The following is a 57,671-nucleotide window of genomic DNA, read 5'->3' as shown; positions in this document are numbered from 1 at the left end:
GCAGGATGGTGCGCCCCTCGCCGACCGCGAAAGTGGAGGCGGCGTCGAGCACGCGGCGGATATCACCCTCGGCGACGGCCGGCTCGGGCAGATCGACCTCGGCGGTGAAGTGCTCGGAAGCGAGGCGGCCGCCGGCCATCGAGACAATAACGGAAGCGATCTGCGCCCCGGCGGTGCGCTCGGCCGCGTCCACTGCCCGGCGGATCGCGTGCTCGGCGCGCTCCATGTCGATGACCGTGCCGCCCTTGATGCCATGGGCGCTGGTGTGGCCGATGCCAAGCACATCCACCGAATGAGTGCGCCGGCGCAGGCTGGACGTCGCCTCCCGCGGCTTCAGCCGGGCGATCATGCAGACGATCTTGGAGGTGCCGACTTCCAGCACGCCGACCACGCCGGTGCGGCGCGGCGCCAACGGCCGCATTTTCGGGGCGATCTCGAACGGTGCGCGGGTTCTCATGTGCTGCCCGCCTTCTTCGCCTTGGCCTTGGCCTTCAACTCCGCCTCGCGCGCCGCATAAGCGGCGTCGGACAGGCGCACCGATACCCGGTCGGGCAGGCGCAGATCGACAATGGTGATGTCGCGAGAGAGCAGCGACTTCTGCTGGTCGAGCAGCGCGAGCTGTTCGAGCGCGTCGTTCAGCCCTTCCTCGGGCAAGCGCACATCGACGCCATTGCGCAGCTTCAGCGTCCAGCGCCGGTCGGCGACACGGATGGCCGCACGCACCTGATCGCGCACCCCCGGAACGAGGCTCAGCGCCTCGACGATCTCGACCACATGAGTCTCGGCCCCATCGCCGACCACGATCGGCAGGCGAATGTAGCGCGGGTCGTCAGAATAGGGGGCGATGACGGTGCCGTCGCGGGCGATAACGTTGATCTTGCCGTCTTTCTGCCAGAGCGCGAAGCCCTCGCGCTCGACGATCTGGATGTCGAGGCGGTCGGGATAGAGCTTCTGCACTGTGGCACGCTTGATCCAAGCCAGCTCCTCCAGCCGCATGCGCGCGCCCTCGGCATCGAGGAAAAGCAGCGAGGATGTTGGCTTCACGCCGGCCGTGGCGAGGATATCGCCGGGCGTGACGTGATTCTGGCCAGAGAGATTGATGTTGGCGATGCGGAACCCGGCAAAATTGGCGGCGACATCGCCGAAGTCGCGAGCGGTCTCGATCGCCGCCGGCATATGGCCGCCCCGCTCCATGCCGTAAAGGCCGGTGGCGGCGAACAGGGCCGCCGTGAGCCAGGCTCCGGCGCCGGTGAAGGCGGCGCGCGAGGTGCACAGGCCGACCAGCAGGCGCCGGCCGCCGATGATGGTGCGGTCGAGAAGACGGGTGCGCTCGGACGTGGGGGCCCGGCGCACCGGCATGCGCGGACGCACGCCTCGGGTCGATTCGCCGGTGGCCGCGCTGGTCCGCTTGCCCGCCGGCGTCTGCCGCGGGGTCAGCGATCGAGCGAAGCGTCCTCCACCATCCATCGTACAAGCTCACCGAACGAATGGCCCGCATGGGCTGCCAATTCGGGCACAAGCGACGTCTCGGTCATTCCGGGCTGCGTATTGACCTCCAGACAGACAAGGCCGGATTCGTCTCCGGTCTGGTCGTCGTAGCGGAAGTCCGTCCTGCTGATGCCCCGACAGCCGAGAGCGCGATGCGCCCTGACCGCTAACATCTGCGCCTTTTGGTAAATATTCGGTAAAATTCGGGCCGGCAGAATGTGGCGTGAACCGCCCGGAGCGTATTTTGCCTCGTAATCATAGAACTTTAGGTCGGACTGGATTTCGATAACGCCGAGCGCCTCGTCGCCCATGACGGCGCAGGTCAGCTCCAGGCCGGGGATGTAGCGCTCGGCCACGAGGTCCTCGCCGAATCCCCAATCCGGCCGGTGAAGCTCCTGGGGCGGGTGCTCCTGATCCTCCCGCACGATGAACACGCCGACGGAAGACCCCCCGGTGTTCGGCTTGAGCACATAGGGGCGCGGCAGCACATGCGCCCGCGCCGCTTCCGCCCGCGTCACCATACGGCCCTCGGGTACGGGGATATCGTGCGCGGCAAGGACAATCTTGGCCTGCCGCTTGTCCATCGCCAGCGCCGAGGCGAGCACCCCGGAATGGGTGTAGGGAATGCGCAGGATTTCGAGAATGCCCTGGATGGTGCCGTCCTCGCCGGGCCGCCCGTGCAGCACATTAAGCGCCACATCGGGTTTGAGCGCTGTCAGCACCTGCGCAATGTCGCGCCCGACATCCACGCGGGTCACGCGGTAGCCAACGCTTTCCGCGGCTTTCGCGCAGGCTTCGCCGGACCACAGCGACACCTGCCGCTCCGGCGACCAGCCGCCCATCAGGACGGCGACATGCTTGCCCATGATACTCTCCTCGACGGCCCGACGGGCCGCATCGCTCAGACGGGAAGACCGATGCGCTTGATTTCCCACTCCAGCTCGACGCCGGAGTGGTCCTTCACACGCCGGCGCACTTCTTCGCCGAGCCCCTCGATATCGGCGGCCGTCGCACCGCCGGTGTTGATCAGGAAATTGCAGTGCATGGTCGACATCTGCGCCGCGCCCCGGGTCAACCCCCGGCAACCGGCGGCGTCGATCAACTGCCAGGCCTTCTGGCCGGGCGGATTCTTGAACGTCGAGCCACCGGTCTTTTCGCGGATCGGCTGCGAGGCTTCGCGTGCGCTGGTGATTCGGTCCATCTCGGCGAGAATGGCCGCCGTCTCTCCCGGCCGCCCCTGAAACAGCGCGGCGGTGAAGATCACATCGGCCGGTGCCTGCGAATGCCGGTAACTGAAACCGAAATCGGCATTGGTGAACACGTGCACCCGCCCCGCGCGATCGACGCCGCGCGCTTCGATGAGCGTGTCCTTCGTCTCCCCGCCATGCGCCCCGGCATTCATCCGCAGCGCCCCGCCAAGCCCGCCGGGAATGCCCCGGTAGAAGGCCAGACCGTCGATCCCCGCTTCCGCCGCTGCGCGGGCGAGTTTCACGTCCGGCACCGCCGTGCCGGCGCGGAGCCGGTGGCCCTCTTCAACCGTGATCTCACTGAAGCCGCGCCCCAGCCGCACCACCACGCCCGGCACCCCGCCGTCACGCACGATGAGGTTGGAACCGAGGCCGATGACCGTCACCGGGATTTCGGCCGGCAGATGGCTGAGGAAATAGGCGAGATCGTCCTCATCGGCTGGCGTGAACAGCACCTGCGCCGGCCCGCCGACGCGGAACCAGGTGAGTTCAGCCAAGCTCTGATTGGCGATCAGCCGGCCGCGCAGTTCCGGCATCGCGGCGGAAAGCTCTGGCGTGAGGTCGGAGAAGCTCATCGCGCGGCCCCGGCCGCCAGTTGCTCCGGCAGCGCATAGGCCCATTGGGTGATGTTGCCGGCGCCGAGACACACCACGTAGTCACCCGGCTTCATCAGCCCGTTCACCAGCCCCGCGAGCGCCTCTGGCCCGCTCAGCCCCATCACCGAGCGATGGCCGCGCGCGCGCAGCGCTTCTACGAGATGATCGCGGTCGATGCCGGAAATCGGCGCCTCGCCGGCCGCATAGACATCGGCGACGATCACATGATCGGCGTCGTTGAAGCAGGTGGCGAACTGGTCGAACAGCGATTGCAGCCGTGTGTAGCGGTGCGGCTGGACGACCGCGATCACCTGTCCCTCGGTCGAAGCGCGGGCGGCGCGCAGCACGGCGGCGATTTCCACGGGGTGGTGGCCGTAATCGTCGAAGATGGTGACACCGCCCACCTCACCGGTGCGGGTGAAGCGCCGCTTCACGCCACCGAAACCCGCCAGAGCGCTGCGAATCTGCTCGTCACTGGCGCCAAGTTCATGCGCAACGGCGATCGCAGCAGTCGCGTTCAGCGCGTTGTGCTTGCCGGGCATGGGCAGCACGAGATCGCGCAGTTCATGCACCACGGCGCCGGTGCGATCACGGAACAGCACGCCAAACCGGCACATGCCTCCGCGCAGGTCGAGTTCGACCAGGCGGACATCCGCCTGGGGGTTCTCGCCATAGGTTATGACGCGGCGATCCTCGACATGGCCGACAAGGTCCTGCACCACGGGATGATCCGTGCACATGACCGCGAAGCCGTAGAAGGGCAGGTTGTCGATGAAGCTGCGGAACGCGGCCTGCACCGCCTCGAAGGTCTTGAAGTGGTCGAGATGCTCCGGGTCGATATTGGTGACGATGGCGACCTCGACCGGCAGCTTGAGGAAAGTACCGTCGCTCTCATCGGCCTCAACCACCATCCATTCGCCATCCCCGAGGCGGGCATTGGTGCCATAGGCATTGATGATGCCGCCGTTGATGACGGTGGGGTCGAAGCCGCCAGCATCGAGCAGGGTGGCGACGAGCGAGGTCGTCGTGGTCTTGCCATGGGTGCCGGCGATGGCGACGCAGCTCTTCAGCCGCATCAGCTCGGCCAACATCTCCGCCCGACGCACCACCGGCAGGCGCTTGGCGCGGGCGGCGACCAGCTCAGGATTGTCGCGGCGGATGGCGGTGGAGACCACCAGCACCTCGGCGCCGTCGATGTTGCCGGCCGCGTGGCCGATCAGCACCTTGATGCCCTTTTCGGCGAGGCGCTTCACATTGGCGCTCTCGGCGACATCCGAGCCCTGCACGGTGTAGCCGAGATTGTGCAGCACCTCGGCAATGCCGCTCATGCCGATGCCGCCAATGCCGACGAAATGGATAGGGCCAAGAGAGAGCGGGAGCTTCATGGGGTGTTCCTTCCGCCCGCACGCGGGGCAGGCGTCTTTTGCCGGCGCGCAGGAATAGACGAGCGCGCCGCGCCCGTCACCGGGCCTTTGGTTGGGTCGAAGGGAAAGCGGGCGGGCGCGATCCTAGACATGGATCTTGCCGACCGCGATCACGAGCGTGGCGAGGCGCTCGGCGGCGTCGGCCCGGCCCATGGCACGGGCGGCGCTGGCCATCGCCTCCAGCCGCCCCGGTTCTCCGGCGAGACGGGCGATAGCGGCGGCGAAGCTCTCCGGCGTGAAATGGCTCTGCGGCATCACCACCGCGCCGCCGCCATTGGCAAGCGCTGTCGCATTGGCCAGTTGGTCCTGGTCGAGCGCGCCCGGCAATGGCACGAGGATGGAGGGCCGGCCAATCACGCCCAGCTCGGCCACCGTCATCGCGCCGGAGCGCGAAATGACGAGATGCGCGCCGGCAATGCGCGCCGGCAGATCGGGGAAGAAGGGCGCCACCTCCGCGCTCACGCCGAGCCGGGAATAGGTGGCGCGCACAGCGTCAAGGTCCTCTGGCCGGGCCTGCTGCACGAGACGAAGCCGGGCGCGCAGCGCCGGATCGAGCGCTTCCACGCCCGCCGGCACCACCTCGCTCATCACCCGCGCGCCCTGGCTGCCGCCGGTGACCAGAAGCTGGATCGGTCCGTCCGGCGCCGGGGGAGCGAAGGGCACCTCGGCGGCGGCGATCACCGCCGGACGGACGGGGTTGCCGGTGTGGTGAGCCTTGGCCGCGAGGGCAGGCTTGCCGGCGCAGATGGCGGGATAGCCGGAGGCGATGGCGGTGACGCGGGATGCGAGAAGCGTGTTGGCCCGCCCCATCACCGCATTGGCCTCATGGATCAGGGTTGGGAAGCCGGCATAATGGGCGGCGAGTATGGGCGGCAGGGTGGGATAGCCGCCGAATCCGACGACGATGGCCGGCCGCATCGCCCGCATCAGCCGAAAACCCTTCGCGAAGCCGAGCCCAAGCGTGAGCGCGGTGCGCGCCAGCGCGACGGGCGAGCGCCCGCGCACCGTCTCCGCCGGCAGCACGTGCAGGCGCCGCGCGGGAAAGTGGCCGGCATAGCGGGCGGCGCGCGAATCGGTGACGAGATCGACGTCGATGCCGCGCGCGGCCAGCACGCCGGCCAGCGCCTCGGCGGGGAACAGATGGCCGCCGGTGCCGCCGGCGGCAAGAATGACTAGCGGACGCGCAGCGGAGGACATGGTGACCCTCACGCCGGACGCGGCATCGGCGCGCCGAGACGCGTGCCGAGCCGCTCCAGCTCGGCCAGGGTCGCGGTGCGCGGGCGCCGGCGCGTCAGGGCGAGCAGCATGCCCATGCCATAGGCGAGCGACAGCAGCGACGAGCCGCCATAGGACACGAAAGGCAGCGTCATGCCCTTGGCGGGCATCATGTGCAGATTGACCATCATGTTGATGCAGGACTGCAGCCCGAACAGCATGGCGAGGCCCGCCGTGGCGAAACGCACGAACGGGTCCTCGTCATTCAGCGCCCGCGACAGCGCGCGCAGCACGATGAAGGCGAACAGGCTGGCGATCATCAGGCACAGAACCGCACCGAACTCCTCACCGGCGACGGCGAAGATGAAGTCGGTGTGCCCGTCGGGCAGTACCTTCTTGAAGCTGCCCTCGCCCGGCCCCTGCCCCAGCCAGCCGCCATTGAGGAAGGAGTTGATCGACAGGTCGATCTGATAGGTGTCGCCGGAATCCGGATTCATGAAACGGTCGATGCGCTGGGTGACGTGCGGCACCGTCTTGTACGCGAGGAACAGGCCGGCGGCGCCAATGCCGCCCAGCCCCACCACCCAGATGATGCGCAGCCCCGCGAGGAAGAACAGGCTGCCCCACACCAGCGAGACCAGCATGGTCTGGCCGAAGTCCGGCTGCATCACCAGCGGTGTCACCACCATGCCCAGCAGGCCGATGGCGAGGAACTGGCCCGGCATTTCCGGCCGTCGCACGCTTTCCGAGAAGAGCCAGGCGGCGATGATGACGAAGCTCGGCTTGAGGAATTCGGACGGCTGTACCGTGACGCTGGCGATGTTGAGCCAGCGCCGCGCACCCTTCACTTCCGGCCCGATCACCAGCGTGGCGCAGACGAGACCGAGGAACAGGAAGAACAGCACCAGCGCGATGCGCCTGATGTTACGCGGCGAAAGGAACGAGGTGGCCAGCAGAATGATCAGCGCCGGCACCAGGAACATCACCTGCCGGTTCACAAAATGGAACGGGTCGGGAATGCCGATGCGCGCCGCCACCGGCGGGCTCGCCGCCAGCGCCAGCACGATGCCGATGATCATCAAGGCGGCGAGAGCGCCGAGCAGCAGCCGGTCTATGGTCCACCACCACTCGCCGACGACCGTCCTTTCGGCACGCGATATCATATACGCCACTCCGGGAAACGCTTTGCCGGAGTATGGGACGGTTAAGGTTGACGCCGACTTAATGCCAGCAGTGCCTCAGGCCGTCGGAAGCGCGTTGACGAGGTCGCGGAACGCGTCGCCCCGCACCTCGAAGTTGCGGTACTGGTCGAAGCTGGCGCAGGCGGGGGACAGCAGAACCACCGGATGCGCCAGACCCGACGCCGCCGCGTCCGCCGCCGCGCGGGCGACCGCCACATCCAGCGTCCCGCACATCTCGAACGGCACCGTCTCGCCCAGCGTCGCGGCGAAGGCTTCGGCCGCGACGCCGATCAGATAGGCCTTTTTCACCCGCGGAAAGAAGGACCGCAGCGGCTCGATGCCGCCCTCCTTCGGCTTGCCGCCGGCGATCCAGAAGATGTCCTCGAACGAGGTCAGCGCCCGCTCGGCCGCATCGGCATTGGTTGCCTTGGAGTCGTTGACGAACAGCGTATGGCCTATGGTGCGGACCTGCTCCATGCGGTGAGCGAGGCCGGGAAAGCTCTTCATGCCGGTGGCGATCACCTCCGGCGCGAGGCCGAGGGCGCGGGCCGCAGCAAAGGCGGCGGCGGCGTTCTGCGCATTATGCGCGCCGCGCAGCGAGCCGATGCCGGCGAGCGGAAGGGTAAACACGCGGGTGCCCTTCTCCCTGACGACGAGATCGGTGCCCTTGAGGGAGACCCCGTCCTGCAGCGCCTCCCGGACGGAGACTCGCACGACATTCTTGCCCGCCGCTTCCGCGCGATCGGCGATGGCGCGCGACCAGTCGTCATCGACGCCGATCACCGCCGTACCACCCGCTTCGACACCGGCGATAAGCCGCTCCTTCACCGCGGCGTAATGCTCCATCGTCCCATGCCGGTCGAGATGATCGGGAGAGAGATTGAGCAGGATTCCCACGGCCGGATCGAGGCTCGGCGTGAGGTCGATCTGGTAGGAGGAGCATTCGATCACATAGGCGCGGCGCCCCTTCGGCGGCTCCAGCCCCAGAATGGCGGGCCCGAAATTGCCGCCGATCTGCACGTCGCGCCCGCCGACCTTGAGCAGATGGGCGAGCAGCGCCGTGGTGGTCGATTTGCCATTGGTGCCGGTGATCGCCGCGAAAGCGGGGCGCCCCGCCGCGCGCCGCTCGCGGCAGAACAGCTCGATATCGCCGATGACCTCCACGCCAGCGGCCCGCGCCTTCTTCACCGTCCAGTGCGGCTCGGGATGGGTGAGCGGCACGCCCGGCGCCAGAACCAGCCCGGCGAAACCCGACCAGTCGGCCGCGGACAGGTCCCCGGTCGGGATGGCCTCGGCCGCGGCTTTCTCCACCGAGGCGGGCGAATCATCCCAGGCTGTGACCTTCGCGCCCCCGGCGAGCAGCGCGCGGGCGGTGGCGAGGCCCGACCCGCCGAGCCCGAACAGGGCGACAACGTGGTCCTTGAAGGAAGATACGGGTATCATCGGGAGCAACCTCGGGAGCGGCACCCGCAAAAAGAACCGCGCGGGCTCCCCTCGCTAGCGCATTTCAAGGGGCGATGAAATGATCGGCCTGCCGACGACACCGGCGACCCCCCCCAGCCTGAGAGCCTGCCATGCCCGCCCCCGCTCTGCTTCCCCTCGGTTCGACGATGCGCGTGCTGCGGCCGCATCCCAACATCTACGCCTTCTATGACGGCCGGATCGACGGCGCGCGGGCGCATTCGGCGGCGCCGAACTGGCTCGACGACGGCGCCTATGCCCTCGGCGTCTGCGTCTATGCGGTGGTGGATGGCAATGAGGCGCTGCTCTATGACACCCACATCTCGCTCCCCCACGCGCAGATGATGCGCCGGACGCTGGAAGATGCGGGCGTCACCTCCTTCCGCGTCGTGCTGAGCCACTGGCACGACGACCATGTCGCCGGCAACGCCGTCTTCGCCACAGACGAGATTATCGCCCTCGACCGCACGGAACGGGCGCTCGCCGCCAACCGCGTGGCGCTGGAGAACGGCGACCCGCCGATTTTCCCGCTGGTCATGCCGAACAAGATCATCACCGGCCCGACCGAGATTTCCGTCGGCCGCCTCACCGTGAAGCTGGAACCGGCGGAAATCCACAGCCATGACGGGCTGATCTTGCTGCTGCCGCAGCTCGGGGTGATGTTGGCCGGCGACACGCTGGAAGAGCCAATCACCTATGTCGCCGAGGCCGAGCGGCTGCCGGTGCACATCGAGGAGTTGAAGCGCATCCGGCAGTGGGGCTATGGCCGCATCCTGCCCAATCACGGCGCGCCGGATGTGATTGCCGCCGGCGGCTACGGTCCCGAACTGATCGATGCCACGCTGCGCTATGTGAGCAAGCTCTTACACACGCGCATCGACATGGCGTTGGCCGACCAGGACCTTTCCACCTTCATCGCCGGCGATCTCGCCACCGGGACGCTGGCCTATTTCGCCCCCTATGAGGCGGTTCACGCCAGCAATGTGAAGAAGGTGCTGGCGCTGCCGGGATGAGGCTCTGAAGCCCCGTCATCCCGGACGGCCGCAGGCTGATCCGGGATCGCGTACCTTGAACGGATGGCGATCCCGGCTCTCGCTTCGCTCGGCCGGGACGACGAAAAACAAAACTCACCGCAGCTTCAGCGTCGACAGGCCGATCAGTGCCAGCACCACCGCGATGATCCAGAAGCGGATGACGATCTGCGGCTCGGTCCATCCCTTCTGCTCGAAATGGTGGTGGATCGGCGCCATTTTGAACACGCGCTTGCCGGTGAGCTTGAAGGAGGCGACCTGAACGATCACCGAGACCGCCTCCAGCACGAAGAGGCCACCGATCACCGCCAGCACGATCTCGTGCTTGGTGGCGACCGCGATGGTGCCGAGCAGCCCGCCGAGCGCCAGCGACCCGGTGTCGCCCATGAAGATCTGCGCCGGCGGCGCGTTGAACCAGAGAAAGCCGATGCCGGCGCCGATGATGGCACCGCAGATCACCGCCAGTTCGCCCACGCCGGCGACATAGTGGATCTGCAGATAATCCGCGAACAGCACGTTGCCAGAGAGGTAGGAGATCATCCCGAAGCTGCCCGCCGCCACCATGACGGGCACGATGGCGAGGCCGTCGAGGCCGTCGGTCAGGTTCACCGCATTGCCGGCGCCGACGATGACGAAGGCGCCGAGGACGACGAAGAACCAGCCAAGATCAAGCAGTAGGTCCTTGAAGAACGGGAAGGCCAGCGAGGAGGACAGCGGCTCGCGACCGACATGCATGATGACCACCGCCGCCGTGCCGGCGATCAGCGCCTCGATGGCGAGCCGCGACTTGCCGGACAGGCCATTATGGGTCTGCTTGGTGACCTTAAGATAGTCGTCATAAAAGCCGATCAGGCCGAAGCCTATGGTGACGAACAGTACCACCCAGACATAGGGGTTGGACAGGTTGCCCCAGAGCAGCGTCGCCACCATGAGCCCGGAGAAGATCATCAACCCGCCCATGGTGGGCGTGCCCTTTTTGGTCAGCAGATGCGACTGCGGCCCGTCGGTGCGGATGGGCTGGCCTTTGCCCTGCTTCAGCCGCAGCAGGGCGATGATCGCCGGGCCGAACATGAAGACGAACAGCAGCGCGGTGATGATCGCCCCGCCGGTGCGGAAAGTGATGTAGCGGAAGACGTTAACCGCCGGGACGCTTCCCTGGAGTTCGGCGAGCCATTGCAGCATGGAAGATCAACCTTGGGGTGGGCGGAGCGGCAAGCCGGCGCGCCGCGACAGGCAAGTGTTCAGGCCCGGAATCGGGAAGAAAGGAACGGCGCGGCTCATTCCGATGATTCCGCCGTTTCCGCAAGGCGGTCGTCGGGAAAACGCTCGATGAGTGCACGCACCAGCGGCCCCATGCGACTGCCATTGGAGCCCTTGACCATGATCACGTCGCCGCCGCGCAGCCGCTCGGCCACCAGGGGCAGCAGCGCCGCCGCATCCGGCGCCCAGCCGCCGCGGCGGCTTTCGGGCAGCGCCTCCCACAGCGCCCGCATCAGCGGGCCGGCGCAGAAGACGAGATCGGCGGCGGCAGCAGCCGGGGCGAGTTCGCGGTGCATCGCCTCGCCCTGGGGCCCGAGTTCCAGCATGTCGCCGAGCACGGCGATGCGCCGGCCGCGACCGGTCGGCGGGGTGGTGCCAAGCACGGCCAGCGCTGCGCGCATCGAGGCGGGGTTGGCGTTGTAGCTTTCGTCGATGATTGTCGCGCGCCCGCCCTTGACCGCCAGCCCCGTGCGCACGCCACGCCCCGGGGGCGGGCCGAGCGCCGACAGCGCCAGTGCGGCGAGGCACAGATCGGCGCCCGCGAGCTTCGCCGCGGCGAGCACGGCCAGCGCGTTCTGAACGATATGGCGGCCGGGCAGCCCGACCTTGAAGCTGACGCTCTCACCCATGATGTCGGCCATGGCGGTCGACATATGCGGCTGGAGATTGACGCTGGTAAGCCGGGCCTGCGCGCCTTCTGCCTCGCCGAAACCGATGATCGTGCCGATGCCCGCCGCCCGCGCGGCGGCCACCAGCCGCTCGTAATGCCGGTTGTCGCGGTTGAGCACGGCGGCGCCACCGGGCGTTACGCCGGTGAAGATTTCCGCCTTGGCGTCGGCAATGCCCTCCACACTGTCGAACTGGGCGATATGGACCGGCTCGACCGTGGTGATGATCGCCACATGCGGACGCACCATGTCCACAAGCGTCGCGATCTCGCCGGCGTGGTTCATGCCGAGTTCGAACACGCCATAGACGCTGTCCTGCGGCATGCGGGCGAGGGAGAGCGGCACGCCCCAGTGATTGTTGTAGGACGCCGCCGAGGCATGGGTCGGGCCGTCGGCCCCCAGCGCCAGGGCCAGCGCTTCCTTGGTCGTGGTCTTGCCGACCGAGCCCGTGACACCGACGATGCGGGCGCGGCTGCGGCCCCGGGCGGCGCGGCCGGCGGCTTCAAGCGCGCGGAGCACATCGTCCACCAGAAGCAGCGAAGCGCCGTCCGGCATATCGCCGGTGCGCCCGCGCTCGACCACGCTCAGTGCTCCGCCACGCTCATGCGCCATGGCCACATAGGCATGGCCGTCACTGTTGTCGCCGCGTAGCGCGAAGAACACATCGCCCGGCCGCAGAGTGCGGGTATCGATGGAGACGCCGCCAATGGCCGCGGCCGGCGCACCGGCGAGCACGCCTCCGGTAGCCTGGGCGAGCGCCTCCGGCGTCCACAGCGGCGATAGGGCAGCCGAACCGGCGCTCATGCGCTCATCTCCCGAGAAGCCCGACCGCAACGTCGCGGTCGGAGAATGGCAACGTCCGGTCGCCGATAGTCTGGCCGGTTTCGTGACCCTTGCCGGCAATCAGCACCACATCTCCCGCTGCCGCCTCGTCCAGAGCGGCTTTGATGGCCTCCGCACGGTCCCCGATCTCGCGCGCACCCGGCGCACTGGCGAGAATCGCCGCCCGGATCGTGGCGGGATCTTCGCTGCGCGGATTGTCGTCGGTGACGATCACGACATCGGCCTTGGCGGCGGCAATCGCCCCCATAATCGGACGCTTGCCCCGGTCACGATCACCGCCGCAGCCGAAGACGACGATCAACCGCCCGCTCGCATAGGGCCGCAGCGCGTCGAGCGCGTTGGCCAGCGCGTCGGGCTTGTGCGCGTAGTCGACGAACACGCCCGCACCCTCCTTTGTGCCGACGAGTTCGAGCCGACCCGGCACGCCCTCCAGGGTTTCAAGCAGCGGCAGCACCTCGCGGGCAGCCGCACCGGTGAGCAAGGCAAGGCCGGCGGCGACGAGCGCATTGCAGGCCTGGAACGCGCCGACGAGCGGCAGCTTCACCGTGTGGCGCGCACCATCGATTTCGATCTCAAGCCGTTGTCCCAGTCCCTCATCGACGCGGTTCAACAGCGCGATGCCGGCTCCCGTCGCACCGATGCCGAGCACGTTCAGCTCATGCTCGGCAGCGACCTGCGCGACGTGGCTGCCCTCGGTGCTGTCCACCCACACCGCCGCCCCACCGCCGCGGGGCACGAGATCTCGGAACAGCCGCATCTTGGCGTCGAGATAGGCCTGCATGTCCGGGTGATAGTCGAGATGGTCGCGCGAGAGGTTGGTGAAGCCGCCGGCCTTGAGCCGCACCCCGTCGAGCCGGTGCTGGTCGAGCCCGTGGGAGGACGCTTCCAGGCACAGATGGGTGACGCCCTCTTCGGCGAGGTGGTGCAGCGTGCGATGCAGCGTGATGGGGTCGGGCGTGGTGAGCGCGCCCTTGACGGCGCCTGAAGGCGCCACCACGCCGAGCGTGCCGAGGCTGGCAGCGGAGAAGCCGAGCCCCTGCCAGATCTGCCGAGTGAAGGAGGCCACCGACGTCTTTCCCGAGGTGCCGGTGACGGCGGCGATGGTCTCAGGCTGGCGGGGAAAGGCGCGGGCAGCCGCCAGACCCATGGAGTGCCGGGCATTGCCGACGCGCACATAAGAAATGGCGGGATCGAGCCATGTCGGCCTTGCCCCCTCCGCGACAACGGCAACCGCCCCGCGGTCGATGGCCTCGCGCACGAAGGAAAGTCCGTCGCTCTTCACACCGGCAAGCGCGAAGAAAACATCTCCCGCCCGAACCGAACGGCTGTCGAGAGCCGGCTCGGCCACAGCGAGCTCCGGAGAGGCAGCCTCGTAATCGGCGTCCTCGCCGATCAGCCCCCGAAGGGTAAGGCGGCGGGCGCAGTCGACGGTGGGTCGTATCTGGTCACGCATTGGCGTCGTCCTGCGCGCCACGACGGGCGCCTTTTACATCACTGCGCCCGGGCCAGCGTCGTGTTGGCGAGCAGGCTTTCGGCAGGCGGCATATCCGTACGCGGCATGATGCCCAGCATCGGCGCGATGCGGGAGATGATCTTGCCCGTGGTCGGCGCCGCGTTCCAGCCGGAGGTAGCGAAGCCATAGGTACCCTCGACCGGCTGAGGCTCGTCCAGCATCACCAGCACGAGGTACTGCGGATTGTCCATCGGAAACACCCCGGTGAAGGTCGTGAGCAGCCGCGTCTTGGAATAGCGGCCATTGATGACCTTTTCCGCCGTGCCGGTCTTGCCGCCGGCATAGAAGCCGGGGACGTTGACCTTCTTGGCCGAACCCTTCTCGGCATTGAGCCGCAGCAGGTAGCGCATCTTGGCGCTGGTTTCCGGCTTGATGATCGGCGTGCCGAGCGCCATCGCCTCCTCCCGCGTCCGTTTGAGGAAGGTCGGGGGAATGAGATAGCCGCCATTGACCAGCGCGTTCACCGCCATCACCGCCTGAAGCGGCGCGACTGCCAGGCCATGGCCGAAGGCGATGGTCGCGGTGTTCACCTCTCCCCAACGCTTGGGCACGATCGGCATGGCGCTTTCCGGGAGTTCCGTGCGCAGCCGGTCCAGCTGCCCGGCCTTGGCGAGGAACGCCTTGTGCGCGTCCACGCCAAGCGACAGCGCCATTTTTGCGGTGCCGATATTCGATGAGAACAGGAACACTTCGGGGAGCGTCAGCACGCGGTTTTCCGCATGATAGTCGCTGATCTTGAAACGCCCGAAGCTCAGCGCCCCGCGCGCGTCCAGCGTCGAGTTGATGTTGAAGCGGCCGCTGTCCAGCGCCATGGCGAAGGTCAGCGCCTTGAAGGTCGACCCCATCTCGAACACGCCGGTGGTGAGGCGGTTGAGGTTTTTCGGGTCGAGCGAGCGCGCCGGGTCATTGGCGTCGAAATCCGGCAGCGAGGCCATGGCGACGATCTCGCCGGTGCGCACATCCACCACCGTTCCCGCGGCGGCGATGGCCTTGAACTTCTCCTTGGCGGCGAAAAGCTCGTCGCGCAGCACGTGCTGCACGCGCAGATCGAGCGCCAGTTCCACCGGCTCCTGCTGGCGGTCCGTCGCAAAGCCCGCGAGGTGGAGATCGGAAAGCCCGCGCGTGTCGACCCATTTCTCGATGCCGGCAATGCCCTGATTGTCGATGTTTGTCGAACCGAGCACATGGGCGCCCAGCGTGCCACCCGGATAGATGCGCCGGTTCTCGGTCATGAAGCCGATGCCAGGCAGGCCGAGATTGTGGATTTCCCGCTGCTGCTGCGGGGTGATGTCGCGCTTCAGCCAGATGAAGCCGCGATCGGTGGAGAGCCGCTGGCGCAGTTCGTTGGCATCGAGGTCGGGCAGAACGGCGGTGAGTGCCTCGACCGCCTCGTCGACATCGATCAGCCGGCGGGGTTCGCCATAGAGCGAGGCGGACTTCACATCGGTGGCCAGCACCAGCCCGTTGCGGTCGACAATGTCCGGCCGCGCCGAGGCGACCGCATCGGTGGCAACGATGCGCCGCGCCACGGCGCCCTCGGGCGCCGAGGCGAGCATGGCGAGCCGGCCGCCAATGGCGAGGTAGACGCCGCCGAACACGATCATGCAGAGCACGATGCGCGCGCGGGCGACGGCATGAGCTTCCGGCCGGCCGCGCCCGAAGGCGGCCCGCACAATGGCGAGCAGCCCACGCAGCAAGGCGTGCGGCAGACGAAGCAGGCGCCGGCCGATCGCGGGGGCGGAGAGGTTGGAAACGATGCTCATGGTGCCACCTCGCGCTTACTGGCCGATATCGCCGGGCGGAAGCAGCGGCGCCGCCGTAACCGGGTTGAGCGGCGCGCCGACAACGCCCTGCGCGCCGGCGGGGCTGCGACGGGCGGTCCCCATCGTTCCCGCCGGGGGCATCGCCGACAGGGGCAACGGTTCGGCGGAGAAGGGCTGTTCGGGCAGCGGCGCATCGTCCGGCAGCTTGGCGACCGGAGCGGTGCGCGCGGGCTTCGACGGCTTCGGCGCGGCCGCTTCCGGCGTTGGCGGATTGAGAGAGGGACCGTCCACCAGCGCCTCGATCATACCGCTCAGCCCGTCGCCGCCTGCGTCCGGCTTGGCGGGAAGGCTGGCGAGACGGTCCATATGGTCGACATCGAGCGGCTGCATGTCGAGGTGCTTCTCCGCCAGGGCCTGAACGCGGTCGGGCGCGGTGCGGCGGGCCCACTCGGCATGGAGAATCGCGATGCGGTCGCGCTCGGACCGGATTTCGGTCCGCAGCTTGGCGATTTCCTGCGCCTCGAAGGCCGAGGAATATTTGACATGGTAGACGATGCCCGCCGCCGCGAGCAGCGCGATGACCGAAACGGCGTTGAGTATGCGGAACATGTCTCGACCTCAGCGACGGCGGGGAGCATCAAGGGCGGGCAGAGGCGGCAGCAGCGAGCCAAGGTCACCCCCGGCATGCGCCGGCGCGGCGGTACGGGCGGCGGCCCGCAGCTTGGACGAGCGGGCCCGCGGATTGGCCGCCCGTTCCTCTTCACCCGGCTCGACCGCGCCGCGCGCCACGAGCGTGAAGCTCGGCGCCGCACCCGCCACCGCCGGCAGATGACGTGAACCGGCGGCGACCTTGGCGCGGTTGGCGAGGAAATTCTTGACGATGCGGTCTTCCAGCGAGTGGAAGGTCACCACCACCAGCCGACCGCCGGGCTTTAGAATGCGCTCGGCGGATTCGAGCGCACGGGCGAGTTCGCCAAGCTCGTCATTCACCGCGATGCGCAGTGCCTGAAAGGTGCGGGTGGCCGGATGCGGCTCGTGCGGCTTCGCCCACACCACCTTGGAGATGATGTCGGCAAGCTGTAGCGTGCGTTCGATCGGCGTCTGCACCCGCGCTTCCACGATGGCGCGCGCCACCGCGCGCGAGCGACGCTCCTCGCCGAAGCGGTAGATGAGATTGGCGAGTTCGGTCTCGGAGAGCTTCGCCACCAGATCGGCGGCGGAGGGCCCGTCCTGCGACATCCGCATGTCGAGCGGCCCGTCGCGGCGGAAGGAAAAGCCGCGCTCACCCTCGTCAAGCTGCATGGAGGAGACGCCGATATCCAGCACGACGCCATCGACGAACGGCTCGCCCTGCGCCTCCACCACCGCATCGAGCGCACTGAAGCGCTCCGGCACCAGCGTGAGGCGTCCGTCGAATTCCGCGACCAGCGCCTGCCCGTCGCGAATGGCGTTGGGGTCGCGGTCGATGGCGATTACCCGGCAATCCGCCGCATCGAGAATGGCACGCGTGTAGCCGCCGGCGCCGAAGGTGCCGTCGACATAGACGCCGCCCGGCTGCGGGGCGAGATAATGCAGAACTTCGTTCAGCAGGACAGGCAGATGACGGGCCGGTCCGCCGGCAGCGTCCGTCTCCGAACCGCCGCGACCCGTCATCATGCCCCATCGGCGCGGGAATCCCGCGTCGCCCCCTGAGAGCCGATCTCCTGCTTCAGCGCGCGCACTCTGGCAGTGGCCTCCGCCAGATGCGCCCGGAAGCGCTCGGGCTCCCAGATCCGAAAATGATCCCCGAGGCCGACCAGAACGGCCTCGTCCTTGATGTGCGCATGGGCTTTCAGCCCCTCGCCGAGCATCACGCGGCCCTCCGGATCGAGCTTGACCATCTCGATCGCCCCGTAGAGCGCGCCCGCCAGTTCCTCCCGCGCTTCCGAATAGGACGGATACCGCGCGATCAGGGCGTCGATCCCCGCCATCAGCCGCGCGCCGCCCGCCTGCAGGGCGGGAAGGTCGAGCGCCGGATGGCAGTACAGGTGCTCCAGCCCGTCCCGCGCAAGAAGTGCGCGGTACGGCGCCGGGATCGACATCCGGCCCTTGGAATCGAGCCGCATCGGGTAGGTCGATACGAAACGTTCCATCGGCCCGGCACGCCCCTACGCAAACACGCCCCGTCGCAATGTGCTCGCCGCGCACCAAATGCCGAGCGACCAGCGCCGAAACGGCGCCGTCGGCCTTGGTTACGCAGTACTGCAACGGGATGATCTGGGATACCATGGGATATGATGGTCGTCAATGGAATGACCGTGGCAGACCACTGTCTGTGGGGCTTCCACACAGGTGATTCCGCCGCAGTCGGCATCCCGGCATTAACGCCCCATGAACCTTAAGAATCTGTTGAATCACGCTGGGTCCGGCATTAGCTGCTGCGGGATGAGCGACACCCACAGCCCCTTCCCGCCCGACTCGCCGCTGGTCGCCGAGGTTCTGTCCTCGCCAAACCACGGCCCGCGCCTCGGGGTCGCCCGCCCGGACATGTTGCTGCTGCACTATACGGGCATGGAATCGACCGCCGAGGCGGTCGCCTGGCTGCGCGCGCCGGAGCGGCAAGTCTCGGCGCATTACGTGGTTCTGGAGAATGGCCGCATTCTCCAGCTGGTGCCGGAGGCGCGCCGCGCCTGGCACGCCGGTGCCGCCTTCTGGGCGGGGGCCACCGACATCAACTCGCATGCGATCGGCATCGAAATCGCCAATCCCGGGCACGAATTCGGCTACCCGCCCTTCCCCGCCGTCCAGATCGAGGCCGTGACGGCGCTGGCCAAGGACATCCTGTCGCGCCAGCCCATCCCGCCCGACCGGGTGCTCGCCCATTCCGACGTCGCGCCGATGCGAAAGGACGACCCTGGGGAGAAGTTTCCTTGGGAAATCCTGCACCGCTTCGGAGTCGGGCATCTCGTCGAGGAAGTCCCGCCCAGCGACGGACGGTTTTTCATGCGCGGCGAGCACGGCCAGCCCATTGAAGCGCTCCAGGCCATGCTTGCCCTCTATGGCTATGGCGTGCCGGTGAGCGGCACCTATTGCGCGCAGACCGAGGCGGTCGTCCGGGCCTTCCAGCGGCATTTCCGCCGCGCTCGCGTCGATGGTGTGGCCGATGTCTCGACGCTGGCGACGCTTTACGCGCTCTGCGCGGCACGCCCGGCGGATGTGGCGGGCACAACGTCAAGCGCCGAGACCGCCTGAAATAGCGCCCCGCCTCAAATATGAGCAGGCGGAGACAGGATGCTGCGCGTGCTGCCGCTGTCCCGCAAGCATCGTTCGCGCGCGCTGCGATGGCACCACATTGCGCGGTACTGCCGGGGGGTTGCGGCCGTCGCTTGTCGGCAATGCGACCGATCTTGTGCGGCATAGGTCACATTCATACCTGATTGTCTTGGCTTTTCCCCGGCTGCCAAAACCGGATCGAAAGGCTTTAACCGTCTGATGAACGTTTCCCGCCTCTTCTCTGCTCTGCTCGTCTCCTCACTCTTCATTCCACTCCTACCGAACATCGTGGATGCGAAATCGATTTTCGAGCGCCCGGTGCCGTCTCCCCGTGATTCTTCCGAGATAAACCTCTCATCCTCCAGAGCTAACCTGACCGCGCTCGTCGACCGTGAGGCGCGCGCCAACGGCATCCCCGTCGCCCTCGCCCGCGCCGTGGTGCGCATCGAGAGCAACTGGAAGGTCCAGACCACCGGGCGCGCCGGTGAGGTCGGTCTCATGCAGATCAAGCACCAGACGGCGCGCGGCATGGGCTACAAGGGCTCCCGCGCGAAACTCTACGAGCCCGCGACCAATATCCGCTGGGGCATGCGCTACCTCGCCGGCGCCTATCGTCTCGCGGGCGGCGACACCTGCGGCACCGTGATGCGCTATCAAGGCGGCCACGGCGCCAAGCGCATGTCATCGACCGCACGCAGCTACTGCTCCAAGGCACGCACCATCATGGCTTCCAACTGACGCCAACGCCCCGTATGCAGGGTTTGCCCTGTGGGCGGGGCGGCGCCGATTGTCTCTTCTTCCCCCGCGCACTTGACGCCAGCGCCGCGCTCCCGCATGTGCAGATCGCCAGCCGGCCGGACGGCCGCGTCATCGCAAGATGCCGAGGAAAGTCCGGGCTCCACGGAGACACGGTGCCGGATAACGTCCGGCGGGGGCGACCCTAGGGAAAGTGCCACAGAAATCAGACCGCCACGGGTTCGCCCGGGGTAAGGGTGAAACGGTGCGGTAAGAGCGCACCGCGCGTCCGGCAACGGAGGCGGCACGGCAAACCCCACCGGGAGCAAAGTCGTATAGGGGTGGCACGAAGCTACGCTTCAGGTCCCGTCTTCGGACAGCCGCCCGGGTTGACTGCTCGAGGCGCCAAGCAATTGGCGTCCCAGAGGAATGGCCGTCACGTGGGAGAAATCCCGCCATACAAAACCCGGCTTATAGGCCGGCTGGCACCCACTCTTCCCCCCGCGCCATTGGCGCCGGGCTCACGTCTTGCTACGGCTTGGCTGCCGTCAACCGTGAAGGAGCTCACCCTATGGCGATCCGCATCATTCTCGCCGGGGCCACCGGCTGGGTCGGGCGCGCGCTCACGCCCGCGATCGCCGCCGCGCCCGATCTCGACCTCGTCGCCGGCGTCGCCCGCTCCCATGCTGGCGCCGACCTCGGCACCGCACTCGGTCGGGCCGCGACCGGCGTTCCGGTCTTCGCCAGCGTCGCGGAAGCCCTCACCGTTCCCGCCGATGTGCTGATCGACTACACCAAGCCCGGCGTGGTGAAAGCCAATGCCCGCGCCGCTTTGGAGGCCGGCCTTTGCGTCGTGATCGGAACGTCGGGGCTCGGTGCTGCCGACTACGCCGAACTCGACGAGGTGGCCAAGGCACACGAGAAAGGGCTGCTGGCGGCCGGCAATTTTTCCATCACCGCAACCCTGCTCAAGCGGTTCACGCTGGAGGCGGCAAAGTACGTCGCCGATGTCGAACTCATCGACTACGCCTCGGCCGGCAAGCCGGACGCCCCTTCCGGCACAGGCCGCGAACTCGCCGAAGCGCTGGCGGGCGTGCGTCAGCCGGCGACCTCGCGCCCCATAGCCGAGGTGGTCGGCGTGCCGGAAACGCGCGGCGGCGCCTTCGGCGAGGGCCCGCGCGAGGTGCGGGTGCACGCGCTGCGCCTGCCCTCCTTCGTGCTGGGGGTGGAAGCGGTCTTCGGCGCGCCGGACGAGCGGCTCACCATCCGCCACGATGCCGGCTCGTCTGCCGCGCCCTATGTCGCGGGTACGCTGCTCGCCGCCCGCAAGGTACAGGGCTGGGTGGGGGTCAAGCGTGGCCTCGACACGCTGCTTGATTGAGCGAGCGGCGCCTCAGTCTGTCCCCACCTTGGCTTCCGGGGCGAGGATCGGACTGGCAAACTCCCGCTGGGTGGTGAAAGAACGTGCATTCCCCGTCGCGCCCGTCGGTGTGGTGTCGAGCCCCAGCCATTTCGCCAGCGGGATGCTGCCGGGGGGCAGCAGGCCGGGAGGACGCGTTGAAGCCGGTGCGGCCGGAGTCGGCGCGGGCGCGCGGGGCGCCGGGTAGCTTTGCGCGGGATAGGCCGGAGCGGGCGCCGGATAGGGGTCGGCCGCATATCCCCCGTTCTCATAAGGGTTTACGGCCGGAGGGGTCAGCACCATTGGCGCCCCGACACTCCCGGCGGGGGCACGGCTCGGCGCCTGGTAGGCCTGCGCGGGCGGATAGGCGGGAGCGGGAGCGGGGGCGGCGCGGGCGGCGGCCGGGCGGACGGGGGCCAAAGGCGCAGGCGCGAGCGGCGCGGGGGCAGCTGCCTCGTCATAACCCTCCTGCTCGTCGCCCGCCGGGCCATAGTCTTCCGCTGGCTGAGCCGCGCCCGGCACGGACGACATCGGGCCCGTCTGCCAGGACGCGCCATAGGGCGGCGCCTTGTAGGCGGGCGCTTTATACACCGGCAAGCGCGGCGGAATCGGACGCTGCGCCAAGGGTTTACAGGTGGTGGAGCCGGAGGCGCGGCGCATCAGGTCGATGTGGATGTGATCGTAGTGATAGATGTTCGAGCCGGGCGCCAGCACGACGGTGAACCGCTCGCACGCATCCGCCTGCACGGTGCGCAGGAAGCCGCGCGCATCGGCGCTGCCCTTCCAGTCCTTGCGCACCGAAATCTCGCGCCCGTCGGCCAGAACGAAGCCGCCGATGTCGAGCCCGTTGCCGAAAGCATGTTCGGAAATCTTGCCCGTCGTCGCCCCGTTCATGCGCCGGCAGGAATAGGACGACATCTGCTTGATCTTGACCACGGGCTGCCCGAACCAGGCCATGGCGGCGGGCTGAACATCTTGCGTCACCCATTGGTCGACGGCCGAGGTCATCGGGCAGGCCAGCGTCGCACGCGGGCTAACCTCAACAGATCCTTCGGAAAAAGCCGTGATGCGGAAGGCATGGTCCATGCCGCAGGTGCCGGCGCCGTTGATGGCGCGGTCCTGAACGATGAAGGCGGAGGGCTTCACGCGGCCCTCCGCCAAACACCTTTCTTCAGCTTCCGTGCGCCAGGGTTCGCGCTGATCGAACAGCCCGAACTTGCAACCCGAAAGCCCCAGAAGGACGAGCGGGGCTACGAAAAACCAGGATACGCCGCGCGTCATGGGAAGACGGTAACCCGTCTTGGTTGACAGCGGGTTAAGCCCCCTGCCCCCATGGCAAAAAGGCCCGCCGGGGGGCGGGCCTTTGCGTGTGTTCTTGGCGTGGACGATGAGTGCGGTGAGGTGGACGATGAGACCGATGGAGACCGATCCGCTTCGCGGCCCCTCATCCGCTCCGCTCTCTCCCCCACCGGGCGCGGGGCGGCGGGGCCGCCCCTGCCGTCCTCAGTGGTTGAGGTTCTTGACCACGTCCTCGACCATCTTCTTGGCGTCGGCGAACAGCATCATGGTGTTGTCGCGGAAGAACAGCTCGTTCTCCACGCCGGCATAGCCCGCCGCCATGCCACGCTTGATGAACAGCACGGTCTTGGCCTTCTCCACGTCGAGGATCGGCATGCCGTAGATCGCCGAGGTCGGGTCGGTCTTCGCCGCCGGGTTGGTCACGTCATTGGCGCCGATGACGAAGGCCACATCCGCCTGCGCGAACTCGGAGTTGATGTCCTCGAGCTCGAACACCTCGTCATAGGGCACATTGGCCTCGGCCAGCAGCACGTTCATGTGCCCGGGCATGCGGCCCGCCACGGGATGGATGGCGTATTTCACCTCGACGCCTTCCTCCTTCAGCTTGTCGGCCATCTCGCGCAGCGCGTGCTGGGCTTGCGCCACCGCCATGCCGTAGCCCGGCACGATGATGACCTTGGAGGCGTTCTTCATGATGAAGGCCGCGTCCTCGGCCGAGCCCTGCTTCACCGGGCGCGTTTCCACCGCCCCGGCCGGGCCGGTGGCGCTGTCGCCGCCGAAGCCGCCCAGGATCACCGAGATGAAGGAGCGGTTCATGCCCTTGCACATGATGTAGGACAGGATCGCGCCCGAGGACCCCACCAGCGCGCCGGTGATGATCAGCGCGGTGTTGGACAGGGTGAAGCCGATGCCCGCCGCCGCCCAGCCGGAATAGGAATTGAGCATCGACACCACGACCGGCATGTCGGCGCCGCCGATCGGGATGATGATCAGCCCGCCGAGAATGAGCGAGGCGATGACGATCAGCCAGAACACGGTGTGGCTCTCGGTCGCCACCAGCACGCCGATCAGCACCACGATCAGCCCGGCGAGCGCGGCGTTGATGAGGTGGCGCGCCGGCAGCAGGATCGGCTTGCCCGACATGTTGCCGTTGAGCTTGGCGAAGGCGATGACCGAGCCGGTGAAGGTGATGGCACCGATGGCGACGCCGAGGCTCATCTCGATCAGCGCCTGGGCATGGATATGGCCGGGATCGCCGATATGGAACGCCGCCGGCGCGTAGAGCGCCGCCGCCGCGACCATCACGGCGGCAAGGCCGACCAGCGAGTGGAACGCCGCCACCAATTGGGGCATCTGCGTCATCGCGATCTTGCGGGCGATGACCGCGCCGGCGCCGCCGCCGAGCGCGAGGCCGCCGAGCACCAGCGCCCAGCCGCCCGGGCCGGCCGGCGGGGAGGAGCCGAGCGTCGTCACAATGGCGATGGTCATGCCGACCATGCCGAAGATGTTGCCCTGGCGGGAGGTGACCGGGCTGGAGAGCCCGCGCAGCGCCAGGATGAACAGCACACCGGAGATGAGGTAGAGCAGCGCGACCAGATTGGCGTTCATGTCAGCGCTCACTTCTTCTTCGAGTACATGGCGAGCATGCGGCTGGTCACCAGGAACCCGCCGAAGATGTTCACCGCCGCCAGGACGAGGCCGACAAAGCCGAAGCCGCGTGCCCAGCCCGTGCCTTCCGCCACCGTGTCGACGCCGACCGCGAGCAGCGCGCCGACCACGATCACCGAAGAGATGGCGTTGGTGACGCTCATCAAGGGCGTGTGCAGCGCCGGGGTCACCGACCATACGACGTAATAGCCGACGAACACCGCCAGCACGAAGATGGCGAGCTGGAACACGAAGGGGTCGATCGCCCCGCCGGTCAGCGCATGCGCCGCATTGCCCGCAAGTTCCGCATAGCTCTGCTGCGCCGCCGCGGCATAGGCCTGCGCCGCTTCCGCCGCCTGCCGCGCCACTTCCGCCGCCATACGCGCCCCTTCGGCCGCGTTCTGCGCCATCGCCCCCTGCGCCGCGTCGGAGACGCCAGGCGCGTTCTGGGCGAGTATCACGCCCCCTGCCGGATTGGCCATTTCCTCGATTCCCCGTTCTGTGAGGCGGCTGCCGATCTCCCCGGCCGGGCCGCCCTTAAGGCTTGATCTCGTTACCAGCGTTCCGGACACCGCCCCGCCGCGTCATCCCGGACGGCGCCAAGCGCCGAGCCGGGACCGGCTGCGGAGCCCGCGCGACCCTCGCCCCCTTCGCGCCCTCATGCCCGTCCCCGGACTTGATCCGGGGATTGACCCGGGCACCCAGGCGTCTCCCGACGCGCCGCGTCAGGTGGGATCCCCGGGTCAAGCCCGGGGATGAGGGAGGAGGACTGGGCCCTCAGCCCGCCCGGCTCACGCCGCCGACGCGCCCTCGGCCGCGGCCGGCGCCGGCGCGAAACCGGGATGCACCACCGCCCCGTCCTTGGTCAGCAGCGTCGCCTTCACCAGCTCGTCGTCCCACTTCACGCTGAGCGCCTTCGACCCCTTGTCCACCAGCGTCTCGACGAAGGCGTAGAGGTTCTTGGCGTAGAGCTGCGAGGCGGTGGCGGCGAGACGGCCCGGCACGTTCAGATGCCCGACGATCTTCACCCCATTGGCGGTCGTCACCACCTCGCCCGGCACCGCACCGGCGACATTGCCGCCGCGCTCCACCGCGAGGTCGATGATGACCGAGCCCGGCTTCATCGACGCCACCATGTCGGCCGACACCAGCTTGGGCGCCGGGCGGCCGGGGATCAGCGCCGTGGTGATGACGATGTCCTGCTTGGCGATGTGGCTGGCGGTCAGCGCCGCCTGCTTGGCCTGGTACTCCGCCGACATCGCCTTGGCGTAGCCGCCGGAGGTTTCCGCCTGCTTGAACTCCTCGTCCTCGACGGCGATGAACTTGGCGCCGAGGCTCTCGACCTGTTCCTTCGCCGCCGGGCGCACATCGGTGGCCGAGACCACCGCGCCGAGGCGCCGCGCCGTGGCGATGGCCTGCAGCCCGGCCACGCCCGCGCCCATGATGAACACGCGCGCCGCCGGCACGGTGCCGGCCGCCGTCATCATCATCGGGAAGGCCCGGCCGAACTCGGCGGAGGCGTCGATCACCGCGCGGTAGCCGGCAAGGTTCGCCTGGGAGGACAGCACGTCCATCACCTGCGCGCGGGTGATGCGCGGCATCAGCTCCATGGCGAACAGCGACACGCCGGTGCCGGCGATCTCGGTCAGCGCGGCCTCATGGCCATGCGGGTCGGCGATGGCGATGACCAACGCGCCCTTGTTGGCGCCCTTGAGCGCGGCGGCCTCCGGCCGGCGCACCGCGAGCACGACATCCGCGCCCGCCACGGCGGCAGCGTTATCCGCCACCACGGTTGCGCCCGCGCCCTCATACTCCCCGTCGCCAATCCCCGACGCCGACCCCGCCCCCGAGGCGACAAAAACCGCCGCACCCAGACCGATATAGCGCTTTACCGTGTCGGCACTGGCCGCCACGCGCGGCTCGAACCGCGCTTCTTCCTTCAAAATTGCGATGCGCACTGCCTCACTCCCAAGATCGCCTTCCTCCCGAGAAGGTCATTGGCCGTCTTCTTCATGCGTCGCCAGGGACGGGCCGGTGGGGCTCCGCTCGCCGGCCCGGCGCCCCCGGCCGGGTCCGCCACCCATGTCACCCGCGGCGGGGCGCGGAGAATTTCCGGGGACGGAGGCCGTCGAGACGCGTGGGACCGCATGCGCGACACGCATAGTGGTATACAGAATTCCGCATGCCAGCAAGACGATTCCGGCAGGCCTCCGGCGCGGAAATGCAGCCCGGATCGCCGCCGCCGCGCCTGCCGCACCGGCACGCTCTTGTGATGGGATCCGCCCTCGGCGTCGCGAAAGGGACACGCTGCGGTGCAAGATAACATCCGAGAGACAGAAGTAGACTTTTGGTTCATATGAGGGTTCGCCGGTGCTGCGCATCGGCAAGCCCACCGACGGAGGATATCATGGTTAGCAGGCGTGGACGCGCGACCAAAATCGTGGCGACGCTGGGTCCGGCATCTTCGAGCCCGGAGATGATCAAGGCGCTGTACGAGGCCGGGGTCGACGTGTTCCGGCTGAATTTCAGCCACGGCACGCAGGAAAACCATGGAAGGGTGCTCGCCTCTGTGCGCGCACTTGAGAAGGAAGTCCGCCGGCCGATCGGCGTGCTCGCCGACCTGCAGGGCCCGAAGCTGCGCCTCGGCCGCTTCGAGAATGGCTTCATCAACCTGACCGCCGGCTCGACCATCCGCTTCGACACCGACCCGACGCCGGGCAACGAGACCCGCGTCTCGATCCCGCATCCGGAAATTCTCGAAGCCCTCAATGAGGGCTCCACCGTGCTGCTCGACGACGGCAAGGTGCGCGTGCGCGTGGTGAAGAAGGGCGCCGGCTTTATCGAGGCCGAGGTGGTGGCCGGCAACAAGCTGTCCAACAACAAGGGCTTCAACGTCCCCGACGTGCTGCTCCCCGTCTCGGCCCTCACCGACAAGGACCGCGCCGACCTGTTCTTCGCCCTCGACCTCGGCGTTGAGTGGATCGCGCTCTCCTTCGTGCAGCGCCCCGAGGACGTGATCGAGGCCAAGGAACTGATCCAGGGCCGCGCCCAGATCAACCTGAAGCTGGAGAAGCCGCTGGCGGTCGAGCACCTCACCCGCCTCACCGAGCTGTCCGACAGCATCATGGTGGCGCGCGGCGATCTCGGCGTCGAGCTGTCGCTGCCGGAAATCCCGGCGCTGCAGAAGCGCGTGATCCGCGAATCCCGCCGCCTCGGCAAGCCGGTGATCGTGGCGACGCAGATGCTGGAATCCATGATCAGCGCGCCCGTGCCGACCCGCGCCGAGGTCTCCGACGTCGCCACCGCCGTCTATGACGGCGCCGACGCGGTGATGCTCTCGGCCGAGAGCGCCGCCGGCCAGTACCCGGTGGAAGCCGTGGCGATGATGGACCAGATCATCAAGCAGGTGGAGCGCGACCCCGGCTACCGCGCCATCATCGAATCGCAGCGCCCGGAGCAGGGCCATTCGGTGGCCGATGCGGTGACGCAGGCCGCCTATCACGCGGCGCTGTCGACCAATGCGGCGGCGATCTGCACCTATACGCTCTCCGGCACCACCACGCTGCACGCGGCGCGCGAGCGCCCACGCATCCCGATCATCGGAATCGCCAGCCAGCTCTCCACCGCCCGCCGGCTGGTGATGTCCTATGGCGTGCATGTCGTGCATGCGCCGGAGGAGATCCACACCTTCGGCGAGATGGCGGCCAAGGCGACGCAGGTGACGGTGGACCACGGCTTCGCGACGGAAGGCGACCTCATCGCCATCACCGCCGGCGTGCCCTTCGCCACCCCCGGCACCACCAATGTGCTGCGGCTCGTCACCATCGACAAGACGATGGCGCACCGCACCCCCCGCCCGGAAGAGAGCGGCGATTCCATGCGCCCGCGCGCCGCGGCGATGAAGGCGGACGACGCCGTGCTGCGCTCCGCCCCGGTGGAGCCGAAGGCGGAGTGACGCGCGGCACCGCGCACACCCCAACGACCGAGAGGCCCGCCGCGAGGCGGGCCTTTTTCGTGGCCGGCAGGACGGGCTCAGCCCGGCGCTACCAGATGAAATGCTGCCGGGCGAGGGCGAGCACCGCCTCGTCCTCGGTTTCGATCGCGTAGAACGAACTGTCGAAGGCGATTACGCTCAGCCATGGCGCCGCCGCCGCGCCCTCAAAGGCGCGGAACTCCCCGGTGATGACCTGGAGAAGGGTGTCCGCGCGGGCGCGCAAGGCCGCGCCTGAGAGGCGCTGGCCGGTTCCGGCGATCGCCTGCGCCCAGTCGATGTCGTGGCCGCGTATGGCCGTCGCCCAGAATTCCCCCTCCTCGCCATGATCCAGCTCCCACGCGGCAAGGTCGCCACGCGGCTGCAAGAGGTGGAGAATGTCGCGCAGATGAACGTCGCGGCCATCCTCCCGCACGGATCGGAATTCAAAGGAAGCCATAGGTTAGCGTGGCACACAGGGCGGGGGCGGACAACGGCGTGGCCACACGCCATGCTCGCACCCTGCCGGAACCGGAGGTGGCGTGCGTCGTTGCCCGGTCTACGATAGCGCGCAACCCCAACCCCACGGAGACCGACCATGATCCTGACCGGCGGCTGCAATTGCGGGGAGGTGCGCTATGAAATCGACGGCGCGCCGCTGCGCACCGGGCTGTGCCATTGCGCCACCTGCCGCAAACAGTCCGGCTCGGCCTTTTCCTTCTTCGCCATCTGGCCGCGCGCCCGCGTGACGCTGTCGGGCGAGCTCGCCTGCTGGCAGGCGCGGGCCGGCGGGGAGCGCTTCTGCCCGCGCTGCGGCTCGCAGCTGTTCTGCTGGGAAGAGGGCTCGGACGAGATCGAGGTCAAGCTCGGCACGCTGGACGCGCCGCCCTCCGCGCTGGTGCCGTCCTATGAACTGTGGACCATCCGCCGCGAGAACTGGCTGGCGCCGCAGCAGGGCGCGGAGCAGCACGCGAAGGACCAGCCGACGCCGGAGGACTGAGCCGGGCACGGACGAAGCGGGCCTCGGCCGGGCCGGGCGCGAACGGCCGCACGGGCGACGACGCGGCCGGCGAACCGCCGCCGATGCCGAAATACTGCTCCACCCCGAGCGGCGCCCCATGGGGGCTCGCCACCCGGCCGGCTCTGCCGGTATCTTAGGGCGGCCTTATCGCCCCCCTACCGGACCGCCCGCCCCCATGCCGCCGCGCCCTGCCCTCGTCGCGCCCACCGTCGCCACGCCCGCCGCCCCCGCCGTAGTTCCCTCGCAAAGGGTGCTCTGCCTCGACGGGCTGCGCGGGGTCGCCGCCTGTTCGGTGGTGGCGTTCCATTTCTTCTACGCCTTCACCCCGGCGCCCTTCACCGATTGGGGTCGCACCGGCTTCGGCCCGTGGGACACGCCGCTGGCGGTGCTGTGGAACGGGCATTTCGCCGTCGCCCTGTTCTTCGTGCTGTCCGGCTTCGTGCTCGCCGCCTCGGCGCCGCGCAGCGCGCGCGAGGCGCCCGCGCTCATCGGCCTGCGCTATCTCAGGCTCGCCCTGCCCGCCCTCGTCTCCTCGGCGCTTGCCTGGGCGTGGCTGAACGGCTTTCCCGAGGCGGCGCGCGAGGTGCAGGCGATGACCGGCAGCCGCTGGTTCCGCTGGACCTATCAGCCGCCGATCCCGCCCTTCGATCAGGCGCTGTGGGAAGGCGGCATCGGCGTGTTTCTCACCGGCACGACGCGGTTCAACAACCCGCTCTGGACCATGCAAGCGGAGTTCTTCGGCTCGGTGCTGATCTATGGCTCCTATGCGCTGCTGCCCGGCCGGGCGCGCCCGCCCGCCATGGCGCTAGGGGCGCTGGTCCTCGCCGTGCTGGGGCAGTTTTCGCTCGCCGCCTTTTGCGGCGGCGCGCTGGTCTATGAGTTCCGACACCTCCTGCGCGACCATAAGCGGGGCGGCGCGCTCCTCGGCCTGCTCGGCCTCGTGCTCGGCGCCACCTATCCCGGCCATTCCAGTGAGGGCGGCCTCATTCCCCTGCTGCAATCCTTTCTCGGCGTCGACGGGCCCCGGCAGATCGGCGCGGTGATGGTGCTGGTGGCGCTGCTCATCACCCCGCCGGTGCGGCGCCTGTTCGAGAGCGCGCCCTTGCAGCGTCTCGGCGCACTCTCCTTCCCGCTCTATCTCGTGCATGTGCCGCTCATCGTCGCGCCAGCCTGCGCTTTCTATGCCCGCTTCGGCCCGCTGGAGCCGGCGGCGCTGGCCGGGCTGTTCGCGGCGACCTTCCTCGCCGCGCTCGCTCTGGCGACGCTGTTCCTCGTGGCGGTGGAACGGCCGGTGCTGGCCGGGCTGCGGACGCTGCGCGCCCGGCTGCGACGCCGCCCCGCGCCGGGCTGACGCCGCGACAGGTCGCCGCTTTCCCTCCATAACGGCGCAAGCTGTTGTTTCCTCGCCGGTCTTTTCGTGGTCTTAAACAGTTCCGGCCGCGCTGTTTCGGCCACCCCAGCCCACCCCCTCGGGGGGTCAAGGAGAGCCGCGTTGCGGGTCACGAAAGCCAAGGTCGCCGAGCACAGAAGGGCGATTCTGGAAACCGCCTCGCGCCTGTTCCGCGAACGCGGCATCAAGGATGTCGGCGTCGCCGAGATCATGCAGGCGAGCGGCCTGACCCATGGCGCCTTCTATGGCCATTTCCGTTCCAAGGCCGACCTTGCCGACCAGGCCTGCCGCGAAGCCTGCGCGGAAGGCATCGAGAGTTGGCGGCACTCTGCGGATCTGACCGCGCTGCTCGACCGCTACCTCACCCCGGCGCATCGCGACGCCCCGGCGCGCGGCTGCGCCCTTTCCGCGCTCGGCGCCGAGGTCGCGCGCCAGTCGCCCGAGCTGCAGAAGAGCTATGCGGAAGGGCTGGAAGGCTTTCTCGCCGCGCTGGAGCGGCACATGACGGAGGCCACGCCCGAAGAGCGGCGGCGGCAGGCGCTGGCAGTGCTTTGCGGCATGATCGGCGCACTGACCCTGGCGCGCGGCGTGGCCGAGGGCGACCCGGCGCTTTCCGCCGAGATTCTCGCCGCCATGCGCGAGACGCTGCGGGCAAAGTTCGGCGCTTAAAACCCGCACGCCGAAGGCGCGATTGCTCTACCCCGCCGCCTGCAATGCCTTGCGGAAGCGCAGCACGGCGAGGCCGAAAAAGGCGGCGCCGATGGCGGCGAGCGCGAGCAGATTCGGCCAGATCACCGCCAGCCCGGCGCCGCGATAAAGCACCGCCTGCGACAGCGCGACGAAATGGGTGGAGGGCGAGAGCTGCATCACATTCTGCAGCCAGACCGGCATGCTCTCCATCGGCGTGGTCGAGCCCGACAAGAGGTTCATGACGATGAGGATCGGCATGACGATGAGGCCGAACTGCGCCATGGAGGTCGACACCGTCGCCACCAAGATGCCGAGCGCCGTCACCGAGAACTGGTAGACCAGCATGGAGGCGACGAACAGCGTCACCGAGCCCTGCACCGGCACGTTGAGCAGCCGCTCGACCACGATGAGCAGCGACAGCGTCGCCGCCACCACGATGACGAGGCCATTGGCCCAGATCTTCGCCAGCATGATCTCGATCGGCGTCACCGGCATGACCAGCAGATGCTCGATCGTGCCGTGCTCGCGCTCGCGGATCAGCGCCGCGCCGGAGAGGATGACGGCGAGCATGGTGACGTTGTTGATGACCTGCATCACCGCCGTGAACCAGGCGGAGGTGAGGTTGGCGTTGAATTTCGGCCGGATCACCACGCTCACCGGCGCCTCGCCCGTGGAGGAGGCGACGGCCGAGCGGGCGGCGAGCGCGGCGGCCACTTCCTGCGTCATGATGTTCTGGATATAGGCGGCGCCATTGCCCGCCTGCGACATGGCGGTCGCGTCGATGTCGAGCTGCAAGGCGGGGTCGCGGCCGGCGATAAGGTCGTGCTCGAATTTCGGTGGGATGGTGAGTACGAAGACATAGCGCCCGGAATCCATCGCCGCATCGACCTCATCGGCGGTGATGACGACGGGCGGCTTGAAGAAAGGCTGCAGCAGCGCGTCGCGCAGCTGGCGCGACAGCGCGCTCTGGTCCTCGTCCACCACCGCCACCGCGGCGTTCTCCACCTCGAACTTGGCGCCGGCCGAGACGGTGTAGACCGCGACGGTAAAGGTATAGAGGATCAGCCCCGCCAGCACCGGGTCGGCCTTGAGGCTGTAGAGTTCCTTGATGCCGAGGCGCCAGATGCGGGCAAGGCGGGCGAACATGCTCACGCCCCCTGCTTGCGAAGCGCCAGCATGGCGCCGGCGATGAAGACAAGCGCGAGCACGAACACCATGGCGATGTCGTGCCACAGCGCGCCGAAGCCGAGCGCCTTGGTGAAGGTGCCGACGCTCACCTGCTGATACCAGGCCGAGGGAAAGGCCAGCCCCATCAGCCGCGCCCCGCCCGACAGCGAGGAGACCGGCACCAGCAGGCCGGAGAAATTCACCGCCGGAATGATGGCGACGATGGCGGTGGCGAAGATCGCCGCCACCTGGCTGCTGACGAAGCTCGATACCAGCAGGCCGAAGGCGGTGGTGGAGAATACATAGACCAGCGAGCCGAAGGCCAGCGTGGCGAAGGAGCCCTTCACCGGCACGGCGAACACCAGCCACGCCGCCACAACCATGGTGAGGAAGCTGACAAAGGCGATGGCGACATAGGGCAATTGCTTGCCGAGCAGGAATTCGAACCGCGTTACCGGGGTCGACTGGAAATTGGTGATGGAGCCGGTTTCCTTCTCCTTCACCACGCCGAGCGCGCTCATGATGGCGGGGATCAGCACCAGCATCAGCATGATGACGTTCGGCACCATGGCGTTCACGCTCTTGAACGCCTGATTGTAGCGGTAGCGCGGCTCCAGGGTGAAGGCGGCGGACGGGCTGGCCTTGCCCGTGCTGCGCTCCTGCGCATCCGTGAGATAGCTCTGGGCGATGCCCTGGACATAGCCGCGTGTGGTCTCGGCGCGGAACGGCATGGAGCCGTCGAGCCAGACGCCGATTTCAGGCGTGCGCTCGCGCAGCAGGTCGCGGCCGAAATTCGGGGGGATTTCGATGGCGAGCTTGAGCTCCCCGCTTTTGATCCGCGTTTCCAGCTCCTCGATCGAGGATATGGGCGCATGGGTCTCGAAATAGCGCGAGCCCTCGAAGCTCTCCAGCACCTGCCGGCTCTGGGCGCTGCGGTCCTGGTCGAAGGCGGCATAGGGCAGCTTCTCGACATCGAAGGAGATGCCGTAGCCGAAGGTGAACAGGAGCAGGATCGGGCCGATGAGCGCGAAGGCGAGGCGGGCGGGGTCGCGCACGATTTCCAGCGCCTCGCGCCGCGCATAGGCCCAGAGCCGGCCGGCGTCGAAGCGCTTCACCGGCGCCAGCGTCGCCGGGCGTTCCTTCAGCTCCACTGCGCCGGCGTCGCGCCCCATGCCGGCCTCTTCCAGCACGGTGATGAACACCTCTTCCAGCGTCGCCATGCCACGCTCGCGCTTCAGCGCCTCCGGCGTGCCGACCGCCAGCACCCGGCCGGCATGCATCAGCGAGATGCGGTCGCAGCGCTCGGCCTCGTTCATGAAATGGGTGGAGAGGAAGATCGTCACCCCGTCCTGCCGCGACAACTCGATCAGCGTGCGCCAGAAGCCGTCGCGGGCCACCGGATCGACGCCGGAGGTCGGCTCGTCGAGGATGAGGATTTCCGGGCGATGGATCACCGCCACGGCGAGCTGCAGCCGCTGGCGGATGCCGAGCGGCAGGCTTTCGGGCCGCATATCGGCGACGTCGGCGAGGTCGAAGCGCCGCTCCATCTCGGCGACGCGCGCCTCGCGGTCGGCGATCTCGAACAGCTCGGCGTGCAGCACGAGATTCTGCCGCGCGGTGAGTTCGCCATAGAGCGAGAAGGCCTGCGACATGTAGCCGACGCGCTTGCGCGTTTCCATGTCGCCGCCGGCGAGCGGGGCGCCGAACAGCTTGGCCTCGCCCTCGCTGGCGGGCAGAAGGCCGGTGAGCATCTTCATCGTCGTCGACTTGCCCGAGCCGTTGGAGCCGAGAAAGCCGAAGATCTCGCCGCGCTCGATGCGGAAATTCACATGGTCGACGGCGACGAAATCGCCGAAGCGGCGGGTGAGCCCGTTGGCCTCGATCGCCGGCTCGCCGTCATGGACGACGCGCGGCAGGTCCGGCAGCGGGCCGTCCTGCGCCCGCTCGGCTTGCGGCAGCAGGGCGACGAAGGCGCGCTCCAGCGTCGCCTCCCCCGCCTGCGCGCGGATCTCGGCCGGCGTCCCGGTGGCGAGCACCCGCCCGGCATTCATCGCCGCCAGCCAGTCGAAGCGCTCCGCCTCCTCCATATAGGCGGTGGCGACAATGACGCTCATCGACGGGCGGCGCTCGCGCAGCCGCGCCATCAATTCCCAGAACTGCCGGCGCGACAGCGGGTCGATGCCGGTGGTGGGCTCGTCGAGAATGACGAGATCGGGGTCGTGGATCAGCGCGGCACAGATGCCGAGCTTCTGCTTCATGCCGCCGGAGAGCTTGCCGGCCGGGCGCGCGGCGAAGGGGGCGAGGCCGGTGGCGGCGAGCAGTTCGGCGATACGCTCGGCACGCTCCGCCGCGCCCTGGCCGAACAGCCGGCCGAAGAAATCCAGATTCTCGGCGATGGACAGGGTCGGGTAGAGATTGCGCCCCAGCCCCTGCGGCATGAAGGCGATGCGCCCGCCCGCCTGCCGGCGCCAGTCGCGCGCCGCCATGTCGCCGCCGAGCACGGATACGCGGCCCTCCTGCAGGCGGGTGACGCCTGCGGCGAGGCCGAGCAGGGTCGATTTGCCCACCCCGTCCGGCCCGATCAGCCCAGCCATGCAGCCGGCCGGCACGGCGAGGTCCACCCCGTCCAGCGCCAGCGTCTTGCCATAGCGATGGGTGACGCCGGCAAGCGCGAGGACGGGCGTGCCCGCATCCCCGCTCATTGCGGCAGCTTGACCGCGAGCCTATCCGGCCACGGCGTCGCCGGATCGGTGCGGACATAGGCGAGGCCGCGCACCCCGGCCTTCACCCGGTCCTCATATTGCCGCAGCAGCTCCGGCGCGATGCGCAGCTTGACGCGGAACATCAGCTTTTCCCGCTCATCCGCCGTCTCCACCGCCTTCGGCGTGAACTGCGCGCCGGTGGCGACGAAGCTCACCTTGGCCGGCACGACATAATCCGGCGCGGGATCGAGAATGATCCGCGCCTCGTCGCCCATGGCCAGCCGCCCGGCGACGCGCGCCGGCACGAACACGGTCATGTAGACATCCGACAGGTCGAGCAGGGTGACGATGGGCGCACCGGCGGCGACCACCTCGCCCGACTGCACCAGCCGGTATTCGACCCGGCCGCGCCGGGGCGCCCGCAAGGTGGAATCGTCGATCAGCGACTGCACCCGCGCCACCTCCGCCCGCGCGGCATCGGCGGCGGCGTCCGCCTCGTCCAGCGAGGCATGGGCCGCCTTGAGCGCGGCCAGCGCGACATTGAGCTGGCTCTGGCGCAAGTCGAGCGACTGGGCGGTGCCGAAGCCGCTCTCCTTCAGCTTGGAGGCGCGCTCATGTTCCTGCTGCGCCAGCGTGCGCTCGCTCTCGCGCTGGGCGATGGCGGCTTCCGCCTCGGCAATGGCCTTTTCCGCCCGGCGCACCTGCGCCTGCGCGCCGGCGAGCTGGGCTTCCAGCTCGGACGTGTCCATGCGGGCGACGACCTGCCCGGTCTCCACCGTCTGGCCCTCTTCCACCAGCACGGTGAGCACGCGGCCGGCGAGCTTGGCGGCGACCAGCACCTGCTCCGCCTCGATCCGCCCATTGGTGGAGACGATGCCCTCCGGCAGCCGGTTGCCGGTGAGCTTGCCGATCAGCCCCTGCAGGCGCGCCGCGAGACCGGTGGGCGAGGCCGTGCCGGAACCCGTCTCCTGGGCCGCTGCCGGCGCGGCGAGGGCGGCCGCGAGCACGAGCGCGAGAGAGAAAGCCTGGAACCGTCGCTGACCTGCCATCGTGGCTCCCTAGGATTGCAGCCGCTCATCAAGAGGATGGGGCGCCGGGCCGCATCCGCCAGTTGCTCGCGAAACAGTGTCCACGAACAGTAGCGCATGAGTAGCCGTCATTTGCACCCGCGTCTTGACCACGATCAACGAAGGGACGGCCATGAGCCTGTTGGATGCCGGCGCCATCACCCCTGAGGTCCCCTTGATGAAGGCCATGGTCCTCCACGCCACTGGCGAGGCGCTGCGTTTCGAACAACGCGCGCTGCCGGCGCCCGGCCCCGGGGAAATCCGGGTGCGGGTGGAAGCCTGCGCCGTGTGCCGTACCGATCTTCACGTCGTCGATGGCGATCTGCCGCCCGGCCCGCTGCCCATCATCCCCGGCCATGAGGTGGTCGGCATTGTCGAGGCGCAGGGCGAAGGGGTCGAGGTGCCCGCGCTCGGCACCCGCGTCAGAATCCCGTGGCTCGGCCATAGCTGCGGCCACTGCCCCTATTGCGCCAGCCAGCGCGAGAATCTGTGCGACGCCCCCGCCTTCACCGGCTACACCCGCGACGGCGGCTTCGCCTCGCATATCGTCGCCGATGCCGCCTTCTGCTTTCCGCTCATCGGCTTCGACGATCCCGTCGCCGCCGCGCCGCTGATGTGCGCCGGGTTGATCGGCTGGCGCACGCTGAAACTGGCGGGGGAGGCCCAGCGCGTCGGGCTCTACGGCTTCGGCGCCGCCGCCCATCTCATCGCCCAGCTCTGCCGCTGGCAGGGGCGCGAGGTCTATGCCTTTACCCGCGCCGGCGACGAGGGCGCGCAACAGCTCGCCCTCTCGCTCGGCGCGCGCTGGGCGGGAAGCTCGGGCGAGGCGCCGCCGGTGCCGCTCGACGCCGCGCTGATCTTCGCCCCCGTCGGCGCGCTGGTGCCGCTCGCCCTGCGCGCGGTGCGCAAAGGCGGTCGGGTGGTGTGCGGCGGCATCCATATGAGCGACATCCCGCAATTTCCCTATTCGCTCTTGTGGGAAGAGCGGCAGGTGCTGTCCGTCGCCAACCTGACCCGTGACGACGCGCACGAATTCCTCGCCCTCGCCCCGCGGGCCGGGGTGCGGGCGACCACCCATGTCTACCGGCTGGAACAGGCCAATGACGCCCTCGCCGATCTGCGCGCGGGCCAATTTCAGGGGGCGGCGGTGCTGGTCCCGTGACCCGGCAGGCCCGCGCCCTATCTCACCCAACGGCAACCCACGCAGAGGACAGAGCAATGGCATCGCAGCAGGCGACGGAGACTCTCGCGCCGGACCTTCTCAACCGCATGAACGCCTGGTGGCGGGCGGCGAACTATCTCTCCGTCGGGCAGATCTACCTGCTCGCCAACCCGCTGCTGCGCGAGAAGCTGACGCTGGAACATGTGAAGCCGCGCCTGCTCGGCCATTGGGGCACGACGCCGGGGCTGAACTTCCTCTATGTCCATCTCAACCGGCTGATCCGCGACACCGGCGCGGAGGTGCTGTTCATCGCCGGCCCCGGCCATGGCGCGCCCGGCGTGGTGGCGGCGACCTATCTGGAAGGCACCTATAGCGAGCTCTACCCCGATGTCTCGCAGGACGAGGCCGGGCTGTGCCGGCTGTTCCGGCAGTTCTCCTTCCCCGGCGGCATTCCCAGCCACGCGGCGCCGGAAACCCCCGGCTCGATCCATGAAGGCGGCGAGCTCGGCTATTCGCTCTCCCACGCCTATGGCGCGGTGCTGGACAACCCGGACCTGATCGTCGCCTGCGTCGTCGGCGACGGCGAGGCCGAGACCGGGCCGCTCGCCACCTCCTGGCACGGCAACAAGTTCCTCAACCCCGCCAGCGACGGCGCGGTGCTGCCGATCCTGCACCTCAACGGCTACAAGATCGCCAACCCGACCGTGCTCGCCCGCATCCCGCATGAGGAGCTGAAAAGCCTGTTCGAGGGCTATGGCTACGACCCGATCTTCGTCGAGGGCGAAGACCCCGAGCCGATGCACCAGGCGATGGCGGCGGCGCTGAACGAGGCGCATGGCAAGATCCGCGCGATCCAGGATGCGGCGCGCACCCGCGGCGACACCGACCGCCCGCGCTGGCCGATGATCATCCTGCGCAGCCCCAAGGGCTGGACCGGGCCGAAGACGGTGGACGGCAAGAAGGCGGAGGGCTTCTGGCGCTCGCATCAGGTGCCGTTCTCCGACATGTCGAAGCCCGAGCACCTGACCCTGCTCGAAGACTGGATGAAGAGCTACAAGCCGGAAGAGCTGTTCGACGCGGCGGGGACGCTCAAGCCCGAGATCGCCTCGCTGGCGCCCGAGGGCGTGAAGCGCATGAGCGCCAACCCGCACGCCAATGGCGGCGCGCTGCGCCGGCCGCTGCGCCTGCCGGATTTCACCGCCTATGCGGCGGAGGTCGCCCATCCCGGCGAGAAGGAGCTGGAATCCACCGCCATCATGGGCGCCTTCCTGCGCGACGTGATGAAGGACAATGCGGCGTCGAAGAATTTCCGCGTCTTCGGCCCGGACGAGACCGCCTCCAACCGGCTGCAGGCGCTGTTCGAGGTGACCAACCGCGCCTGGGACGCGGAGACGCTGTCCTATGACGACCATCTCGCCCGCGACGGGCGGGTGATGGAAATGCTCTCCGAGCATATGTGCCAGGGCTGGCTGGAGGGCTATCTGCTCACCGGCCGGCACGGGCTGTTCTCCTGCTACGAGGCGTTCATCCACATCGTCGATTCGATGTTCAACCAGCACGCCAAATGGCTGAAATCCGCCTCCGAGGTGGAATGGCGCCGGCCCATCGCCTCGCTCAACTATCTGCTCACCTCGCATGTCTGGCGGCAGGACCATAATGGCTTCAGCCACCAGGACCCCGGCTTCATCGACCATGTCGTAAACAAGAAGGCGGAGATCGTGCGCGTCTACCTGCCGCCGGACGCCAACACGCTGCTCTATGTCACCGACCACTGCCTGCGCTCGTGGAACCGGGTCAATGTCATCGTCGCCGGCAAGCAGCCCGCGCCGCAATGGCTCGACATGGACAGCGCCATCAAGCACTGCGCCAAGGGCATCGGCATGTGGGAATGGGCCTCCACCGATGGCGGCGTCGACCCGGATGTGGTGCTGGCCTGCGCCGGCGACGTGCCCACGCTGGAGACGCTGGCCGCCGCCGACCTGCTGCGCGGCTTCTTCCCGGACCTCAAGGTGCGCGTGGTCAATGTGGTCGACCTGATGACGCTGCAGCCGCAATCCGAGCACCCGCACGGGCTGTCGGAGACGGATTTCGACGCGCTGTTCACCACCGACAAGCCGGTGATCTTCGCCTATCACGGCTATCCCTGGCTCATCCACCGCCTCGCCTATCGCCGCACCAACCACGACAACATGCATGTGCGCGGCTATGTCGAGGAAGGTTCCACCACCACGCCCTTCGACATGGTGGTGCGCAACCGGCTCGACCGCTTCCACCTCGTCGCCGACGTGCTCGACCGGGTGCCGCAGCTCAAGACCAACACCCATGTCCGGCAGGCGATCCGCGACAAGCTGACCGAGCATGCCCGCTATATCCGCGCCCACGGCCTCGACATGCCGGAAGTGCGCGAGTGGAAATGGTCCGGGGGCAAGTGAACTGAGCCGGCAATGAAAGGGGGCCGGCAAGGCTCGACATGAGGCTTTGACAGGTAGCGGACAGCCTCCTGCCGCTACGTTCCGGGTGTCGCCGCTGACGGCGATCACAGGATCAGGAAAGCATCATGAAGAAGATCATTGCCGGCCTCGTTGCCGTCTCCGTCCTTGCTCCCGCCGCCGCTTTCGCCGGCCCGGTCTGCACGACGGAAGCCAAGGACAAGTGGATGAGCGAGGACGCCATGAAGGCCAAGGTGGCCGAGATGGGATATCAGAAGATCAAGACCTTCAAGGTCTCGGGCTCCTGCTACGAAATCTATGGCTACACCAAGGACAACAAGAAGGCCGAAGTCTATTTCAACCCGGTGACCGGCGCCGTCGTCAAGGCCGAGATCGACTGATGACCGACAGGGTCGCTCAAGCCGGCGGCGTCCCGCCGTCGGCCGCGGGCGCGAACGTCCGGGTGTGGGATCCGGTCGTGCGCCTGTTCCACTGGACGGTCGTCGCCGGCTGCGTCCTCAACCTGTTCGTTCTGGAAGATGGCGAGCTGCCGCATGAAATCGTCGGCTATGCCGTCGCCGCCGCGCTCACCATCCGCCTCGTCTGGGGCTTCATCGGCACGCGGCACGCCCGCTTTGCCGACTTCGTACCGACGCCCTCCCGGCTCATCGCCTATGTGCGCGCCCTCTTGCGCGGCGAGGAGCCGCGCATGCTCGGCCACAACCCGGCCGGCGCGGTGATGATGCTGGCGCTGATGGCGCTGCTCGCCGCCGTCTGCCTCACCGGCTGGATGACGACGCTCGACGCCTTCTGGGGCGAGGACTGGCTGGAGGAGCTTCACGAGGGCCTCGCCAATGCCATACTGGTGCTTGCCCTGCTGCACGCGGCGGCGGCGCTGTTCGAGAGCTGGCGCCACCGCGAGAACCTCGTATGGTCGATGGTGACGGGCTGGAAAAGGCGGTGAGCGCGGATGCGGCTTCTCCTCGTTGAAGACAGCGCGCGGCTGCGCGAGCTCGTCGGCGAGACCATCCGCGGCGCCGGGTGGCGGCTCGACGCGGTGGGCGGCGTCGCGGACGCGCAGGCCGCTTTAGCCAGCACGCACTACGACCTCGTGCTGCTCGATCTCGGCCTGCCGGACGGCGACGGGCTCGACCTCGTGCGCGGCCTCAGGCGCAGCCGCAGCAGCACGCCGGTGCTGGTGCTGACCGCGCGCGGGGCGGTGGACGAGCGCATCGCCGGGCTCGACGCCGGGGCCGACGACTACCTCACCAAGCCGTTCAACAATGGCGAACTGCTCGCCCGCGCCCGCGCCCTGCTGCGCCGCGCGCCGGTTTCCGCCGATCCCGTGCTGGAGGCGGGGGCGCTGCGCTTCGACCCGGCGACGCAGGAAGCGCGCTGCGGCGAGGAGGTGATCGCGCTGGCCCCGCGCGAGCGGGCGACGCTGGAAATATTGCTGCGCAATGCCGGCCGGGTGACGCCCAAGCGCGGACTGGAGGAAACGCTGTCCGAATATGACGAGGAGATCAGCCCCAACGCCATCGAGGTGCTGATGTCGCGGCTGCGCCGGCGGCTGGCGCCCTATCCGACCCGCACCGCCATCGAGACGGTGCGCGGCGTCGGCTATCTCCTGCGCGAGACCGAGGGATGAGCCGCGCCGCCGGGGCGCGTGCGCCGCTGGGGCGCCTCGTCGCGCTGCGCATCGTGCTGTTCGCCGCGCTCGCCATGCTGGCACAGCTTGTCGCGGTGCTGATCGACTATGGCAGCGACCCCGACAATATGGCGCGCCTCGTGCTGGAGCAGGAAAGCGCGGAACTTGCCGCCGGACTGTCGCTGCACGACACCCGCCTCGCCTATGAACTGCCGGAGGAACTGCGCCGGCGCTATGGCGCGGCCGGCACGGGCTATGTCGCCCGCGTGCGCACCGCGCAGGGCGCGGTGCTGTTCTCGCATTGCGACGACGCCTGCACCGCGCATTTCCTGCCCCTCGACCTCAACCCGCCCTCCTTCTGGCTGCGTATCATCGCGCCCGGCTATCCGCTGAGCTTCGCCGGCGGGCGCACGGTGGAGATCGGCCCGCGCACCGCCTTTATCGAAGTGGCGGTGACCGGCGACCCGCAGGGCGCGGTGTGGGGCGTGCTGGCGCATGAGGTGGTGGACCATATGGTGCTGCCGATGAGCCTCACTTTGCTCTTCGTGCTCGGCGCCACGCTGCTCTCCATCCGCGCCGCGCTGCGCCCGGTGACGGCGGCGGCGGAGCAGGCGGAGCGGCTCGACCCGCTGAGCCCCGATGCAAGGCTGGAAGAGGCCGGCATGCCGCGCGAGATCGCCCAGCTGGCCGGGGCAGTGAACCGCTCCTATGCCCGCACCCGCGAATTGATGAACGCGCAGAAGCTGTTCACCTCCGCCATCGCCCATGAAATCCGCACGCCGCTGGCGGTGATCCGGCTGGAGCTGGAGAATATCGACCACCCCGCCGCGCGCCGCACGCTGGGGGAACTGGACGAGCTGACGCATTTTGTCGATCAGATGGTGATGCTGGCGCGGCTGGAGGCGGCGGACCGCAGCGGCTTCACGCCCATTGCGCTCGACGAGATTGGCCGCGAGATCGTCGGCACGCTGGCGCCGATCGTCTATGCGCGCGGCGCCCGTATCGGCTTCGAGGACGCGGGCGACGTGTATGTGCCCGGCAATGCCGCCCTGCTGAAGGACGCGGTGCGCAATCTGATCGAGAACGCGCTGCGCCATGGCGGGCCGGGCGTTTCCATCACGGTACGCAGCGATGACGGCCCGGGCATCAGCGTCATCGATGACGGGCGCGGCTTCGACCCCGACGCGCCGGGCGAGGCGACGGACCCGCCCGGCCATTACCGCCGCGCCGGCGGGCTCGGCATCGGGCTGGAAATCGTCCGCCGCATCGCCGCGCTGCATGGCGGGCGGCTGGAAATCGCCCGCGCCGCCCCGCACGGCACCCATGCGCGGCTGGTGTTTCCCGTCGCGCCGGTCATACCCGCGCGATGAGCGCCTGCGCGGCGGCGGGATTGCGCGGCTTGAAGCCGGAGATGACGAACAGGAACACCTCGCGCGGCGTCGCTTCCGCCGGCGGGGTGAGCAGGGTCGGCTTGTGCGCTTCCGGCGTCTCGCCCCTCGCCCAGGCCCGCGCGGTGGCGGCCCAGCCGTCCAGCGCCTTTTCCCCATAGCCCAGCGCCTCGTCCTCGCTTGTGCCCATGATCCGCGCATAGACGAAGGGGGCGGTGACATCGGCGATGGCGGGGAAATCGCTGTCGCCGGCATGGACGATGGCGACGCCATGCTCGCGCGCCAGAGCGACGAAATCCGGCGTCTTGAAGCTCTCATGCCGCACCTCCACCGCGTGGCGGATGTCGCGGCCGTCGACACGCTTGGGCAGGAGCTTGAGGAAGGCGGCGAAATCGTCCGGGTCGAACTTCTTGGTGGCCATGAACTGCCAGTTCACCGGGCCGAGCTTTTCCTTCAGCTCGGTGACGCCGCTGTTGAAGAAGCGCTCGATCGATTCACCCGCCTCGGCCAGCACGCGGCGATTGGTGGTGAAGCGCGGGCCTTTCAGCGTGAAGACGAAGCCTTCCGGCGTCTCCGCATGCCATTTGGCGAAACTCTCGGGCTTTTGCGAGCCGTAATAGGTGCCGTTGATCTCGATGGCGGTGAGCTTCGACGCGGCATATTCCAGCTCGCGCTTCTGGGTCAGGCCGTCGGGATAGAACACCCCGCGCCAGGGCTCGAAGGTCCAGCCACCGACGCCGATGCGGATGGGTGCGGAAGGGGACATGGGGGGCCTCTGCGTTCGTTGGCTTAGCGCGCAGTGTCGATTGGCGAGGAGCAAATGGCACGAAATGGCACACTCGTGCACGTGTCATCTATGTCATTTCCCTCTTATGGGCCGCAAGCAGACGAGAATTCATGGGATTGCGCATGGTGCTATCGGTCCCGAGGCACGACATGACACGTGCGCACCATGCGATGTTCGCCACGTCGCAGTCTCTAGCCTGCTGACCCGTGAAGTCTCGGAACATAGAACGGGGTTGGCCCCCGCGATTGGCAGGAACTGGTCGGTCCCCACGGCGCGATCGGTGGCTTTCCACACCCAACACCGGGACCCAACACCCGATCGATCCGCGCCTCACAGCGATGCACGGCGTGACGTGACCCCATCCGAGCCAGAGCGTGGCAGGATTTGGTGGACGTCATCGGCGACAGCCGGCGTCGTGCCTATCATCTCCTTCGGCACTGATTGCAACCCGTTGCAACGACCGCGATGCATTGAAGCGGGCAATGTCGCGGCGCCTTTGCGTGCAGGTCCGAACGCCGTTCATCAGACTGTCCGCCGTCAGCGCTCTTGAGACAGTTTGATGGTTTTCGGGAAGGGAGGATTTCTGGATCATCGCAGCCATTCAGGAGCGCAGATGAGACAGAAATCCGGGCCGGAGAAAGCACCGGCAGAGCAGGTCGTGAAGGACATCCGCCGAGCGACGCGGCGGCAGTTCTCGGCCGAAGAGAAGATCCGCATCGTGCTGGAAGGCGTGCGCGGCGAGGAGAGCATCGCCGAGCTGTGCCGGCGCGAGGGGATCGCCTCGTCGATGTATTACGGCTGGTCGAAGGAGTTCCTCGACGCCGGCAAGCGCCGTCTCGCCGGTGACACGGCGCGCGCGGCGACCTCGGACGAGGTGAAGGAGCTGCGCCGTGAGGCGCAGGCGCTGAAGGAGGCCGTGGCCGATCTGACCCTGGAAAACCGCCTGCTCAAAAAAAGCATGCTCGCGGATGGGGAGGACGACACATGAGGTATCCTGCCTCCGAGAAGGCCGAGATCATCCGGCTGGTCGAGGGATCGCATCTGCCGGCGCGGCGCACCTTGGACAAGCTCGGCATCCCGCGCGCCACGTTCTATCGCTGGTACGATCGCTATCTCACCGGCGGGGTCGAGGCGCTTGCCGATCATCGCTCACGGCCCGACCGTGTCTGGAACCGGATCCCCGAGCCGGTTCGGGACGAGATCGTCGAGCTGGCGCTGCGCGAAACGGAGCTGAGCCCACGCGAGCTGGCGGTGCGCTTCACCGACGAAAAGCGCTACTTCGTCTCGGAAGCATCGGTGTATCGGCTGCTGAAGGCGCATGATCTGATCACCAGCCCAGCCTACATCGTCATCAAGGCGGCGTCCGAGTTCAAGGACAAGACGACGGCGCCCAACCAGCTCTGGCAGACCGATTTCACCTACCTGAAGATCACGGGCTGGGGCTGGTATTATCTCTCGACCGTGCTCGACGACTTCTCCCGGTTCATCGTCGCCTGGAAGCTCTGCGCCACGATGCGCACTGACGACGTCACTGCCACGCTTGATCTGGCTCTGGCGGCATCGGGGCTCGACCAGATCACGGTCGCGCATCGGCCGAGGCTGTTGAGCGACAACGGCAGTTCCTACATCTCAGCCGACCTCGCCACCTGGCTCGACGGCAAGGGCATGCAGCATGTTCGCGGCGCGCCCTATCATCCCCAGACGCAGGGCAAGATCGAGCGCTGGCACCAGACCCTGAAGAACCGCATCCTGCTGGAAAAATACTATCTGCCCGGCGATCTCGAACGGCAGGTCGCCGCCTTCGTCGAGCATTACAACCATGCCCGCTACCACGAGAGCCTGGGCAACCTGACGCCCGCCGACGTCTACCTCGGTCGTGGGCAGGCCATCCTCACCGAACGCGAAAGGATCAAGCGCCAGACCATCCAACAGAGACGCTTGCAGCATCAGCTGCAGGCCGCATAACCTCAAACCCAGATGAGCCAGAACCTCCGTTCCTGAGACGCCGCAACAGTCTCAAATCATCTGACGACGGACAGTGCAGACATCGCTCACAATATCGACCACCGTTTCGATGCGCGGCAGATGGGCGGGCAACGCGCCGCGGTTTACACGACGCTTTGCGACCCGCACGGCCGTTGTCGCCGGCGCGTTCTCCTCAGATGCCCCAAAACCTGCGGCCTCCACCTCATGGGCCTCTTCCAGGGCGAGGAGAAGCTCGTCCTCGTGTAGCGTCTCGGCGCGCCGACCGACGGAACTCACCATCCTCCAGGCGCGTGGCGACCACCACCACGCCGGTGCCGTCCCAGAACACCAGCTTCACCCAGGCCTTCGGCCCACTCGCGGAAATCGACGGGCTTTGTCGCCTCCGTGACCCGGACTACGCCTGTCAGACCGATCACAACCCGGCCTTCAACGCGCCGAGCACCGCCGCGATGGTCGTCGGTGAGGCCCCTCTCTCGATCGTCACGCGGGCGCCGGCGACCGCAATCTCGATGGCCGCGGCGCGCCGTTGCCGGCCACGCCGCTTCGGTCGTGACGATGGGGCAGAAGGTTCAGACGGGGGGCTGGCTCTCCGGCGCGACGACCGCCGGCACGAAGGCCGGGATCATCTCGCTCACCTTGCGCGCTTCGCGCCGCGAGGTGAGCAGTTGCTGCGGCGTCAGACCGTGGCGGCGCGCACGGCGCTCACCGTCACATCCGGCTCAAACTTTCCGCGATGGTCGAGCCCGAGCAAGAGAGGCGTAGTTTGGTCTACGTGCTGGGCATCCGCCGGCATCATGCCCACTGCCCCACCAATCTCTCGACAAGAATTGCAACCGGTTGCAACAAACGAGATGGATCGTGTCGCAGCAAGTGGTGGAGCTCGCACCGGCGGTGACGAAACGTCATGCTCGGCCTCCTCCATGATAGTGGCCAGCTTCGGGAGCTTGGGTTGAATTTGATCGGCAACGGTGCGCTATTGCAGGCTGGCCGCCTCAGTGGCTTCCTGGGCGAAAGCGGTGGAGATGAAGGCCGAGATCACCCGCCGCCGCTCTGGCCTGCATGGGCCAGGGCATTGCGTCGGAAGTGCTCCCGATGCACTTCCAGATAGCTCTGAACACCTTGAGACCGCCGCCTTGATGCCTTCATCGCATCGGAGACCACCAGTTTCACCCCGCGCAGGCCCCGGCGCATCCACTTGCGTAGGAACTCGGTCCACATCAGCCCCGCCTCGGAGATCCCGATATCTAGCCCCAGCACCTCGCGCCGCCTCTCGGCGTTGAACCCTATGGCGATGATCACGGCAATCAAGACGATCCCTCCGCCACGCCGGACTTCGAGCCAGGTGGCGTCGATCAGAGAGAGGGCCAGTCGCCCTGGATCGAACGGTCAGGAAGGGCTTCATCTTACCGTCGGTCTCTTCGCACCGCCACGACAACTAGCCCTTAAATTGCGCGTATTGCTCATTGCCTTGACCAGATCATCGACGGATATGCCAGACGACAAGAATTGCAACCAGTTGCAACGAACAACATGCGTGAAAGCGAGGAATAGAAGCGACAGATGCGTTTGATCCCGAGCGGCTCACCTGCGCGACGCCGAAGGACGAACAGCCGCCGCCTTACGGCAACATTGTGATCAATTGCCGCCGGCCGAGCGATAGCCGACAGCGCCTGCGTTCATTGGTATTGATCGCGCAGCTGCGCGCGCAGGGCAAGATCCGGTCGATGAGATGGGTAGCGGACCATCTTCCGATCAGCGGCGATAATGCCGTATGCCCGCCGTTCCAACAGTCGCATCACGGCCCGCAAATGGGCGACAGCTTCGCGCGTGGCGACCGACCCCACCATTTATTACAAGAAGCTCGCGGAGCGCGCTGGCATCCAGCATCTGCTCAGCCAGCAGCCTCTTGGGGTTGGCGTTTTCGTCATCAAGCTGTTCTGGCCCTTGACCTCGAACCCGTCCATGGCGCCGCCATAACGGGCCTTCCGGTTCAGTTGTACAGGGTTGCTTCCGAGACGCAGTGCTTGCGCGACAGAACAGCACTCTCCGCCCCTATTTTATACTCGCGCAAAGCCGCGATGTCTGCTCTTCCGTGAACCGCACCCGCGTCATCTGTCCGCCTTAGAGAAAGCCGAAGTTAATTTTTCTTTTACTTTATCAAAATAATCATTAACAGAAAAAAAGTTACTAGAAACATCCAACGCATGTGGCGCATACGGCGCCTAATACTACGAAATTTAGCTTCGATAGACGCCTGCGAGCCTGGGGGAGCGTCCTTCTCGAGTTCGGCGTCGCAATGCTGCCCAGATTTTCTCATAATCATTTCTCAATTTCGCGAAGTGCTCGAATGGAACTAGCCCTGTCCGACTGTCGCTGCCACCATGCCGGCATTGCAGCAATTCCGAATGAAGACACATTTTTATTATCCGAATTTCCGTATAATTGAAATGTATATCATGTAGTCACCATTTTTCGTACAGAGAGGCGGCTGGTCTAAGATTGGTTTGGTGTCAGCCACGCTGCCACGTCGGCGCCTTCGCAGGCCTTATGAACCTTCTCAGACGCTCGTCCGCCGACAATCGAGTTGAGCCCATGCGTTTGTGGTAGGTGACCCATTTGCAGATCCCAATCGAGCTTCGGAACGATCTCAAAGGCGTCGAGGTGCATTCACTCTGGCAGCCGCATCCAGGGAGATCGCACGCCGGCCGCCGACAAAACCTGGTCGAAACGCGGGCTGTGAGCTGGCTGAACGGGTCGGGACTTTAGATGCCGGCCGCCCGAACCGGGGCAAGCCTCCTTCAGCGCGTCGACGCAGACGTTCGCCCATGGTGTTGAAAACCTCAGGAGAGAACCCTGCGGCTGTGCCAGCGCATGATCACGAACACATTCAAAAACCCGCTCCGCATCGGGATGTGGGTGATTTAGGCGGACCGACGTGGTCAGGCCTGTCGATAGCTACGACGCCGGGAAGATAAAGGATGACAAGATGCTGCTGGCGTCACACCGTGATCTTCGGCCTCTGTTTGATGGCAGCCAACTACATGCAGGCTATGAGACGCCGCGCGTGCGCCCGATCTCAGGTCCCGACCGGCGTAGATGGCGCATCGCCTGTCGGAAAGCACACCAGGGCGCCTCGACGAACTGGACCCTGGTCGCCCGCATGATGGCAAGGGTCTCGGGGCTTTGTGTCCGCAGGCCGCCGTCGAAAGCGACCGGCTGACATTGAGCAAGGCGCATTAGCGCCTATCTGCCATTTGAGCCCGACGCTGCGCATCTGTTCTTCCAGCTCGTCAGCCTCCCCCGTGAGCGCGGCGCCATGCTCGTGACCTCAAACCGGGCCATCGGAGAGTGGACTCGGTCTTCGGCGATCCCATCGCGGCCATCGCCATCCTCGATCGGCTGACAGCGGCGCAGTTGCAGGCCTTGTTCGAGGTCCGCACTGGCGCCGGGTGCATGAACGACAATGGACCAAGGCGCCGGTTGCGGCGCGCCAAAAACCCTCGCAAACCATGGATGAATACGATTGCATCAGCGTTTTGGCCTCGCTCCGCACCAAGCTTCCCCGTGATCCCGAAACGCCCCAGGAGATGCTGATCGTCCAGGACGCGGAGATCGAGCGGCCGCGTCATATCATCAAGGAATTGTAACCCCATCACTTGGGCCGGCGCGCCGAACCGCGGCCCGAGGACCAGCTTCTCGTCGCCCTGGAGGAGGCTGTGCAGGTGGAGGTCGAAGATTCTGCGGCATCCAAGGAGAAAGCGCCAGCGACAAAGGCCGATCGGGCTGCAACGCGTCGTGCAAACCGGGGCGCGATGCCCGCCCATCTACCCAGATCGAGACGGTGGTCGATATCGAGAGCGATAAACACTTTATACAGCCCAACTGCCTAGGTAGTGCTGAGTTATGGCCCAACCCTGGGCGACATCCGGCACCGTCGCAAAAAAGTAATTCTCACGGCTGGGGACACCCCGTCGTCCGCAGAAACCTGACTTGATTTTTTGCAGGAGGTCATGGAGCATGCCAATTGACATTTCAGAGCATGCGCAGTGGACAATCCCCCGCAAGAATGATTCGCATGTTTTGTTTATCGAATTATAATAATAGGCAATAGTATAAATATTCGGGACTGCATAGCATGATTAAAAAATTCAATAATTATGACAACTATACTTCATTGACGATATTAAATATAATTTATTATGTGTTTATTTATTTTCAATGAGCTTTTTAATATTTTTTTGTATATTATATTAAGAATATATAGAAAAACAATTGCAATTGATTCCGATTTATTAAACTACGCGTCAATTTTTGCGGCTATGTCCGCTATCTTTTGGGTTCTATCATGTATAATTTATAAGTATAATTAATATAACAATTATTATATGGAATTTGAATAATTTGAATTTATATTGGTAATATTTTTCAAGCGATCTCAATAGAGCATTTATTGATTTTCGGGCCAGGTAGCGGTCAAATTTCGCGGCTTCTCCCTGGTGGGTTTGGGGGGCTTTGCCGAGCTGCTTTTGAAGCGGAAGCTGTAATTGCCGGTGTCAAGGATATCGCGGTGATGGGTGAGCCGGTCAAGCAAGGCGGTCGTCATCTTTGCATCACTGAGGACCGTCGCCCATTCGGAGAAGCTGAGATTGGTGGTGATGACCACGCTGGTGCGCTCATAGAGCTTGCTCAGCAGGTGGAACAACAAGGCGCCGCCCGAGGCGCTGAACGGCAGGTAGCCTAGCTCGTCGAGGATGACGAGCTCGGCATAGACGAGCCGGCCGGCGATCTGGCCGGCCTTTCCCTGCGCCTTTTCCTGTCCGAGCGCGTTGACGAGCGCGACGGCAGAGGAGAAGCGGACCGGCCTGTGATGATACTCGACGGCGCGGACGCCGAGAGCCGTGGCGATGAGGGTCTTGCCGGTAGCCGCCCCGCCGACCAGGACGACGTTGTGCGCGTCGTCGGGGAACTCGCAGCGATGAAGCTGGCGCACGCACGATTCATTGACCTCGCGGCTGGCGAAGTCGAAGCCGTTGAGGTCGCGATAGGCCGGGAAGCGCGCAGCCTTGATCTGGTAGGCGGTGGATCGCACCTCGCGTTCGGCAGTCTCCGCCTTCAGGAGTTGCGAGAGGATCGGCATGGCGGTCTCGAAGGCCGGCGATCCCTGTTCTATCAGCTCTGTGACAGCTTGCGCCATGCCGTGCATCTTGAGGCTTCTCAGCATGATGACGATGGTCCCGCTGGCCGGATCATGACGCATGGCGCGCCTCCCTGGCTCGGCGCAGGGTGTCATAGCGTTCGACGTTGGCCTCCGGCTCGGTGGTCAGCGTGAAGGCGGCAGGGGCCGGGATCGTCGGCGTGCTCAGCGGCGCGCCGTTGATCAGCCGGTGCAGCAGGTGAGGATGTGGGTCTTGGTCCGCACGCCGGCCTTGAGAGCGAGTCCGACGGCTGTGAGCACGACCTGCTCCGTCCTGCTGGAGGACCAGGGAGAGGATCTCCACCATCTCGCGGTCACCGCCTGGTCGCTTGAGCAGGTGCTGCTGCAGGGACCGAAAGGACGGTGGCATCTCGGCAAGGGGTGCGCCGTTGCGCAGGGCGCCGGGCTTGCGCTGGACCACAGCCAGATAATGGCGCCAGTCATAGATGGTCCGGCTCTGGCGATCATGGGAGCGAGCAAAGACCCTTTGATGCTGGCAGATCGCCTGCCCCTCAGCGACGACGATGATCCGGTGGGGATAGATCCGCAGGCTCACCGGGCGGTTGGCGAAGAGTGAGTACTGGTGCGCGAAGCGCAGAAAATGCCGAGTGGGCATTTTGAAGGACGAACGGCACGCTTTAGCGATTGCGCTCCAAGTGGACGAGGCAGGTCGGGGAAACGCGCTTGGCGTGTTCGAAAAGCCGTCGAACGGCCGGGGCATCGCCATCAGGTGCCGGATCTCCTCAGCCATACCTCGGCGATCGAGCCGGGTTGCGTGCCCAGCCCGGTCTGGAGCCACAGCTCCCGCCATCGGGTCTCCAGCCACTCGTTCAAGGCCTCCAGCGAGAGGACGTCCGGCATGGGTTGCCAGAGCCGATGACGGGCATCCTGGGCATCTCCCAGCCAGAAGCCGGATTCGCGCAACTCATTGAAGCGGGGCCGCGTCGCAGCCGGTCATGGCCGATGCGCATTGACCTTTTTTGGATTCGTAGAGCCGTGTCCAGACGCACGTCGCTTTATATCTGTGCCCCAACGGACACAGGGGCGGGACGGACGAACATGGTCCGTCAGAAAATTGCTGTCCCTCCGTGAATCGCCCCTAAACTAGTGGTTGGGAAAATGGGGTAGTCAGGTACGCATCAACGGTTGCAGTCTGGCGGGCTTATTTGAGATCGACATTTTCGAGAATCGATCATCGTGTGGATCGTCGATAGGCTGTTTGACTGCACGAATTTCTTCGTTTCACCTGATGATAGATGGCGCGATGCCTTCGGAAGAGCCTTGGGATTGCGGGCCTTCTGCAGAATGGGAATGTGAAGATGTTGGGGCTTTCTTCCGGAACTGTTTACAAGCGCGCGGCGCGCCTTGCCTCTAACCTCAGGAATTCGACGGCGCTCGCGCGCTTGGTTGCCAGCATTGCGGTTATGGCGGGTCTCGGCTCGCCGCTGGTGGCGGCTGAGTTTACCGGAGCGGGACAATCTGGCTTCAACGAGTACATTCCGATTGCGACCCAGCAGGGTGCCGATGACGTCGTCAACATTACCATCGGCGATACGTCGGGCAGCGTGGTGATCGGGGACGATCTGGCACTGCCAGGTACCGCGACCGGCATCGATCTCAACTTCATCGCCGGTTCCAGCGGCGGGCCGGGCCGGGTCGGCGTGCAGAACGGGTCAGAATTCGTTGTCGAGGACGGCGCGGCCATCTACTTCAACGGCAACAGCCGGTTCGACATCGGTTACGATCCTGATCCCGCGGGAACGATCGAGGGAGCCGTCCTAATGACCGGCGGATCGGTCACGCTGGGCAAGGAAGGCGGCTATTCCGTCCTCAATGTCGGCTACACCGGGACGGGGTCCTTCATCCAGACTGGCGGCGCCATCCATCTCGACGGCAGCGCCCTGCAGCTTGGCGTCGTCGGCGGCTCCGGCGATTACGCCATGAGCGGCGGCACGTTCAACCTCACGGCCGGCTCCAGCATCTATGTCGGCGAAGGGGCCGGCGGCGACGGCACCTTGACCATCAGCGGCAATGCAAAATTCACCACGGACAACGTGGTCTCGGGAAGCGGCACGCAGATCTTCGTCGGGACGAATGGCGGCACCGGTCGCATCGTGCAGGACAGCCCGGATTCGCTGGTGTCGATCGATACCGGGTCGAATGCTTTCTGGTTCGGCTGGAACGACGGCGCCGCCGGCGGCGACGGCGCTTACGACCTACGCGACGGCACCTTCGAGGTGCTGAGCACGCAGGGGGCGACTTTCGGCCGCGATGCGGACACGACCGGCAGCTTCCTCCAGAGCGGCGGCGACTTTTCGTCCGAGGGCGCCGTGGTCATCAGTCGGGATGGCGCGGGTAGCTATGAGCTTTCGGGCGGCACCGCGGACTTTCTCGCCGGGTTGCAGATCGCGACGCAGTCCGGCACGGGCGCGGTGACCCAGACCGGCGGGACCGCCACCGTGACGGGCGGTCTGCGGTTCGGCACCGGTAGCGGCACCGGCACCTACACGCTGTCCGGCGGCACGCTGACGGTGGACGCCATCACCGGCGGCAATGCGAATTCGTCGTTTATCTTCGACGGCGGAACGCTCGTCGCGAGCGACAGCTTCTCGGTGCCTACGATCATCGACACGACATTTCAGAGCGACTCGACCATCAGTGTCGTCGACGGCGAGACCCTCACCTGGAACGGCGCGATCTCCGGCAACGGCGGGGTGACCAAGGATGGCGCCGGCACGCTCTCGCTCGGCGGCGACAACAGCCTCTATGGCGGCGACGTCAGCCTTGTCGGCGGCACGCTGGCGCTGACCGACAAGAATGGCATCGGCATCGGCAATGCTGTGGCTATGGCGGCCGACACCGTCTTCGACCTCACTGCGGTCGATGCGGGCAATCCCGGCTCGGGAGCGGGCATCGTCCAGATCGGGGCGCTCACCGGGGCCGGGCAGGTGAAGCTTGGCGACAGTTTCATTGTTTCCAGCATCGGGGCGGGCGCGAGCGCGGCCTTCTCCGGCACCATCACCTCCGACGGATGGGCCTACGATTCGACCTATGGCCGCTTCTACAAGGCGGGCGACGGCGATCTGGTGATCAACGGCTCGACGATGGAGAAGGGCGAGGCAACCATCATTGCGGGCTCGATGACGCAGAGCACCGGCGATACGGCGTGGTCGAACATCAATGTCGGCGGCGATGGTGGCACCGGCCAGCTCAACGTTTCCGGCGGAACGCTGACGCTGAATGTCGGCCTCCGCGTCGGCGATTTCGGCGGCACCGGCACGGTCAACCAGACCGGCGGCACGGTGCGGCTGGCGCAGACCTGCGACGACGATGACCGCTGCGCTGCGCTTCGCTTAACATCGGCAATCAGGGCGGCACGGGCACCTATAACATCAGCGGCGGCTCCCTGCTGCTGGAGGGCGGCACCCACTCCATCGGTCGCAACGCCACGAGCCGGCCGACGAGCAGCGGAGAACTCAACATCAGCAGTACGGGGCTGGTTCAGCTGTCTCCCAGCGTCGGAGATGGCTTCCTCGTTATCGGTGACCGCGATGCGGGTACCCAGCCCAACAGCTCAGGCGTGATCAACCAGACCGGCGGCACGCTGCGCATTTCCGACGGCTCGCGCTTCTATCTCGGTGGCTATGGCTCGGGCACGTACAACCTCAATGGCGGAACGCTGGAGATCGGCGGCGAGCCTGCTTGGCCTTTATGGCGGCGGCGGCAACACCACCGGCTCTTACGACTTCAACCTCGGCGGCGGCACGATCAAGGTGATCGGTACCGCGCTGAATACGGCGGTGGACGCCGAGCTGGTGGCGAATACAGCTTCGACCATCGACACCAACGGCCTCGGCGCGACGTGGAGTGGTCAGTTCTCCGGCGACGGCGACCTAATCAAGCAGGGGGTCGGCACGCTCTCGCTCGGCGGCGACAACAGCGCCTTCACTGGCGATGTCAGCCTTGTCGGCGGCACTCTGGCAGTGACGAACAATCTTGCACTCGGAACCAGCAACGACGTCGCCGTCGGGCCTGGTACCACCTTTGACATCAGTGGCACCCCTATCGGCGTGCAGATCGGCGCGCTCTCCGGCTCGGGCGAGATCCTGCTCGGCACCAAGCTGCTCTCCACGACGATCGGCGCGGGGCAGACCGCGGCGTTCTCCGGGACGATCCAGTCCAGCGGGATGGCGTGGGATGCCGATTACGGCAAATTCAATAAGGGTGGCGAGGGCACGCTTGTGATCGACGGCGCCGATATGAACGGCGGCGAGTTCTATGTGAGCGGCGGCACGGTCCGCGAAACCTCGGGCAACACGTCGATCGATTATCTCGACGTCGGTACCGGCACCACGAATTCTGCGGCCAATACGGGCGAACTGGAAGTTTCGGGCGGCACTCTCTCGCTCCAGTCGCTCTCAGTTGGCGGATGGGGCGGCATCGGCGAGGTCAACCAGACCGGCGGCACCGTCGCCGTGGTGGGCTGCAATGGCGCGAGCGACAGCTGCGGCGGCATGAACGTCGGCAACCAGGGTGGCCAAGGCACCTACAACATCTCCGGCGGCGTCCTGGCGCTCGCAAGCGGCGGCGTTTTCAATCTCGGCCGCTTCAGCAACAACAGCTACAGCACGTCCGAGGGCGAACTGAACATCTCTGGCACTGGCGAGGTGCGCATCGAGGACGGCAGCCTGATCATCGGAAACTGGGTGCTTTCCGGAACGCCCAATCTGGGTGACGGCGTCATCAACCAGACCGGCGGCGTGCTCTTCGTCGCCAACGACAGCCAGCTCTATCTCTCCGCCCAGGGTGACGGAGCGTACAACCTGTCAGGCGGCGTGCTGCAGATCGGCGGCACCTCGCTGATCGGCGACTACAACAATGGCGCCGGCAACTATGCCTTCAATCTCGGAGAGGCGACGCTCGAGGTCACCGGCGCCGCGCTGACCACCGAGGTGAATGCGACGCTGCAGGACGGCACCGTCTTTACCTTCGACACCAATGGTCTCGGCGCCTCGTGGAACGGCCAATTCTCAGGCGCAGGCGGGCTGCGCAAGACAGGGACGGGCGAGCTCGCCCTCACCAGCCCCAACAGCTACTCCGGCGACACCTATCTGGCCGGCGGCAAGTTGAGCGCCGCCGAGGGCGCGCTTGGCACGGGCACGAAAATCATTTTCGAGGCCACCAGCACGCTCGCCTTCGGCGATGCTGACGGCACGACGCTGGGTCAGGCCGTCCAGATCGGCACCGGCACCACGGCGATCCTCGAGATCAGCACCGGCAACACTGGCACCTTGACCGGCCAGATCTCCGGTCCCGGCGGGCTAACCAAGACCGGGGAAGGCACGCTGGTACTCGACCGTCCGAGCGATGTTGATCCGGCGAATGACTATTATGGCCAGACGATCGTCTCGAACGGCATCTTGCAGATCGTCGGCACCAACGCGCTCTCGGTCAATACGGCGGTGACAGTGGGAATCGATGGCACCTTCGAACTAGTCGGCGTCACGCAGAATGTTGATTCGATTGATGGGAGCGGCAGCGTCAGCATTGGGGATGGTTCGACCCTGACAGTCGGCGCCCTCTCGGGCAGTGCGAACATCGCCCTCGGCGCGGGTTCGGAACTGAACGTCGGCGGCAATGGCGAGAATACCACGTTCACCGGCGCGCTGACCGGTACTGGTACCTTCGTGAAGGAGGGCTCCGGCGCGCTTGTCATCGAGGGGACCAACTCGGAGAACTTCGAGGGGGCCACCAACATCAATGTGGGAGCTCTGATCCTCAACGGTTCGCTGGCAAAGTCGGACGTCACCGTGGGCGATGGCGCCGTGCTGGGCGGCAACGGGACAGCGAAGTCCGTTACACTCCAAGAAGGAGCGGCGGTAGGGCCGGGCAATTCTCCCGGCACGCTAACGGTCGGCGAGTTCACATTCGGCGGAGGGTCTCTGTACAACGCCGAGTTCGGATTCGATGCGTTTGGTGATCCCGTCAGCGACAATATCCTGGTCACCACCATCGCCGACACCTCCGGGAACGCGGTGATCCAGGGTGGCGCCCGCCTTGCGCTGGATGTCTCCAAGGGCATCCAGATTGGGCACGGCTACGAGATCATCACCATCGAGTCGGCCGGATCGGTCGTACGGACCGACGATGCGATATTCGACGTCGAATACGATGCCCCTCTGCTCGAGGCCCTCGTCGCCTATGGCGCGCACGCCGTCACTGTCACTTTTTCCGGCATTAGTGCGCCTTGGTCCACCAAGGTGAGCACCCGCAACCAGGGCGCCGTCGCCAATGCGGTGCAGTCCATGGCCGGGGACAATCCACTCTACGGGGCAGCGGTAATTCTCGGCGAGGCCGAGCTCGACAGCGCCTTCAACCTTCTCTCGGGGGAAATTGGCGCCTCGGCGAAGGGCGTGGTGATCAACGACAGCCAGTTCCTACGCGGGGCGATCTTTGAGCGGTTGTGGAGTGCCGACAATTCCCGCGCTTCCAGTAGCATATCGGTCGCCCCGCTCGGCTATCCCGCACCGGCCACCGGGCCTGCGCCCTTCCCCGTGAAGGGCCAGCCCGACCCGCTGCCGCCAGCCCCTGCCAGCGCCATTTGGGTGCAGGGCTTCGGCTCCTGGGGCTCAACTGATGGCAATGGCAACGCCGCCAGCCTCGATCGCGACACCGGGGGCTTCTTCATCGGCGCGGACACGCTGGTGGATACTTGGCGGCTCGGCGTGGTCGGTGGCTACAGCACCACCAGTTTCAATGTTGACGACCCTGTTTCCTCCGGCGACAGCGACAATTTCCACCTCGGCGTCTATACTGGCACGAATTGGGATGCGGTGCGGCTGCGCGCCGGCGCGGCCTATAGTTGGAACGACGTCTCCACGACGCGCCTTGCGACGATCCCCTTTGCGCAGACGCTGGAGGCGGACTACGACGCCGGCACCGCCCAGGTGTTCGGCGAGTTCGGCTACGGCTTTGGCGCCGCCGGCTTTGACTTCGAGCCCTTCGTTGGCCTTGCCTATGTCAGCTTGAACACCGACGGCTACGCCGA

43 protein-coding genes, 1 other RNA gene and 5 pseudogenes (2 of these 49 only partly in view) are annotated in these 57,671 nt (G+C 66.8%); 20 read left to right on the top strand and 29 right to left on the bottom strand.

The features are described 5' to 3' along the window. The 8 genes from ftsA to murD form a co-directional block, all read right to left on the bottom strand. Positions 1 to 457: the 5' end (the start) of a cell division protein FtsA gene (ftsA, locus tag K9D25_RS09255; protein WP_244450556.1), read on the bottom strand. It extends 866 nt beyond the left edge of the window; 457 of the gene's 1,323 nt are visible here — the first part of the coding sequence; the start codon lies at positions 455 to 457; its stop codon lies beyond the left edge, outside the window. Next, the gene (locus K9D25_RS09250) at positions 454 to 1,359 is read right to left on the bottom strand and encodes a cell division protein FtsQ/DivIB (protein ID WP_244450555.1); all 906 of its coding nucleotides are present in this window, start codon (positions 1,357 to 1,359) and stop codon (positions 454 to 456) included. Before K9D25_RS09250 ends, ftsA begins: the two co-directional genes overlap by 4 nt. Before the next feature lie 74 nt (positions 1,360 to 1,433). Then, on the bottom strand, positions 1,434 to 2,354 hold the full coding sequence (locus K9D25_RS09245) for a D-alanine--D-alanine ligase (RefSeq protein ID WP_244450554.1): 921 nt from the start codon (positions 2,352 to 2,354) through the stop codon (positions 1,434 to 1,436). A 35-nt stretch (positions 2,355 to 2,389) separates the two neighbouring features. Next, positions 2,390 to 3,310: a UDP-N-acetylmuramate dehydrogenase gene (gene murB / locus K9D25_RS09240; protein ID WP_244450553.1), complete on the bottom strand. Its 921-nt coding sequence runs from the start codon at positions 3,308 to 3,310 to the stop codon at positions 2,390 to 2,392. Next, the gene (gene murC, locus K9D25_RS09235; protein ID WP_244450552.1) at positions 3,307 to 4,716 is read right to left on the bottom strand and encodes a UDP-N-acetylmuramate--L-alanine ligase; all 1,410 of its coding nucleotides are present in this window, start codon (positions 4,714 to 4,716) and stop codon (positions 3,307 to 3,309) included. Before murC ends, murB begins: the two co-directional genes overlap by 4 nt. A gap of 123 nt (positions 4,717 to 4,839) precedes the next feature. Continuing rightward, positions 4,840 to 5,952, bottom strand: coding sequence for an undecaprenyldiphospho-muramoylpentapeptide beta-N-acetylglucosaminyltransferase (murG, locus tag K9D25_RS09230; protein ID WP_244450551.1), 1,113 nt, complete (start codon positions 5,950 to 5,952; stop codon positions 4,840 to 4,842). Between the two features lie 8 nt (positions 5,953 to 5,960). After that, a complete protein-coding gene (ftsW, locus tag K9D25_RS09225) occupies positions 5,961 to 7,133 on the bottom strand; it encodes a putative lipid II flippase FtsW (protein ID WP_244450550.1) in 1,173 nt (390 codons plus the stop codon). Positions 7,134 to 7,208: 75 nt separating this feature from the next. Next, the gene (murD, locus tag K9D25_RS09220) at positions 7,209 to 8,594 is read right to left on the bottom strand and encodes a UDP-N-acetylmuramoyl-L-alanine--D-glutamate ligase (protein WP_244450549.1); all 1,386 of its coding nucleotides are present in this window, start codon (positions 8,592 to 8,594) and stop codon (positions 7,209 to 7,211) included. Between the two features lie 131 nt (positions 8,595 to 8,725). Here murD and K9D25_RS09215 point away from each other — a divergent pair, with 131 nt between their 5' ends. Then, on the top strand, positions 8,726 to 9,625 hold the full coding sequence (locus K9D25_RS09215) for an MBL fold metallo-hydrolase (RefSeq protein ID WP_244450548.1): 900 nt from the start codon (positions 8,726 to 8,728) through the stop codon (positions 9,623 to 9,625). Positions 9,626 to 9,739: 114 nt separating this feature from the next. Here the strand turns inward: K9D25_RS09215 and mraY are convergent, their stop codons facing one another. The 7 genes from mraY to K9D25_RS09180 all read right to left on the bottom strand — a co-directional run bounded on the left by mraY (position 9,740) and on the right by K9D25_RS09180 (position 17,822). After that, positions 9,740 to 10,825 carry a phospho-N-acetylmuramoyl-pentapeptide-transferase gene (gene mraY, locus K9D25_RS09210; protein WP_244450547.1) on the bottom strand — a complete coding sequence of 362 codons (1,086 nt, stop codon included), beginning with the start codon at positions 10,823 to 10,825 and terminating at the stop codon, positions 9,740 to 9,742. Between the two features lie 95 nt (positions 10,826 to 10,920). Then, positions 10,921 to 12,375, bottom strand: coding sequence for a UDP-N-acetylmuramoylalanyl-D-glutamyl-2,6-diaminopimelate--D-alanyl-D-alanine ligase (locus K9D25_RS09205; RefSeq protein WP_244450546.1), 1,455 nt, complete (start codon positions 12,373 to 12,375; stop codon positions 10,921 to 10,923). 4 nt (positions 12,376 to 12,379) lie between these two features. Next, a complete protein-coding gene (locus K9D25_RS09200) occupies positions 12,380 to 13,867 on the bottom strand; it encodes a UDP-N-acetylmuramoyl-L-alanyl-D-glutamate--2,6-diaminopimelate ligase (RefSeq protein ID WP_244450545.1) in 1,488 nt (495 codons plus the stop codon). A 38-nt stretch (positions 13,868 to 13,905) separates the two neighbouring features. Beyond that, entirely contained in the window at positions 13,906 to 15,690 is a 1,785-nt protein-coding gene (locus K9D25_RS09195; RefSeq protein ID WP_244450544.1) for a peptidoglycan D,D-transpeptidase FtsI family protein, read from the bottom strand. Positions 15,691 to 15,705: 15 nt separating this feature from the next. Continuing rightward, positions 15,706 to 16,299: a cell division protein FtsL gene (gene ftsL / locus K9D25_RS09190; RefSeq protein WP_244450543.1), complete on the bottom strand. Its 594-nt coding sequence runs from the start codon at positions 16,297 to 16,299 to the stop codon at positions 15,706 to 15,708. 9 nt (positions 16,300 to 16,308) lie between these two features. Then, on the bottom strand, positions 16,309 to 17,346 hold the full coding sequence (gene rsmH / locus K9D25_RS09185) for a 16S rRNA (cytosine(1402)-N(4))-methyltransferase RsmH (protein WP_432207921.1): 1,038 nt from the start codon (positions 17,344 to 17,346) through the stop codon (positions 16,309 to 16,311). Then, on the bottom strand, positions 17,343 to 17,822 hold the full coding sequence (locus K9D25_RS09180; protein ID WP_244450542.1) for a division/cell wall cluster transcriptional repressor MraZ: 480 nt from the start codon (positions 17,820 to 17,822) through the stop codon (positions 17,343 to 17,345). Before K9D25_RS09180 ends, rsmH begins: the two co-directional genes overlap by 4 nt. Positions 17,823 to 18,114: 292 nt before the next feature. Here K9D25_RS09180 and K9D25_RS09175 point away from each other — a divergent pair, with 292 nt between their 5' ends. The 4 genes from K9D25_RS09175 (at position 18,115) to dapB (ending at position 21,058) form a co-directional block, all read left to right on the top strand. After that, complete coding sequence (locus K9D25_RS09175; protein WP_244450541.1) at positions 18,115 to 18,921, top strand: N-acetylmuramoyl-L-alanine amidase; 807 nt, start codon at positions 18,115 to 18,117, stop codon at positions 18,919 to 18,921. 240 nt (positions 18,922 to 19,161) lie between these two features. Next, the gene (locus tag K9D25_RS09170) at positions 19,162 to 19,680 is read left to right on the top strand and encodes a lytic transglycosylase domain-containing protein (protein ID WP_244450540.1); all 519 of its coding nucleotides are present in this window, start codon (positions 19,162 to 19,164) and stop codon (positions 19,678 to 19,680) included. Positions 19,681 to 19,788: 108 nt separating this feature from the next. Beyond that, positions 19,789 to 20,167, top strand: an RNA gene (gene rnpB / locus K9D25_RS09165) — RNase P RNA component class A. An 81-nt stretch (positions 20,168 to 20,248) separates the two neighbouring features. Further along, a complete protein-coding gene (gene dapB / locus K9D25_RS09160; protein ID WP_244450539.1) occupies positions 20,249 to 21,058 on the top strand; it encodes a 4-hydroxy-tetrahydrodipicolinate reductase in 810 nt (269 codons plus the stop codon). A gap of 12 nt (positions 21,059 to 21,070) precedes the next feature. On the opposite strand, the gene K9D25_RS09155 is transcribed toward dapB, so the two are convergent. From K9D25_RS09155 to K9D25_RS09140, 4 genes are all read right to left on the bottom strand, one after another. Next, entirely contained in the window at positions 21,071 to 22,357 is a 1,287-nt protein-coding gene (locus K9D25_RS09155; RefSeq protein WP_279613803.1) for an extensin family protein, read from the bottom strand. 222 nt (positions 22,358 to 22,579) lie between these two features. Beyond that, entirely contained in the window at positions 22,580 to 23,983 is a 1,404-nt protein-coding gene (locus tag K9D25_RS09150; protein ID WP_244450537.1) for an NAD(P)(+) transhydrogenase (Re/Si-specific) subunit beta, read from the bottom strand. Positions 23,984 to 23,991: 8 nt separating this feature from the next. Then, complete coding sequence (locus K9D25_RS09145; RefSeq protein WP_244450829.1) at positions 23,992 to 24,432, bottom strand: proton-translocating transhydrogenase family protein; 441 nt, start codon at positions 24,430 to 24,432, stop codon at positions 23,992 to 23,994. Between the two features lie 381 nt (positions 24,433 to 24,813). Continuing rightward, positions 24,814 to 25,980, bottom strand: coding sequence for a Re/Si-specific NAD(P)(+) transhydrogenase subunit alpha (locus K9D25_RS09140; RefSeq protein WP_244450536.1), 1,167 nt, complete (start codon positions 25,978 to 25,980; stop codon positions 24,814 to 24,816). Positions 25,981 to 26,429: 449 nt separating this feature from the next. On the opposite strand from K9D25_RS09140, the gene pyk reads away from it, so the two are divergent. Next, positions 26,430 to 27,977 (top strand): pyruvate kinase, encoded by a 1,548-nt coding sequence (pyk, locus tag K9D25_RS09135; protein ID WP_244450535.1) that lies wholly within the window; start codon positions 26,430 to 26,432, stop codon positions 27,975 to 27,977. Positions 27,978 to 28,065: 88 nt separating this feature from the next. On the opposite strand, the gene K9D25_RS09130 is transcribed toward pyk, so the two are convergent. Continuing rightward, positions 28,066 to 28,428 carry a hypothetical protein gene (locus K9D25_RS09130; protein ID WP_244450534.1) on the bottom strand — a complete coding sequence of 121 codons (363 nt, stop codon included), beginning with the start codon at positions 28,426 to 28,428 and terminating at the stop codon, positions 28,066 to 28,068. Positions 28,429 to 28,590: 162 nt separating this feature from the next. Between K9D25_RS09130 and K9D25_RS09125 the strand changes: the two genes are divergently transcribed. The 3 genes from K9D25_RS09125 to K9D25_RS09115 all read left to right on the top strand — a co-directional run bounded on the left by K9D25_RS09125 (position 28,591) and on the right by K9D25_RS09115 (position 31,072). Beyond that, complete coding sequence (locus K9D25_RS09125) at positions 28,591 to 28,992, top strand: GFA family protein (RefSeq protein ID WP_244450533.1); 402 nt, start codon at positions 28,591 to 28,593, stop codon at positions 28,990 to 28,992. 196 nt (positions 28,993 to 29,188) lie between these two features. Then, entirely contained in the window at positions 29,189 to 30,364 is a 1,176-nt protein-coding gene (locus K9D25_RS09120) for an acyltransferase family protein (protein ID WP_244450532.1), read from the top strand. 141 nt (positions 30,365 to 30,505) lie between these two features. Further along, on the top strand, positions 30,506 to 31,072 hold the full coding sequence (locus K9D25_RS09115; protein ID WP_244450531.1) for a TetR/AcrR family transcriptional regulator: 567 nt from the start codon (positions 30,506 to 30,508) through the stop codon (positions 31,070 to 31,072). A gap of 27 nt (positions 31,073 to 31,099) precedes the next feature. Here the strand turns inward: K9D25_RS09115 and K9D25_RS09110 are convergent, their stop codons facing one another. The 3 genes from K9D25_RS09110 to K9D25_RS09100 are packed head-to-tail and all read right to left on the bottom strand — an operon-like array spanning position 31,100 to position 36,011. After that, complete coding sequence (locus tag K9D25_RS09110) at positions 31,100 to 32,239, bottom strand: ABC transporter permease (protein WP_244450530.1); 1,140 nt, start codon at positions 32,237 to 32,239, stop codon at positions 31,100 to 31,102. A 2-nt stretch (positions 32,240 to 32,241) separates the two neighbouring features. Then, the gene (gene rbbA / locus K9D25_RS09105) at positions 32,242 to 34,962 is read right to left on the bottom strand and encodes a ribosome-associated ATPase/putative transporter RbbA (RefSeq protein ID WP_244450529.1); all 2,721 of its coding nucleotides are present in this window, start codon (positions 34,960 to 34,962) and stop codon (positions 32,242 to 32,244) included. Beyond that, the gene (locus tag K9D25_RS09100) at positions 34,959 to 36,011 is read right to left on the bottom strand and encodes an HlyD family secretion protein (RefSeq protein ID WP_244450528.1); all 1,053 of its coding nucleotides are present in this window, start codon (positions 36,009 to 36,011) and stop codon (positions 34,959 to 34,961) included. Before K9D25_RS09100 ends, rbbA begins: the two co-directional genes overlap by 4 nt. Before the next feature lie 196 nt (positions 36,012 to 36,207). Between K9D25_RS09100 and K9D25_RS09095 the strand changes: the two genes are divergently transcribed. The 6 genes from K9D25_RS09095 to K9D25_RS09070 all read left to right on the top strand — a co-directional run bounded on the left by K9D25_RS09095 (position 36,208) and on the right by K9D25_RS09070 (position 42,638). Beyond that, on the top strand, positions 36,208 to 37,191 hold the full coding sequence (locus tag K9D25_RS09095) for a zinc-dependent alcohol dehydrogenase family protein (RefSeq protein ID WP_244450828.1): 984 nt from the start codon (positions 36,208 to 36,210) through the stop codon (positions 37,189 to 37,191). A gap of 56 nt (positions 37,192 to 37,247) precedes the next feature. Further along, entirely contained in the window at positions 37,248 to 39,623 is a 2,376-nt protein-coding gene (locus K9D25_RS09090; protein ID WP_244450527.1) for a phosphoketolase family protein, read from the top strand. Positions 39,624 to 39,748: 125 nt separating this feature from the next. After that, positions 39,749 to 40,021, top strand: coding sequence for a PepSY domain-containing protein (locus K9D25_RS09085; protein ID WP_244450526.1), 273 nt, complete (start codon positions 39,749 to 39,751; stop codon positions 40,019 to 40,021). Beyond that, positions 40,021 to 40,584, top strand: a complete 564-nt coding sequence (locus K9D25_RS09080) for a cytochrome b/b6 domain-containing protein (protein ID WP_244450525.1) — start codon at positions 40,021 to 40,023, stop codon at positions 40,582 to 40,584. The genes K9D25_RS09085 and K9D25_RS09080 overlap by 1 nt, the downstream gene beginning before the upstream one ends. Positions 40,585 to 40,590: 6 nt before the next feature. Further along, the gene (locus tag K9D25_RS09075; protein WP_244450524.1) at positions 40,591 to 41,268 is read left to right on the top strand and encodes a response regulator; all 678 of its coding nucleotides are present in this window, start codon (positions 40,591 to 40,593) and stop codon (positions 41,266 to 41,268) included. After that, positions 41,265 to 42,638: an ATP-binding protein gene (locus tag K9D25_RS09070; RefSeq protein ID WP_244450523.1), complete on the top strand. Its 1,374-nt coding sequence runs from the start codon at positions 41,265 to 41,267 to the stop codon at positions 42,636 to 42,638. The genes K9D25_RS09075 and K9D25_RS09070 overlap by 4 nt, the downstream gene beginning before the upstream one ends. Here K9D25_RS09070 and K9D25_RS09065 read toward each other — a convergent pair. Then, the gene (locus tag K9D25_RS09065) at positions 42,622 to 43,422 is read right to left on the bottom strand and encodes a DUF72 domain-containing protein (protein WP_244450522.1); all 801 of its coding nucleotides are present in this window, start codon (positions 43,420 to 43,422) and stop codon (positions 42,622 to 42,624) included. The genes K9D25_RS09070 and K9D25_RS09065 overlap by 17 nt on opposite strands. A gap of 634 nt (positions 43,423 to 44,056) precedes the next feature. Here K9D25_RS09065 and K9D25_RS09060 point away from each other — a divergent pair. Then, positions 44,057 to 45,408, top strand: a protein-coding gene (locus tag K9D25_RS09060; RefSeq protein WP_244450521.1) for an IS3 family transposase whose coding sequence is annotated in 2 segments (ribosomal slippage) — positions 44,057 to 44,393 and positions 44,393 to 45,408 — 1,353 coding nt in all. Because the reading frame shifts where the segments join, the coding sequence is not laid out codon by codon here. Positions 45,409 to 45,483: 75 nt separating this feature from the next. Here K9D25_RS09060 and K9D25_RS09055 read toward each other — a convergent pair. From K9D25_RS09055 to K9D25_RS09045, 3 genes and pseudogenes are all read right to left on the bottom strand, one after another. Further along, positions 45,484 to 45,693 (bottom strand): annotated as a pseudogene (locus K9D25_RS09055) (IS66 family transposase); the annotation flags it as partial. 771 nt (positions 45,694 to 46,464) lie between these two features. Continuing rightward, entirely contained in the window at positions 46,465 to 46,728 is a 264-nt protein-coding gene (locus K9D25_RS09050) for a transposase (RefSeq protein ID WP_432207941.1), read from the bottom strand. A 248-nt stretch (positions 46,729 to 46,976) separates the two neighbouring features. Further along, positions 46,977 to 47,541, bottom strand: a pseudogene (locus K9D25_RS09045) (transposase); the annotation flags it as partial. A gap of 1,132 nt (positions 47,542 to 48,673) precedes the next feature. On the opposite strand from K9D25_RS09045, the pseudogene K9D25_RS09040 reads away from it, so the two are divergent. Then, a pseudogene (locus tag K9D25_RS09040) lies at positions 48,674 to 48,831 on the top strand (ATP-binding protein); the annotation flags it as partial. Between the two features lie 134 nt (positions 48,832 to 48,965). Beyond that, positions 48,966 to 49,321, top strand: a pseudogene (locus tag K9D25_RS09035) (transposase domain-containing protein); the annotation flags it as partial. Between the two features lie 555 nt (positions 49,322 to 49,876). On the opposite strand, the gene istB reads toward K9D25_RS09035, so the two are convergent. Then, positions 49,877 to 50,686 carry an IS21-like element helper ATPase IstB gene (gene istB, locus K9D25_RS09030; RefSeq protein WP_244450519.1) on the bottom strand — a complete coding sequence of 270 codons (810 nt, stop codon included), beginning with the start codon at positions 50,684 to 50,686 and terminating at the stop codon, positions 49,877 to 49,879. Next, positions 50,676 to 51,540, bottom strand: a pseudogene (locus K9D25_RS09025) (IS21 family transposase); the annotation flags it as partial. The pseudogene K9D25_RS09025 and the gene istB, both read right to left, overlap by 11 nt. A 402-nt stretch (positions 51,541 to 51,942) precedes the next feature. Here K9D25_RS09025 and K9D25_RS09020 point away from each other — a divergent pair. Both K9D25_RS09020 and K9D25_RS09015 read left to right on the top strand, forming a co-directional pair. After that, complete coding sequence (locus K9D25_RS09020) at positions 51,943 to 54,207, top strand: beta strand repeat-containing protein (protein WP_244450518.1); 2,265 nt, start codon at positions 51,943 to 51,945, stop codon at positions 54,205 to 54,207. 84 nt (positions 54,208 to 54,291) lie between these two features. After that, positions 54,292 to 57,671, top strand: the 5' portion of a protein-coding gene (locus K9D25_RS09015) for an autotransporter domain-containing protein (RefSeq protein WP_244450517.1). 361 nt of this gene lie beyond the right edge of the window; only the first 3,380 of its 3,741 coding nucleotides appear in the window; it begins with the start codon at positions 54,292 to 54,294; its stop codon lies off the right edge, out of view.

The organism is Ancylobacter polymorphus, assembly GCF_022836935.1.
GTDB lineage: Bacteria > Pseudomonadota > Alphaproteobacteria > Rhizobiales > Xanthobacteraceae > Ancylobacter > Ancylobacter polymorphus_A.
This window is presented reverse-complemented; position numbering and strand designations above follow the sequence as displayed.

What these genes read in the sequence shown, in the direction of transcription:
- K9D25_RS09250 (WP_244450555.1), bottom strand. Translation starts at nt 1,359, where the DNA reads ATGCCGGTGCGCCGGGCCCCCACGTCCGAGCGCACCCGTCTTCTCGAC.
- K9D25_RS09245 (WP_244450554.1), bottom strand. Translation starts at nt 2,354, where the DNA reads ATGGGCAAGCATGTCGCCGTCCTGATGGGCGGCTGGTCGCCGGAGCGG.
- murB (WP_244450553.1), bottom strand. Translation starts at nt 3,310, where the DNA reads ATGAGCTTCTCCGACCTCACGCCAGAGCTTTCCGCCGCGATGCCGGAA.
- murC (WP_244450552.1), bottom strand. Translation starts at nt 4,716, where the DNA reads ATGAAGCTCCCGCTCTCTCTTGGCCCTATCCATTTCGTCGGCATTGGC.
- murG (WP_244450551.1), bottom strand. Translation starts at nt 5,952, where the DNA reads ATGTCCTCCGCTGCGCGTCCGCTAGTCATTCTTGCCGCCGGCGGCACC.
- ftsW (WP_244450550.1), bottom strand. Translation starts at nt 7,133, where the DNA reads ATGATATCGCGTGCCGAAAGGACGGTCGTCGGCGAGTGGTGGTGGACC.
- murD (WP_244450549.1), bottom strand. Translation starts at nt 8,594, where the DNA reads ATGATACCCGTATCTTCCTTCAAGGACCACGTTGTCGCCCTGTTCGGG.
- K9D25_RS09215 (WP_244450548.1), top strand. Translation starts at nt 8,726, where the DNA reads ATGCCCGCCCCCGCTCTGCTTCCCCTCGGTTCGACGATGCGCGTGCTG.
- mraY (WP_244450547.1), bottom strand. Translation starts at nt 10,825, where the DNA reads ATGCTGCAATGGCTCGCCGAACTCCAGGGAAGCGTCCCGGCGGTTAAC.
- K9D25_RS09205 (WP_244450546.1), bottom strand. Translation starts at nt 12,375, where the DNA reads ATGAGCGCCGGTTCGGCTGCCCTATCGCCGCTGTGGACGCCGGAGGCG.
- K9D25_RS09200 (WP_244450545.1), bottom strand. Translation starts at nt 13,867, where the DNA reads ATGCGTGACCAGATACGACCCACCGTCGACTGCGCCCGCCGCCTTACC.
- K9D25_RS09195 (WP_244450544.1), bottom strand. Translation starts at nt 15,690, where the DNA reads ATGAGCATCGTTTCCAACCTCTCCGCCCCCGCGATCGGCCGGCGCCTG.
- ftsL (WP_244450543.1), bottom strand. Translation starts at nt 16,299, where the DNA reads ATGTTCCGCATACTCAACGCCGTTTCGGTCATCGCGCTGCTCGCGGCG.
- rsmH (WP_432207921.1), bottom strand. Translation starts at nt 17,346, where the DNA reads ATGATGACGGGTCGCGGCGGTTCGGAGACGGACGCTGCCGGCGGACCG.
- K9D25_RS09180 (WP_244450542.1), bottom strand. Translation starts at nt 17,822, where the DNA reads ATGGAACGTTTCGTATCGACCTACCCGATGCGGCTCGATTCCAAGGGC.
- K9D25_RS09175 (WP_244450541.1), top strand. Translation starts at nt 18,115, where the DNA reads ATGAGCGACACCCACAGCCCCTTCCCGCCCGACTCGCCGCTGGTCGCC.
- K9D25_RS09170 (WP_244450540.1), top strand. Translation starts at nt 19,162, where the DNA reads ATGAACGTTTCCCGCCTCTTCTCTGCTCTGCTCGTCTCCTCACTCTTC.
- dapB (WP_244450539.1), top strand. Translation starts at nt 20,249, where the DNA reads ATGGCGATCCGCATCATTCTCGCCGGGGCCACCGGCTGGGTCGGGCGC.
- K9D25_RS09155 (WP_279613803.1), bottom strand. Translation starts at nt 22,357, where the DNA reads ATGACGCGCGGCGTATCCTGGTTTTTCGTAGCCCCGCTCGTCCTTCTG.
- K9D25_RS09150 (WP_244450537.1), bottom strand. Translation starts at nt 23,983, where the DNA reads ATGAACGCCAATCTGGTCGCGCTGCTCTACCTCATCTCCGGTGTGCTG.
- K9D25_RS09145 (WP_244450829.1), bottom strand. Translation starts at nt 24,432, where the DNA reads ATGGCGCAGAACGCGGCCGAAGGGGCGCGTATGGCGGCGGAAGTGGCG.
- pyk (WP_244450535.1), top strand. Translation starts at nt 26,430, where the DNA reads ATGGTTAGCAGGCGTGGACGCGCGACCAAAATCGTGGCGACGCTGGGT.
- K9D25_RS09125 (WP_244450533.1), top strand. Translation starts at nt 28,591, where the DNA reads ATGATCCTGACCGGCGGCTGCAATTGCGGGGAGGTGCGCTATGAAATC.
- K9D25_RS09120 (WP_244450532.1), top strand. Translation starts at nt 29,189, where the DNA reads ATGCCGCCGCGCCCTGCCCTCGTCGCGCCCACCGTCGCCACGCCCGCC.
- K9D25_RS09110 (WP_244450530.1), bottom strand. Translation starts at nt 32,239, where the DNA reads ATGTTCGCCCGCCTTGCCCGCATCTGGCGCCTCGGCATCAAGGAACTC.
- rbbA (WP_244450529.1), bottom strand. Translation starts at nt 34,962, where the DNA reads ATGAGCGGGGATGCGGGCACGCCCGTCCTCGCGCTTGCCGGCGTCACC.
- K9D25_RS09100 (WP_244450528.1), bottom strand. Translation starts at nt 36,011, where the DNA reads ATGGCAGGTCAGCGACGGTTCCAGGCTTTCTCTCTCGCGCTCGTGCTC.
- K9D25_RS09095 (WP_244450828.1), top strand. Translation starts at nt 36,208, where the DNA reads ATGAAGGCCATGGTCCTCCACGCCACTGGCGAGGCGCTGCGTTTCGAA.
- K9D25_RS09090 (WP_244450527.1), top strand. Translation starts at nt 37,248, where the DNA reads ATGGCATCGCAGCAGGCGACGGAGACTCTCGCGCCGGACCTTCTCAAC.
- K9D25_RS09085 (WP_244450526.1), top strand. Translation starts at nt 39,749, where the DNA reads ATGAAGAAGATCATTGCCGGCCTCGTTGCCGTCTCCGTCCTTGCTCCC.
- K9D25_RS09080 (WP_244450525.1), top strand. Translation starts at nt 40,021, where the DNA reads ATGACCGACAGGGTCGCTCAAGCCGGCGGCGTCCCGCCGTCGGCCGCG.
- K9D25_RS09075 (WP_244450524.1), top strand. Translation starts at nt 40,591, where the DNA reads ATGCGGCTTCTCCTCGTTGAAGACAGCGCGCGGCTGCGCGAGCTCGTC.
- K9D25_RS09070 (WP_244450523.1), top strand. Translation starts at nt 41,265, where the DNA reads ATGAGCCGCGCCGCCGGGGCGCGTGCGCCGCTGGGGCGCCTCGTCGCG.
- K9D25_RS09065 (WP_244450522.1), bottom strand. Translation starts at nt 43,422, where the DNA reads ATGTCCCCTTCCGCACCCATCCGCATCGGCGTCGGTGGCTGGACCTTC.
- istB (WP_244450519.1), bottom strand. Translation starts at nt 50,686, where the DNA reads ATGCGTCATGATCCGGCCAGCGGGACCATCGTCATCATGCTGAGAAGC.
- K9D25_RS09020 (WP_244450518.1), top strand. Translation starts at nt 51,943, where the DNA reads ATGTTGGGGCTTTCTTCCGGAACTGTTTACAAGCGCGCGGCGCGCCTT.